Origin of the sequence: Pseudoalteromonas sp. P1-7a, from assembly GCF_001401855.1 — a bacterium.
GTDB lineage: Bacteria > Pseudomonadota > Gammaproteobacteria > Enterobacterales > Alteromonadaceae > Pseudoalteromonas.
Window position 1 is genome coordinate 1 of record NZ_LKDU01000031.1, and the last position, 47,540, is coordinate 47,540.

General features: G+C 39.5%; 39 protein-coding genes and 1 pseudogene. 20 read left to right on the plus strand and 20 right to left on the minus strand.

Translation table 11 applies throughout. The features are described from left to right. Window positions 1–398: 398 nt before the first annotated feature. From AN389_RS16195 to AN389_RS16220, 5 genes are all read right to left on the minus strand, one after another. Window positions 399–1,001, minus strand: coding sequence for a hypothetical protein (locus AN389_RS16195; RefSeq protein ID WP_055017646.1), 603 nt, complete (start codon window positions 999–1,001; stop codon window positions 399–401). A gap of 222 nt (window positions 1,002–1,223) precedes the next feature. Continuing rightward, complete coding sequence (locus AN389_RS16200; protein WP_055020251.1) at window positions 1,224–1,925, minus strand: metal-dependent hydrolase; 702 nt, start codon at window positions 1,923–1,925, stop codon at window positions 1,224–1,226. Between the two features lie 657 nt (window positions 1,926–2,582). Beyond that, window positions 2,583–4,208 carry a sensor domain-containing diguanylate cyclase gene (locus AN389_RS16210; protein ID WP_055020253.1) on the minus strand — a complete coding sequence of 542 codons (1,626 nt, stop codon included), beginning with the start codon at window positions 4,206–4,208 and terminating at the stop codon, window positions 2,583–2,585. Next, on the minus strand, window positions 4,201–4,641 hold the full coding sequence (locus tag AN389_RS16215) for a hypothetical protein (RefSeq protein WP_055014818.1): 441 nt from the start codon (window positions 4,639–4,641) through the stop codon (window positions 4,201–4,203). Before AN389_RS16215 ends, AN389_RS16210 begins: the two co-directional genes overlap by 8 nt. A gap of 2 nt (window positions 4,642–4,643) precedes the next feature. Next, complete coding sequence (locus AN389_RS16220) at window positions 4,644–5,906, minus strand: hypothetical protein (protein WP_055020254.1); 1,263 nt, start codon at window positions 5,904–5,906, stop codon at window positions 4,644–4,646. A 302-nt stretch (window positions 5,907–6,208) separates the two neighbouring features. On the opposite strand from AN389_RS16220, the gene AN389_RS16225 reads away from it, so the two are divergent. The 4 genes from AN389_RS16225 to AN389_RS16240 all read left to right on the plus strand — a co-directional run bounded on the left by AN389_RS16225 (window position 6,209) and on the right by AN389_RS16240 (window position 11,894). Continuing rightward, window positions 6,209–6,982: an ABC transporter ATP-binding protein gene (locus tag AN389_RS16225; protein ID WP_082430571.1), complete on the plus strand. Its 774-nt coding sequence runs from the start codon at window positions 6,209–6,211 to the stop codon at window positions 6,980–6,982. Then, on the plus strand, window positions 6,982–8,430 hold the full coding sequence (locus tag AN389_RS16230; RefSeq protein WP_055020255.1) for a DUF3526 domain-containing protein: 1,449 nt from the start codon (window positions 6,982–6,984) through the stop codon (window positions 8,428–8,430). The genes AN389_RS16225 and AN389_RS16230 overlap by 1 nt, the downstream gene beginning before the upstream one ends. Next, window positions 8,427–9,698, plus strand: coding sequence for a DUF3526 domain-containing protein (locus AN389_RS16235; RefSeq protein ID WP_055020256.1), 1,272 nt, complete (start codon window positions 8,427–8,429; stop codon window positions 9,696–9,698). Before AN389_RS16230 ends, AN389_RS16235 begins: the two co-directional genes overlap by 4 nt. 84 nt (window positions 9,699–9,782) lie before the next feature. Next, the gene (locus tag AN389_RS16240; protein WP_055020257.1) at window positions 9,783–11,894 is read left to right on the plus strand and encodes a TonB-dependent siderophore receptor; all 2,112 of its coding nucleotides are present in this window, start codon (window positions 9,783–9,785) and stop codon (window positions 11,892–11,894) included. 102 nt (window positions 11,895–11,996) lie between these two features. On the opposite strand, the gene AN389_RS16245 is transcribed toward AN389_RS16240, so the two are convergent. The 3 genes from AN389_RS16245 to msrA form a co-directional block, all read right to left on the minus strand. Further along, a complete protein-coding gene (locus AN389_RS16245; protein WP_055014813.1) occupies window positions 11,997–12,746 on the minus strand; it encodes an ABC transporter substrate-binding protein in 750 nt (249 codons plus the stop codon). Between the two features lie 138 nt (window positions 12,747–12,884). Beyond that, window positions 12,885–13,799, minus strand: coding sequence for a 2OG-Fe(II) oxygenase family protein (locus AN389_RS16250; protein ID WP_055017639.1), 915 nt, complete (start codon window positions 13,797–13,799; stop codon window positions 12,885–12,887). 214 nt (window positions 13,800–14,013) lie between these two features. Beyond that, window positions 14,014–14,613 carry a peptide-methionine (S)-S-oxide reductase MsrA gene (gene msrA, locus AN389_RS16255; RefSeq protein ID WP_055020258.1) on the minus strand — a complete coding sequence of 200 codons (600 nt, stop codon included), beginning with the start codon at window positions 14,611–14,613 and terminating at the stop codon, window positions 14,014–14,016. A 223-nt stretch (window positions 14,614–14,836) separates the two neighbouring features. Here msrA and AN389_RS16260 point away from each other — a divergent pair, with 223 nt between their 5' ends. Continuing rightward, window positions 14,837–15,031, plus strand: a complete 195-nt coding sequence (locus AN389_RS16260) for a CPXCG motif-containing cysteine-rich protein (protein ID WP_055014809.1) — start codon at window positions 14,837–14,839, stop codon at window positions 15,029–15,031. 65 nt (window positions 15,032–15,096) lie between these two features. On the opposite strand, the gene AN389_RS16265 is transcribed toward AN389_RS16260, so the two are convergent. Next, complete coding sequence (locus AN389_RS16265) at window positions 15,097–15,297, minus strand: hypothetical protein (RefSeq protein WP_055014808.1); 201 nt, start codon at window positions 15,295–15,297, stop codon at window positions 15,097–15,099. A gap of 99 nt (window positions 15,298–15,396) precedes the next feature. On the opposite strand from AN389_RS16265, the gene AN389_RS16270 reads away from it, so the two are divergent. Both AN389_RS16270 and AN389_RS16275 read left to right on the plus strand, forming a co-directional pair. Then, the gene (locus AN389_RS16270; RefSeq protein ID WP_055020259.1) at window positions 15,397–15,879 is read left to right on the plus strand and encodes a GNAT family N-acetyltransferase; all 483 of its coding nucleotides are present in this window, start codon (window positions 15,397–15,399) and stop codon (window positions 15,877–15,879) included. Between the two features lie 171 nt (window positions 15,880–16,050). Continuing rightward, a complete protein-coding gene (locus AN389_RS16275; RefSeq protein ID WP_055014806.1) occupies window positions 16,051–16,665 on the plus strand; it encodes a MarC family protein in 615 nt (204 codons plus the stop codon). Between the two features lie 291 nt (window positions 16,666–16,956). On the opposite strand, the gene AN389_RS16280 is transcribed toward AN389_RS16275, so the two are convergent. Together AN389_RS16280 and AN389_RS16285 are read right to left on the minus strand one after the other, a co-directional pair. Then, on the minus strand, window positions 16,957–18,096 hold the full coding sequence (locus AN389_RS16280; protein ID WP_055020260.1) for an MFS transporter: 1,140 nt from the start codon (window positions 18,094–18,096) through the stop codon (window positions 16,957–16,959). A 23-nt stretch (window positions 18,097–18,119) separates the two neighbouring features. Then, complete coding sequence (locus tag AN389_RS16285; protein ID WP_055020261.1) at window positions 18,120–19,295, minus strand: MFS transporter; 1,176 nt, start codon at window positions 19,293–19,295, stop codon at window positions 18,120–18,122. 106 nt (window positions 19,296–19,401) lie between these two features. Between AN389_RS16285 and AN389_RS16290 the strand changes: the two genes are divergently transcribed. After that, entirely contained in the window at window positions 19,402–20,316 is a 915-nt protein-coding gene (locus AN389_RS16290; RefSeq protein ID WP_055014803.1) for a LysR family transcriptional regulator, read from the plus strand. A 103-nt stretch (window positions 20,317–20,419) separates the two neighbouring features. Here the strand turns inward: AN389_RS16290 and AN389_RS16295 are convergent, their stop codons facing one another. Beyond that, a complete protein-coding gene (locus AN389_RS16295; RefSeq protein ID WP_055017634.1) occupies window positions 20,420–21,631 on the minus strand; it encodes a porin in 1,212 nt (403 codons plus the stop codon). A gap of 634 nt (window positions 21,632–22,265) precedes the next feature. On the opposite strand from AN389_RS16295, the gene AN389_RS16300 reads away from it, so the two are divergent. The 5 genes from AN389_RS16300 (at window position 22,266) to AN389_RS16320 (ending at window position 29,517) form a co-directional block, all read left to right on the plus strand. Further along, on the plus strand, window positions 22,266–23,855 hold the full coding sequence (locus AN389_RS16300; RefSeq protein WP_082422686.1) for an ABC-F family ATPase: 1,590 nt from the start codon (window positions 22,266–22,268) through the stop codon (window positions 23,853–23,855). A 149-nt stretch (window positions 23,856–24,004) separates the two neighbouring features. Beyond that, window positions 24,005–24,487 carry a 5-(carboxyamino)imidazole ribonucleotide mutase gene (gene purE, locus AN389_RS16305; protein ID WP_055014800.1) on the plus strand — a complete coding sequence of 161 codons (483 nt, stop codon included), beginning with the start codon at window positions 24,005–24,007 and terminating at the stop codon, window positions 24,485–24,487. A gap of 2 nt (window positions 24,488–24,489) precedes the next feature. Beyond that, the gene (locus AN389_RS16310; protein WP_055014799.1) at window positions 24,490–25,641 is read left to right on the plus strand and encodes a 5-(carboxyamino)imidazole ribonucleotide synthase; all 1,152 of its coding nucleotides are present in this window, start codon (window positions 24,490–24,492) and stop codon (window positions 25,639–25,641) included. A gap of 103 nt (window positions 25,642–25,744) precedes the next feature. After that, window positions 25,745–26,908 (plus strand): endonuclease/exonuclease/phosphatase family protein, encoded by a 1,164-nt coding sequence (locus AN389_RS16315; protein WP_055020262.1) that lies wholly within the window; start codon window positions 25,745–25,747, stop codon window positions 26,906–26,908. Between the two features lie 104 nt (window positions 26,909–27,012). After that, complete coding sequence (locus AN389_RS16320) at window positions 27,013–29,517, plus strand: prolyl oligopeptidase family serine peptidase (RefSeq protein WP_055020263.1); 2,505 nt, start codon at window positions 27,013–27,015, stop codon at window positions 29,515–29,517. A gap of 29 nt (window positions 29,518–29,546) precedes the next feature. Here the strand turns inward: AN389_RS16320 and rrtA are convergent, their stop codons facing one another. After that, a complete protein-coding gene (rrtA, locus tag AN389_RS16325) occupies window positions 29,547–30,140 on the minus strand; it encodes a rhombosortase (protein ID WP_055020264.1) in 594 nt (197 codons plus the stop codon). A gap of 97 nt (window positions 30,141–30,237) precedes the next feature. Between rrtA and ggt the strand changes: the two genes are divergently transcribed. From ggt to AN389_RS16340, 3 genes are all read left to right on the plus strand, one after another. Beyond that, window positions 30,238–32,016: a gamma-glutamyltransferase gene (gene ggt / locus AN389_RS16330; protein WP_055020265.1), complete on the plus strand. Its 1,779-nt coding sequence runs from the start codon at window positions 30,238–30,240 to the stop codon at window positions 32,014–32,016. Between the two features lie 142 nt (window positions 32,017–32,158). Beyond that, window positions 32,159–33,853: an NAD-dependent malic enzyme gene (locus tag AN389_RS16335; protein ID WP_055017630.1), complete on the plus strand. Its 1,695-nt coding sequence runs from the start codon at window positions 32,159–32,161 to the stop codon at window positions 33,851–33,853. A gap of 151 nt (window positions 33,854–34,004) precedes the next feature. Next, complete coding sequence (locus AN389_RS16340; RefSeq protein WP_055017629.1) at window positions 34,005–34,733, plus strand: SIMPL domain-containing protein; 729 nt, start codon at window positions 34,005–34,007, stop codon at window positions 34,731–34,733. Here the strand turns inward: AN389_RS16340 and AN389_RS16345 are convergent. After that, complete coding sequence (locus AN389_RS16345; protein WP_055014792.1) at window positions 34,723–36,081, minus strand: DUF2254 domain-containing protein; 1,359 nt, start codon at window positions 36,079–36,081, stop codon at window positions 34,723–34,725. The genes AN389_RS16340 and AN389_RS16345 overlap by 11 nt on opposite strands. Before the next feature lie 119 nt (window positions 36,082–36,200). On the opposite strand from AN389_RS16345, the gene AN389_RS16350 reads away from it, so the two are divergent. The 4 genes and pseudogenes from AN389_RS16350 to AN389_RS20835 all read left to right on the plus strand — a co-directional run bounded on the left by AN389_RS16350 (window position 36,201) and on the right by AN389_RS20835 (window position 39,526). Then, window positions 36,201–36,575, plus strand: coding sequence for an MAPEG family protein (locus tag AN389_RS16350; RefSeq protein WP_055014791.1), 375 nt, complete (start codon window positions 36,201–36,203; stop codon window positions 36,573–36,575). 11 nt (window positions 36,576–36,586) lie between these two features. Next, window positions 36,587–37,216: a sulfotransferase gene (locus AN389_RS16355; protein ID WP_055020266.1), complete on the plus strand. Its 630-nt coding sequence runs from the start codon at window positions 36,587–36,589 to the stop codon at window positions 37,214–37,216. 75 nt (window positions 37,217–37,291) lie between these two features. Beyond that, entirely contained in the window at window positions 37,292–37,864 is a 573-nt protein-coding gene (locus AN389_RS16360) for a tRNA-(ms[2]io[6]A)-hydroxylase (RefSeq protein WP_055014789.1), read from the plus strand. Between the two features lie 973 nt (window positions 37,865–38,837). Beyond that, window positions 38,838–39,526, plus strand: a pseudogene (locus AN389_RS20835) (DNA/RNA non-specific endonuclease). An 824-nt stretch (window positions 39,527–40,350) separates the two neighbouring features. Here AN389_RS20835 and AN389_RS16370 read toward each other — a convergent pair. From AN389_RS16370 to AN389_RS16395, 6 genes are all read right to left on the minus strand, one after another. Then, window positions 40,351–41,310, minus strand: a complete 960-nt coding sequence (locus tag AN389_RS16370) for a sugar-binding transcriptional regulator (protein WP_004586535.1) — start codon at window positions 41,308–41,310, stop codon at window positions 40,351–40,353. Window positions 41,311–41,474: 164 nt separating this feature from the next. Beyond that, entirely contained in the window at window positions 41,475–42,488 is a 1,014-nt protein-coding gene (locus tag AN389_RS16375) for an ABC transporter ATP-binding protein (RefSeq protein ID WP_055020267.1), read from the minus strand. Window positions 42,489–42,498: 10 nt separating this feature from the next. Continuing rightward, window positions 42,499–43,329, minus strand: a complete 831-nt coding sequence (locus tag AN389_RS16380) for a carbohydrate ABC transporter permease (protein ID WP_055020268.1) — start codon at window positions 43,327–43,329, stop codon at window positions 42,499–42,501. Between the two features lie 2 nt (window positions 43,330–43,331). Further along, window positions 43,332–44,204 (minus strand): carbohydrate ABC transporter permease, encoded by an 873-nt coding sequence (locus AN389_RS16385; RefSeq protein WP_024033631.1) that lies wholly within the window; start codon window positions 44,202–44,204, stop codon window positions 43,332–43,334. Between the two features lie 118 nt (window positions 44,205–44,322). Beyond that, a complete protein-coding gene (locus tag AN389_RS16390) occupies window positions 44,323–45,627 on the minus strand; it encodes a sugar ABC transporter substrate-binding protein (protein ID WP_055020269.1) in 1,305 nt (434 codons plus the stop codon). 139 nt (window positions 45,628–45,766) lie between these two features. Then, on the minus strand, window positions 45,767–47,089 hold the full coding sequence (locus tag AN389_RS16395; RefSeq protein WP_082430572.1) for a hypothetical protein: 1,323 nt from the start codon (window positions 47,087–47,089) through the stop codon (window positions 45,767–45,769). Window positions 47,090–47,540: the final 451 nt, after the last annotated feature.

The following is a 47,540-nucleotide window of genomic DNA, read 5'->3' on the forward strand; positions in this document are numbered from 1 at the left end:
ATTCACACACAGGCGGTGTTTCACCTGCTAAGTTTGAAGAAGCGTACTATTCTGAGTTAAAAACTGTCTAGTGAAAGCTGGGAAGTCCATGGCGCTAGTCTTCCGGTCGAAAGAGCTTGAGCAACTAAAGGAAGAGGCTGAGCGAGAAATACGCGGCAGGAAAGCTAATGGGGTCGGAAGCTAAAGGGGTTCGGAAGCTAAAGGGGTCAAATCTTGACTTCACACATCAAAATATAAGCGCCTCATAGCCTCTTTATGAATTAGCTATAAATAATTGAGGCGTTTAGCTTTTTAAATCTAAACGCTTTAAACGTAAAACATCGGCGGATTAGCACTCTAATACACGCCGATGTTTATAACTTATCTAAATAAGTACATTACTTATAAGGTATTAAACCTTAGTCTGCTTTACGGTTAAGGCTAAATAAACAGATTGCTAAAAGTAATGTTGCAATCATGCCTGATGCACCAGCAACACCTGATGGCAAGAACCCGTCACGGCCACAGGTAATTAATATTGCATTGGCAAGCATTGCAACTGCGCCTGCAAGGGCTGTAAGGCTACCTACGGCTTTGCCACCTTTAGCAATAAATGATAAGCCAAATACAAGTGCTGCTAAGCCTAATAATAATTTAGCTGCGTAGTAAATCATGAATGACAACGACACCACACCACCAATTAAAGGTTGTGCGCCTTCTACTGTGCCCGCCACTTTACCAAATGTTGAAAACAACGTAAGGCCAACGCTTACCTGCACTATGTTAAGTACTGCGCTAAACGCGATAGCAGACCAGCCTAACTGAGCGTTTTTTGCTTGCACCATAGCCGTGCCTGCAAAGGCAACAAGTAAAGTAAATACCAGTGCCTCTAGCCCCCACGCAACCTGCCTTGAAAAACTAATTTCAGCAGTATAAAGCGCTGAATAAATACCCTGTGATATTGCTAATAGCAACAATAACGATGCTGTAACTAGGGTGGTGCGTTTATGTGTAAATTCCATTATGGTCCTCTTGTAATTTTATATTTGACGCTTTAAAAGTTTCAGTCGCTTTGCACACATCAAACAGATGAAAGTATTGCCGCTATAAGACAGGTAAAGCGATTTTAAAATTTCACTTAAACCAATAAAAATAATAATTAATTACAAAAAGGCTAAAATGTGTACGTTTAATTAAACTTAAACTAGCAAAGTGGCATTGATTTTAGCTATTAACCCCTCTTATTAAGATAAAAGCCTAAAATCAGACCAATCACTTAATGCGGTAATCGTTTGCTCGATAGGCGGGGCTACATAAATTAAACCCGCAATAGCAATAACCGATGCTAACGTTATCAGTTTATTATCAAAGTCGGCAATTTTAAGCGCAGTACCAAAAGAGCGTTTAATGGTGACATTATTTAAATCTACACTGTAAAGTTCATCGAGTAATAAATGAATTAACCCGCCGAGTAAAACAAATCCACCTGCTAACCAAGCAAAAGTAGCGGCGTGTGCGGTTGATTGGTCATTAAGTTTCCACGTTACTTGCGTGGTTAATAGCGCGCATAGCAGCAAAAATAATAACGAGTGGCAACTACCTCTATGTACGGTTATCCATTCAAAAATGGGCCTAACAATGTATTTCATGAATCCGTACACCAATAATGGCACCACAATTAACTCTACAAAACTAATTGTAATAATAAGCTCGGTGGTTATGTAATGCAGCACCAGTAATACAGCGCTCAGTGCAAATAAGTTAAAAATAGTATCGAGTGATGTAGAGTTATCTGAGTCTATGTCGGGTAATAAGCCGCCAATTGAGCCTAAAACCCATAACCAAAGTGCGCCGTTTAAATCGATATGGCCTGCAGATAATAAAGTGGCTGAACCTAAGCCGGTAATGATGACTGCAGTATTAAGATGAGTATTGAAATTTGCCATTGTATCTCTTGATAGAAAAATAGGTTGGCATTCTAGCAATCAAAAACTTAATTGTTCAATTTACTTTAAAGGTTTGGATGTAAATCTATGTTTTAGAGGGCTGATTTATCACTTTTTACTAGTGTGGATTTGTGAACTATGAAGTAAGTTGTAATTATTTTTATAAAAATCAATAATAAGCGTAGCTATTTTAGTTTAGCAGACTAAATGAAAGGTCATTTCTTATAAATCAAAATAGATATAAAGCATCGTTTCCTGCGCCTAACATTGGTAGTCACTATTTTGTTTCATCAACGTGGAGCAGTTATGGTTTTTGGGCTTTATTAGCACTGACTCCGCTTGCTCATTACATGATGTACTACAGCGAAGACGGTTTAGCGCATGGGGAAGATTTAAACACTTTAGGGTATGTAATATTTGGCGCTATTATTTTGTTTGTTTTAAATATTGCTGCCCAATCTATATCTTGGTTAGGCAGGCTTTTGGCAGTGGTTTGCTTTAGCATTAGCCTGTTCTTTATATTATTGCTTATCTACCTTAGCGCATATAGTCACTTTCCAATCGCTTATTTAGGTGTTATTTCGTATTTTGGTTTAGCGGCTTATTTTTATAATAAAGATTATTTAAAAGCCTTAAAAATGCTGTAGCATTCGCTAGCTAATTTTTTATATCTTCATAAAAGGCCACTTTTCCTCGGCCTGTTTCTTTTACGTGATAGAGGGTTTTATCGCCATTGTGCATTAATTGGTGAAGTTGAGTGCCATCAGTAGGGGCTATCGCAATACCTATGCTGGCACCAATGGCACATGTTTTACTTGGCGCAATAGTAATGGCTTGTTGTAGTTCATTAAGTAAAGTAATAGCTTGCTGATGTGTTGCCGCTTTATCGTAAAAAGTTACGAGCCTTGCAACAATAAATTCATCACCGCCTAAGCGGATACACATATCGTTTTTTTCATGAAAAAGTGTTTTAAATCTGTGCGCTGTTTCAATTAGCACTTTGTCTCCGGCTTCGTGGCCGTAGGTGTCGTTTATGGGTTTAAATTTATCTAAATCTATCATCATAAGAACTAGGTGTTGATTGTGTTCAGTGCATTCTTGTAAGGCTTTATTAAGGCGTTTTTCACCAGCGCGTCGGTTTAATAGACCTGTGAGTGGGTCATGATCGGCTTCAAAGCGGGTTTGTAGTTCACGTTCTGCACGATCGGTTACATCATGTAAAATAACTTCTACTAGTTGCTGTGGGTGTCGTTTGCTTTCTCTTTGATCGTTCAATCTTACAAATAAGCAATGAAACCAGAGCGTTTTGTGACCCACTTTGCATTCTACATCTAAGGTCGTTTGCGGTGGGTTTTGCGCTGAGCGAATAGCGACTAGTAGGCTTTGTAGTTCGTCTACATTGCCCAAAAGCTCAGGAAAATGCAAAGTTGGTAATTCTTTTTCGCCAGGTACCGTAAAGTAATGCTCAAATGCTGGGTTGAAGGTGGTGATTGTGTTTTTATCATCAAGTAAACAAATACCAGCGCTGGCTTGTTCAAATATCAGTCTAAATTTAGCTTCAAGCGCTTGGGTTTTTTTACGCAGTGTTTGCTCATTACTAATGGTTAAATGTAGCTCGTGCATAAGGGCATTTATACCGTGCGTTAAGCGGCTTATTTCGTCTCGTTTGCCTTGCTTAAACGTTAGCATTTTAAGGGTTTCTGGCTCGCTCGGGTTTATTTTAGCAAAGCTGTCGGTTAGGTTTTGAATGGGTTGAGTAAGCCAGCGCTGCACAACCAGCGAGACAAAAAATGCGATTACAATAGATTGTATTAGCATTAAAATAAATTCTTTTTTAAGTGCTGCCTGTGCTTGTTGCTGTATAAATTTATCGTCGGGGTATATTGATAATCCCCCTATATAGGCGCCTTCTAAAAAAGGGTGAACGAGCTTCACTGACACGGCTTCTTTTTGTTTGTTAATCGTGCCATTGGCAATAAACAACGCTATTTCGCCTTGTGCGTTTGTTTCTCCTTGTAGGCTCGCGCCTTGTACTAAATCGTTACTGATAAGGCCATTAACAATTTCTTGGCTTAATTCTTTGTCGTTTAAGTAAGCGGCTATAGCGGCTGTTTTTTCCATTGTTTGCGCTAGTTGTTTAACGAGTAGGTAATTGGTGTTTTTCTTTTCTTTAAAGCCTGAGTAATACGACAGCATGGACGAGACGATAGACACAACAATAGCAACCATAGCTATTGATAGAGCAACCCGTATATAAAGTTTTTGGCTAATAAATTTAATCAACTGTATAAACCACTTTTACTGCATCGGTCACTTGCGATAGCGGAATGTAGCCAATCGCAAATGGTGATGATGCTATTTTGTTTAACGCATCTTTTACAGAAGCTGAGGGCGAGGGGGGCTTAGCACGGCCTGAAAATAACAGCCTAGCCCAATAAGCATTTATTTTTTGCTCGTCTTTATTAACTAGCTTTAAGTAAAAATCGTTTTTAAGTGCTGACTGTGCGGGTAAATCAAAGGGTTGTGAGGTTTCACCGTCTGGGAATGTTAAATAGCGGCCCATGTAAATATCAATAATTTCGCGTTTTGAAAGGCTATTTATTGCGTTGTTTTTATTTACGACTACGGCAAACTCTGTTGATTGTGCATGCACACTAAGAATAAGTAAGCATATAGGCACTACAGCTTTAATGAATAGGGTACGGTGATTTATCATAACTAAAACACCATGCTCGCGTTTAAACTAAATATATGTACTGTATTACTTTTTATGGCATCGTCGCGGTTATTTAAGCTCCATAAACCAGCGCCTTGGGGTTTTATATCAAAGCGGTCTAACTGGGCTTTTAGCGCAATACGATCAGATAGGTGCCATTTTACGCCAATGTTAATAGAGTGCTGGTGAACGTTGGTAATTCTGACCGCAGATTGAGTTACAGCTGCTAGCTGTTGTATAGGTTGAGACACTTGCTCTGGCGTGCCTGGTAAAAACACCGGTGGGGTTATTTCGACTACATCACGACGATTTTTAGCGCCAGAAAATCCGGTATAAAATATTGCGTTGTCAACTCGGTAACCTGCACTAACATACGTGCTTAGTACTGATGGTGCCACTATCCAATCAGACTCTGAAACACCTAATTCAGATTGGATAAGCCAGTTGTTATAATCGTACGTAACCCCAAACGCAGCGTATTCTATGCTGTTACCTTTAGTGTTAAATTTATCTGATATAGCGCGTGCTTGCGGCCATATACTTTGCGGTACTGCATCAAGGGCACCTAAATACTCATCTAAAGACGTTAATTTGTAATCACCAAAGTTTGATTGTGATAACGAAAAACGCAGTGTCCATGCATCTAAGGTATAAGCTGCACTAAAGGTGGCCAAATTATCGAAATCAATAAAAAAATCGTCATTATAGGCTTCTAACTTTGCGGTGGAACTGCCGTAGGCAAGTTTAATACGTAAAAAGCCCTCGTTTATAGCTTTGCTGTATTCAACATCTACACCATCAAAATTGCCTGCAATGTTAGCAAACGAGTAATACGAATGTGGTGGGCGCACCCATAAATAAGCGTATCCAACATAAGGGTATTCAGAGAGTAAATAAAGGTCGCTGTTTAGCCTACCAGCCCGAATAGCCCAGTGGCGGTTAGGGCGGTAACGTACAAAGGCCAGCTCTAAAAAATTATCAAAGCTTTTAAAGGCATGATCTTGTATTACAACTTGAAAAACCGAATCCCATTTTTTAGCCAGTGATATATTAGCTTGTCCACCTACAATAGAGTCTCGGGTTGCGGAAAAACCGGCGTCGTTTTCATTTGAGTAGCTAGATGCAAAGCCAATATCTGAGTCGTCAGTGTAACTAAGGGTTAAAGAGGCAAATCCACTAAATTGTATATCAAAGTCGTTTGCATAGGTTGTATTTGTTACAAAGGTTGCCAATAACGCTATGGCAATTGTGCCTCGATGCAGCATGTTAGCTCGTATTTATTTACACTTAATATAATAAAAAGATAGCACAATATTTTATATACCCAACTTAACTACACCATTTTACTAAATAAATTAGGCTGATAACTAAAAAACACACACAGTATTTAGGATTGTTTTTAGCATTTGCCAAAAATGAATAAGTGATGCGTAAAAATTTTAATATGCACTGTTTTATATAAAAAATTTTATCATTTGTTAACCAAAGGGGGATGTTATAGTGTTGCATAAATTACTTGATATAGTATAACATCCGCGCATTGTTTTTTCCTAAATAGAGTTTGAATGTGAGTACACCTAAGGCAATTAATCAAACACCGCTGAATAAATCCCAGGCTATTAATAGCGAAGCAATTATTAAAGTCGACTCGTTAAGTTTTAGCATTAAAAATAACGTCATTTTAAAAAACTTAAATTTTAATGTAGCTTCAGGCGAAATTTACGCATTACTTGGTGGTAACGGTGCGGGTAAATCAACCACGTTAAAAACGTTACTGGGTTTTAACAAGCCAACGCAAGGCTCTGTAAAGGTAGCGGGTAAAGAGGTAACACACGCGCTTGATTTTGTACGCGGTAAAACAGCGTATTTACCCGAGTCGGCAACGCTATACCCGCATTTAACCGCCCGCGAAAACGTAGACTATTTTTTATCACTTGCTGATATTAAAAAAACAGATGAGCAAGTAAACGCAGCGTTTAATCGTGTTGCGCTGCAACAGGCTGCATGGGAGCGCCCTATGCAAACGTACTCTAAAGGCATGAGACAAAAAACTGCGATTGCACTGGCTATTTTACGTGAAGCACCCATCTTTTTACTTGATGAGCCTACCTCGGGCCTTGACCCTGTTGCTATAGATGAGTTTAACCAGCTGGTACGCGAGCTGGCATTAACAGGTGCGACTATTTTAATGGTGACTCATGATGTATACGGCGCGTGCCAAGTAGCTAACCGTATTGGTTTATTAAGAGCCGGTGAGCTGGTGGGCGAATTTGATGCGCCTGAAAATGGCCGCATTGATACCGAGCAAGTACATGCTGCGTTTGCACAAAGAGGCGCGTAATGGGCTTAAATAATTTATCAAAGGTGGTGATAGTTGCCAAAGATGAGTGGCGCTATTGGCGTCGCTCTAAACTGGCAATGACCGTTTTAGCTATCGGTTTATTATTAACGCTTTCATCGGTGGTGGTGACTGCCATTACAATGCACGAACTTAGCCATGCACGCCACGAGTTACAAACACATGCTGAGCAAAACTTTGTTGATCAACCCGATCGTCATCCACACAGAATGGTGCATTATGGGCATTACGCTTTTAGAACGCCAACACCACTTAGCACACTTGACCCTGGGATTGATGCCTACACAGGTAACTCAATATTTTTAGAAGGGCACAGACAAAATAGCGCCATGTTTGCAGAGCAGCGCCAAGGTACAGCGCTTACTAAATTAGGTAGCCTAACGCCTGCTTTTATAGTGCAAACGTTAGCGCCGTTACTGCTTATATTAATTGGTTACAGCTCTATTAGCCGCGAGCGTGAATCGCAAACGCTGTCGTACTTATTAGCGCAAGGCACCAAGGGCAGTACGCTTATTGCCGGTAAAGGGTTGGCTTTACTCTCTGTTGTGGGTTTAATCATTACGCCATTGGCTATATCGGCCTTATTGACGCTATCGGCGGGTGAAAGCCTATTAGCAGTTGCAAGTTTTGTTGCCGGGTATGCGTTGTATTTATCTGTGTGGGTATTACTTATTTTATTAGCATCGAGCGTGTTTAGTAAAAACAGCGGTAGCTTTACGGCGCTTGCGTTTGTATGGATTTTACTGTGCATTGTAATGCCACGCGTAGCAAGTACCAGTGCCTCAACAGCTGTGCCATCTGCCGGTAAAATAGAAACCGATTTTGCCGTTAAAGCTGAGCTTAGAAAACTAGGTGATGGCCATAACACCAACGATCCTGCATTTAAGCAATTTAAACAATCACTCCTTAAAAAGTACAACGTAAATAGTATTGCTGAGCTGCCGGTAAACTTTAGAGGGTTAGTAGCAAGCGAATCAGAAGCTAAACAAGCTAAAGTGCTTAATCAATTTGCTGAGCAGCGTATGCAAAGTGAACTTGAGCAAACACAAGTATCGCGTCACTTTGGTTGGGTATCGCCTATGGTTGCTATTCGCTCGCTGTCGATGATTGTGGCGGGCACCAGTATAGAAACCCACCATCGTTTTTTACGCGAAACCGAGCAGTTACGTTTTGATTTTGTTCAAGGGCTTAACAAAGTTCACATTGAAAAACTTGATTATCAAACCGATATGAATCGCAATGCCGATGCTGCAGCGACTAAAAAAGCACGTGTAAGTGCAGAAAACTGGCAAATACTGCAAAACTTTAACTTTGATGTAGACAGTGCAGATGTTCGTGCACAAAGGAGTGTACCTGCGTTTTTGCAGTTATTGCTGTGGATTGTAGTTCTGGTAGGCGGTATTAAATTTGTAGGAAAACGTTTGATATGAGTTATTTAATTACACAACTTACACGTGAATGGGGTTTTTTACTGCGCCAAAAATACCTAGTTGTATTGTTGCTGTGTAGCTTTGTTTTATCAGGTTTTGCAATATACAGCGGGCTTAGCGAAGTAAATGCCCAGCAGCAAACAATAGAGCGCTTAAAAGCAGCAGATCAAAGCGACCGCGCTAAAGTACAGCAAAAGCAAAACGATGCGGGCATGCTAGCGTATTACAGTTTTCATTTAACGTATTCGCAGCCTTCAACGCTTGCCTTTGCGGCTTTAGGTGAGCGCGATATATTCCCGTGGAAACACCGTATTAATTTGCTTGCACTTGAGGGGCAAATTTACGAAAGCGATGCACAAAATGCTGAGCTTGCCCAAGCTGGTAAAATCGATTTTGTATTTGTAATTAGTGCGTTAGCGCCATTGGTTATTATTTTGCTGTTCCATGATTTATTTGCAATTGAGCGTACCAGCGGCAGGCACGATTTACTCGTTACTACAGCTAAGTCTTACTTTGCATTGTGGGGGGCACGTATTACCGTGCGCTTTATAGCAGTAATAGTGTGTTTAATGCTGCCATTTTATGTGGGGGCAATTATAGCTGGAGCCAACGCAGTTGAAGTAGCTTATGTATCGGTTTTATGTATTGCTTATCTTGCCTTTTGGACCGCGCTTAGTGTGTGGTGGGGTAAAAATGCCAGTAGTGCACCGCGTGTTGCCTCTTCTTTAATTGGTTTATGGGTATTATTTGCTTTTATTATTCCTATTTTAGGCGACCTTGCTATTAACCAGTCTGTGCACTCTCCTAAAGGGGGTGACATTATGCTTACCCAGCGAGAAGCGGTAAACGATGCTTGGGATTTACCAAAATCTGCAACCATGCAACCTTTTATTAAAGAGTACCCAGCGCTTGCGCCTTATATAGATATGAGTAGCGAGTTTGAATGGAAATGGTATTACGCATTTCAACACATGGGCGATTTAAAAGCCGCTGAGCTTTCGAAAGCCTACCGCGATGCCGCAGCTAAAAAATATGAGCTAGCTGGTTTTGTATCGTTGATTTCGCCACCGCTTTTACTACAGCGTAGTTTAACCCGTGCCGCTAAAACTGACTCGATTGCAGCTTATGATTATGAGCAGCAAATTAGGGATTACCACAAGCAATTGCGGGAGTTTTACTACCCTTGGTTATTTTACAAAGGCGATCCAACAAAAAAAGCACTTGAAAACATGCCACGTTTTGAAAACACCACTCAAAGCAGTAACTAAAAATACAGCGCTAAACGCACCTGTTTAGCGCTATTTAAATTACAACATAATTATAAAATACTTATATTACTCATAAGGTTAAAAATGAAAACCAAACCAACAGGGCTTAAGCTCACTTATTTAAGTACGTGCTTAGTAAGCTTATTTAGCAGCCAAGTTATAGCTGCTGAGCAAAACCAACCAAGTAAAGACGTAAAGGATGACGCAATAGAAAAAGTGACGATTGTTGCATCTCGCCAAGCTTATCAAGGTAACTTTAGCCCTTTAGAAACACCGCAATCCGAGCTTAAAATTGATTTAGAATCACTTGAAAACGCAGGTGCAGTGAGCCTTGACCAGGCTCTTGATTTATCAGCCTCTGTTGCGCGCCAAAACAACTTTGGTGGGCTTTGGAATAGTTTTGCATTACGTGGTTTTGTCGGCGATGAAAACTTACCCAGTAATTATTTAGTAAATGGGTTTAATGCTGGGCGTGGGTTTGGTGGATCGCGTGATTTATCGGGTATTGAGTCGGTTGAGGTATTAAAAGGCCCACGTGCCGCTTTATTTGGCCGAGGCGAACCCGGTGGCACAGTAAACTTAGTTACAAAACGCCCAACGTTTGATACCGAAGGTGAAATTAAAGTTTCAGTAGGGAGTTTTGATACTTACCGCGGCGATGTTGATTACACAACGCCACTTAACGACGACGTAGCAATTAGACTGGTTGGCTTTTACCAAGACGCAAAAAGCTTTAGAGATACAATAGAAACTACAAAGCAAGGGTTTAGCCCATCAATAGTGTGGAATATTGATAACAACAGCCAATTAATATACGAACTTGAATACTCTAACCAAGAAGTACCCTTTGATAGAGGCGTATTAGCCATAGACGGTGAGCTTGGGCTTATCCCTGAAAGTCGCTTTTTAGGCGAGCCGGGGGATGGTCCGATTGAAGCCGACGTACTGGGGCATCAGTTAGAATATATTTATGACTTTAATGATAACTGGAGCATTTTGTTTGGTGCAAACTACCGCGATACCTCTATGGAAGGTTTTGCAACCGAAACGGGTTTTGGTGGCGTAGTAGATGGCGAAGTAAACCGCTTTAGACGCTACCGCGACTTTGATGCCAAATACCACGTATTGCGTGCAGAGCTAAGCGGAAGTATTGAGCTGGGCGGTTTTGAGCACCGTTTAATTATTGGTATAGATAGCGATAGATTTGAAAACGACCAAGTTATTCTGCGTGTACGGGGCGAGCAATATATTAATGTATTTAACCCTGTTTACGGCGCATATGAATTACCCACGCCCACATCGAATACTGACCGTGTAGAAATTCAAGAGTCTGTAGGCATTTTTATTCAAGACCAAATAAGCTTAACCGATAAATTAGATATTCGTATTGGTGCACGTTTTGATGATTACGAGCAGCGCTTAAATAATCGTTTAGCAGGCACAAAAACAAGACAAACTGAGTCACGCGTGAGCCCGCAGTTTGGCGTGGTTTATGAAGCCAGTGATTATGTTTCTGTTTATGGCGCATACGGTGAAAACTTTCGTCCGCTTTCGGGCGCCGATGCCAACGGCGACGGTTTTGAGCCTAACCAATCCACTTCTGCAGAGCTTGGGGTTAAATTTACATTAAACGATGGCGCGTTATTTGGAACGGTTGCCCTATTTAAAGTAGAGCAAGACAACATGCTAGTGGTAGACGACCCTACCGCGTTTACTTATGCAGCGATTGGTGAAGCGCAAAGTAAAGGGATAGAAATTGATATAACGGGAGAGCTTACCGATAGTGTAGAAATTTGGGCATCGTATGCATATGTTGATGCTCAAATAGAAAACTCATTTTTTGATGCTAACTTTGGCTACACCGTTGAAGCCGGAGAGCCATTGTTAAACGTACCAGAGCACCAACTTAGCTTACAACTGGTTAAATCGGGCGAGCTACATGGCAAAGCAATAAAATTTGGCGGTGGGTTATTATATGTTGATAACCGCAATGGCTTTTTTGGTACCGACTTTGAGTTACCAAGCTACACAACCGCACGTGCATTTGTAAATTACCAAGTAACAGACGCGATTGGCATTACGGCTGAGGTAAATAACCTGTTTGATGAAACGTATTACACAAACTCGTTTGCTGATGCGTGGGTACAACCTGGTACACCAAGAAACGTTAAGTTTTCTGCATCCTATAAGTTTTAAAATGCTTTAAGCTAAAAGTTCAGCGACCACTCATTCGCTGAAAATCAAAAGGCCGCTTACTTAAAGCGGCCTTTATTTTTGTTTACTCAATTACTACAAACATTAATTAGCGTGTTTGTATTTTTCAAAAATTTTGTAGTACTCCCCTGAGTTTTTTAATTTTTGCAGCTGTAAGTTAAAGTCATCACGTAGCTTTTTAGACTTGAATAAATAGCCATTTGGGCTTTTACCAAACAACGCGAAACGATCTACAGGTTGTGTGGTATCAATACCTTTAAGGGTTGAGCGATAGTAATCAAAACTTTGTTTATCCATCTGAATGACATCAGCTTTGTTTGAAAAAAGCATTTTTACTTGCAACGATTGGTCATGAACCTCGTAATATTGCGTATTCGCTTTAGCCATTTTTGCGTATTCTTCGCCTAACTGAATGGCTGCGCTGGGCCATGATATTAAGCTGAAATTCGCTAAGTCTGCTATTGATGTAAAGTTGAAGTTGTTGCTTTTTAGAGATATTGCCATATTTTCGTATACGTACGCCTCATCAGAAATATACCCATTGAGTAGGTTTCCGTTAGCGGTATTTAAATTTATATCGGCAATGACATCGATTCTGCCTTTAATGTAGCCTTTAGCGCGGCGCGTATAGGGGTAATAGCGTGGTTCTATTTGGTACCCTAAAGGCGTTAAGGCCGCTTTAATAATATCAATGGTTAAGCCACTGTGTGTATGTGATATTACAAATGGCGGCAGTGTTTCGCCAAACCCAACCACCAGTTTTTGTTTAGCCGCTGCTGTATTGGCAAAAGTAAATAAAAGTAGTGTGATTGCTATAAAAAAGGGTAACTTCATTAGGGTGTATAATTTAAATCATCATACTCAAAAGATAGTAACTAAGTGATTACGTAACAAGTAAATAGCCCATTAAAGTACGATTTAATAACTTTAATGGGCTATATGAGTGCTTATGCGGACAAGTTTAACTCCGCTTTAAAAAGGAGCATAGCCGTCCGGTGTTGTTTTAGGTGTAGTCCAACGCGCTATTGGATCAATTTCTGTGCGCTTTGAACCCGGTGCAGGTATACGGCCATTATCGCCAAAAAGCCATAATACTAGGTTTGTTCTGTCGCCACTGGTTATCGGTTTTGCCGCGTGTGGTACACTGCCTTTATGGATCATGGCGCTGCCAGGTTTAAAACTAAGTTGTACTACTTTGCCATTTTTTTGGTCATAAAAATCAAGCTCTGAGCCGCTAAATTCTTCTCCTGGCAGATTTAAATTAATATTAAGTGTTACTGATGATGCATCAGTATGCGGGCGAATAGATGCATCAGTGTTAGGGTCGTAATAAATAGAAAACCCAAACGTTTGCGTATCGTAACCTATGATCTCAGGAAACAATAAACGTGAAATAGGGCGCATGTATGTATTTAATACTTGGTTATAAAATGCCTGAAAACTAGGAGCAGCTAAATAGCCCTCTGAGCGTTTGTCGAGCATGGCGCCGCGTCGGTTTAATACAATACCGTACGGTGGACGCATAGGAATGTTAGCATTCCATACTTTTTCTAGGTAACCACGTAAAACTGCTAGGCGTTCAGGATCAAAAAATTGAAACTGATACACATCAGTCGCTACTTCTTCTAGTAGTGATTTTACTAAATGCTCTTTTGATGGATTTTGCCATGCAGCATTAACGGCTTCACGTAAGTTTTTATCGAGTAATGAATCGTCAAGGGTAAAGGTGGTTGTATCTACTTCTGTTTCTTCCCACTCTTTCCAGGCTTGTGTAAGTAGTTGGTCGTTGTTGTACCAAAAATGCTGTACTGAGTGCTCACGATTTAACATAGCCTCTCTTGAAGGTAACGCTAGAGCACGAGCAAGTTGTAATTGGGTGGCAGACATAATGTGTTACTCCAGTTGTTGAATTAGCTTATATCAATCTAGGAGTGCAATTTATTATATTTAATAAAGTAGATAAACGGGCTACTTTAGGAAACAGAATCAAGATAATGTTGATAATTATGGGCTGATTAAATAGAGTTAGCTTTTAGCTTTTAGCTGATGGGTTTTAGCTGATGGGTTTGTGTTAACCCATCAAGCATTTTACTATAGGCTTTTAATGAGTGACTCTGTCACCCCAAATTTCTTCTAGGCGGTTGTCACGTCCACACCGCCAGCGGTAGGTATTGTATCGTATAGGGTTATTTTTGTAATAATCCTGATGGTAGCTTTCTTTACCTTTAATTGGGTAAAAAGTACTGGCATTTAGTATTGGCGTGACCACTGTTTGATTAGGGAATTCCGCTATTACTGCTTGTTTGGTTTGCTCTGCTATTTTGCGTTCTTGCTCGTTAGCTACAAATATGGCGCTTAAATAACTAGGCCCTTTATCACAAAATTGGCCTTTGGCATCAAAGGGGTCGATATTTACCCAAAAATGATCAAGTACGCCTTTGTAGCTTACTACATCAGGGTCGTAAGTAATTTGTACTGCTTCATAATGGCCTTGATGGTTACCATTGTAGGTCGGGTTTTTAATTTTACCGCCTGTAAAGCCTGATATAACATCTTTGACGCCTTCGAGTTTTTCAAAGTCGCTTTCCATACACCAAAAACAACCACCGGCTAACACTGTTTTTTCGGTTTTAGCTGCATGAGTAAACGTGCTAAACAAAATTGCGGCAGATGTTAATGCAAGTTTCAGTGATTTTTTCATAGGATAATCTACCTTTAGTTTGAGTTTAAATACATATTCTTAATAGCTAGACCTACTAAGTGTTATTACTATTTCATTGTGAGCGTATATAAGATAACAAATAATGTACGTAATACTTTTTAATTTAAGCCACATTTGAGTGAGTACCCGTATAGCACACGGTTGTATTATTAGAGTGTGTTTAATAAAGTGAAAGCATTGAGATCAAAGTAGCAGGTGGTAAATGAACCAGTTAACCGAAAAATCGATAAGTTGCCCGTATTGTGGTGAAAGTATTGAGGTATTGCTAGATGCAGCAGATACTGATGAGCAATACATAGAGGATTGCCAAGTTTGTTGTAAGCCTATTACGTTTGTTGTTTTTGAAGATGAAGACGAATTAAAAGTAAATGTATACAGTGAAGACGATACATTTTAGCCACTAGTTACGCTTTATATAGGTGGCTGCACACTGGCAGCCACTACTGCTTTTATACACGGGCGTTAGCTATTTTGCTCTCGGGCGAGTTGGTTTGGTAACAGCTCTTCTACAATTTCGCGAGCGGGGAGTGTATAACGTGTGCCGTTAAACATTACCGAGGTAAACTCGTTTATATTAGTAATGCCTGTTAGGGTCCAGCCCTCACCGCGTTTAGGGCAGTATACGGTTGTGGTAGGTTGAATTACTTTAAAATCGTCGCTCATTATTGCTCTCAATATTGGCTATAAAGATAATGCTTGTGAATACGTTATGGTAAGTTAATAATGCTTAACCATAAAGCGCTATTTTAACTCCTGTATAAAATGTTTAAAACAACTCAGCTTGAACGCGTTACATTGCGTTTAATTACTCATAAGCATGCCCCGCAGTTATTTACTATTTTGAACCACCCGCAGGTGAGCGAATTTAACGACTATCAAACCCCGTTAAGTAAGTGCCAAATTAAGCAATTAATACAAGATGATATTACCGCCTATTACGAAGGCGAAGTGATAAGAGTGGCTATTGAACATAATATTACCGGCAAGTTAATGGGTACCTGTGGGCTTTATAATTTATCGCCTTGTAAAAGTAAGGCGTTTATTGGGTTTGAGCTTGACCCTATGTATTGGGATAAAGGCATTATGTTTGAGGTGATTACCGGCTTTGTTAAAACACTTAAGCAGGCTATACCGCTTAATTACTTAGCGGCGCAAGTAAGTGCAGATAATGCGCGTTCGCATAACTTATTAGTTAAATTAGGCTTTAGCTTAGGTGAGCATTCTATTTGGTATAAACACGTTTAGTGCTGAATTAGGAATGTTTTAGTGCTGTATTTTATTATACACGTTAGTAAATTTCATCATAAGAGGAACAAATGCAATATAAAAAATAGCCAGTTTGGCTTATAGTTAAGCGTAAGCAAATGAATTTGTTACCCGAGTTTTTTAAACGTGTTCGCTTAACAAGGATTTTATATGCTAGAAAAACTATCTCAAGATGCCCTCGTTATTTGGGCCACCATAGACCCAATAGGTACCATGGCGCTTTTTGCTGCGCTCACTTCTCATTTAACTGATCAACAACGTCGTAAAACTGCGTTTAAAACGGTGCTATATGCAGGGGCTGTGTTACTGGGCTCTATTTTAATAGGGCAGCTTATTTTAAATGCGATGGGTATACGGCTGGTATCGTTTCAGTTAGGGGGCGGGATAATTTTATTTTTGTTTGGCCTGCAAATGATATTTGGCAGCGACTCCAATAAAGCAAAACAAGACCCAGGGCATGATATTGCAGTGTTTCCGCTTGCTATACCTGCTACCGCGACACCAGGGGCTATTTTAGCCGTTATATTATTAACCGATAATCATATTCACCCAATTACCACCCAAATGGGCACAGCGTTAATTACATTAGCAGTGCTGGGTGTAACCTTAATTTTGTTGTTGCTGTCGGGCAAAATTATAAAACTAATAGGTACGGGAGGTGCATCTATTTTAACGCGTGTAATGGGGATGATACTGGCCGCTTTTTCTGTAGAGCTAATAATGACCGCACTTGAAATTAAGCAGTGGGTAACGCTGGGGCACTGATCTACTTTATTGGTTTGTTATAAAAAAGGCGAGCACTGTATTTATATACAGTGCTCGCCTTTTTGCTTATAATCGCTTTAATTTATACTTGTTTGCTAAAGCTAAAAAACTGACTTTACAACGCAATTAATTAAATCAACAACCATTGCTGGTGGCCTTACAGCAAAAGAACACATCATACTAAGTTATTCTTAAGTACTTAACTTAGCTAAAGAGTGTGCATTAATAAAAATAACCAATAAATAAGGGATAATTGGCTACTTATTTGATAACTCTATCGGCTTTTGATTATTACTTAGTTACTTTAGGTTTTACAAAAAGGGCGATAGCCACAACAGCGCTTAAAATACTGCATATTATAAATACGTTATGTTCACCCCCTGGTATATATTCCATAAACGAGGTAAAAAACTGCCCTGAGAATACGGCCATGGTAAAATATGACAAGTTACGTCCGCGAACGTTTTCGGGGCTTAGCTCTACGGTCATGTGGTTTAAAAGAGGAATGCTAAAACCAAAGCCAATACCAATTAATAGCGCGCCTAATACTAATATCAATGTGCTTGATTGTATAAAGCAAAGGTAAGATAAACCAAAGGCAATAAATGCAATCGCTAATACGTTTTTTTCACTAAGGCGTTTAGTTGCTCTAGGCATAAAACCCGCGGTGAATACAGCAACTAACGATATAAAAGCCAAAAGTTGGCCAATTTCAGACTCATTAAAATTTAGTGCGTGCAAGGTAATAGGTAACAGCACGGTTGAGGTAAAAAATATGGTCATAGCTAGGGTTGAAACTATATAAACTCCTTTAAGAGTTAATGCGTTTGAATTGCTCTTTTTGATTTGTTGAGTTTGCTCTGTGTTTTGCGTGTATATTTGCTGTTTGCGGGGCACAAACATGAGTAACATTGCTAAAAACACCCAAGCTATTAAATATAAAGCAAGAGGTAGCCCCCAATACTTTGACGCTAAAAAACCACCTAAAAATAAAAATATAACGCCACCTAGCTCTATTGCCATGCCTTGTTTGGCAATCATATTTAGACGCGCTGTGCCGCTATACCACATTGAAATTAATACAGTGCAACTTGCCATAACTACTGCGGTTACTCCGCCTAAAGCAAAACGATTAATAAATACTAAGGTTGGGCCATGTAAAAAATACGCACATGCACCTAATAAGCCGTATAAGAATAAGCCGATAATAAGTAAGGTGTAGGCGCCATATTTGTCTATAAACCTGCCGGCCAAAGGCGCAAACACCACAGCACCTAAAGAAGGTAAAGTAATTAATAACACGCTGTTGCTTTGTATGCCTAGACCATTAGCAATGGTAACTAAACCAGGTGCTAAAAGAGTGCCAACCATAATGGTTAAGCTAGCTATACATAATAATGTAAAGCTGCCGGCCGCTTTAAGTGAATTCATAGTCTCTCCAATTTATGTTGAATTTACGCTTTTTTAGCAAGCGCATTAAATAGGGCGCTTGTAATGATGAAAAAAATACTGATAGTGATCACGCCATACCAGCCATATACATCAAATGCTTTTACACCCGCAGCAGAACCAATAGCCCCGCCAAGGTAATAACCGAGCATATAAATGCCGTTTATCCTGCTTTGTGCACTGAGTTCTATACTAAAAACACGTACTTGATTTGAAACTTGGGCGCTAAACACCCCAAAGTCTATGAGTATTATGCCAACGATTAACGCCACTAAACTGCTACCGAATAGTCCTGTAATTAAAAAGCCTATCGCAATTAAGCAAAGCGATAGTGTAATAACGTTTGTAGAGTCAAACTTATTTACAAACTTACCCGCCAATTTTGCCCCAATAACCCCAGCAAGGGCTATAACACCAAAGAGTCCCGCTTGTTGCGCACTGTAATTAAATGGCTCATCACTTACATAAATAGCAAGTGTTGCCCAAAGCACATTGAAAGCAGCAAACCAACAAGCCCCTGAAAACGTAAACATACGCAGTTGTTTATATTGTTTAAACAAACTCAAACTGCTTTTTATAAGTGCTAAATAACGTAAATTAGCGGATGGTTTATTAAGCGGTAAAAACACATAGAGAAGGGCGCCAAATAGTAAGGCCAATGCTGCCGACATATAAAAAACACTTTGCCAGTCCATGTGCTCACCCACAAAACCACTTAACGTACGGGAAAGTAATATTCCAAGGGTTAAGCCCATCATTAATGTACCCAGCGTAGCGCCTTTGTTTTCAGCGCTTACCATTGATGCCGCAAAAGGAATAAGTTGCTGTGTAATATTGGCACCTACGCCGATTAAAAAAACACTAATAAGCAACACTATAAGGTTAGGCGCTAGAGCACCAGCAAGCGATGCTAAGACTAACAAGGTAGATAAAACACTAAGTAGTTTACGCCTTGGGATTGAATCACCAAGGGGGGATATGAATAAAAGTGCAAAGGCATAGCCACATTGTGTTAATGCCGGAATGCTTCCTAATTGCGCGTCGCTTAAATTAAACGCTTCTTTTATTAAGGGCAGGATAGGTTGGTTGTAATACAAGTTTGCGGTGGTTGCAGCAATGGCACTTGTCATTAACAATAATAAAAATCGACTTATATGATTACTAGTTTCTACCCTAGACATACTTAATACCCATGTTTAATTAATGTGTAAACAATAAAACCTTTTGTGTAATAACAAAAATGTTATTATTTTATAGAATCTATACATTTTCGTTATTGGTTAAGTTGTGGATATTAAAATACTAAAAAGTTTTATTAGTGTGGCTAAACATAAGAGCTTCTCTGCTGCGGCGAGAGAATTACATACAGTACAACCCGCAATAAGCAGGCATGTATCTGGTCTTGAAGCCGAACTAGGTGTAAGTTTGTTTGTTCGCAACTCGCGCGATGTAGTTATTACGGAAGCCGGTGAGCAATTATTAAATGATGCTAATAAAATTATTGCGCTCACAGACCAAGCGACAACAAATGTAAAACGTGCCCACATCGGCCAAATTGGCTCTCTCACCATTGCCCATTTAAGCTCTGCATGTTTAACATTTATGGCAGCGATTGTGCGTAGCTACAAAGAAAAATACCCAAACGTTCACGTTACACTTATTGAAATGACAGCCACAGAGCAAATAGAGGCGCTTAAAAACGAGCGTATAGATATTGCGTTTTCACGGCCATTACCGGTTTCAATAGTTGATGAATATTTTAGTCACTGTATCTATGTGGATTCTTTAGTCGCTATTGTAAATACCAATCATACACTTGCTACTACTGACAGTATTGATTTAGCGGTTTTCAAAAACGAGCAGTTTATTATTTTCAACCGTGAAGAAGCGCTTGGCTTGTTTGATGAAACCATTATGCAATGCAAAAAAGCTGGTTTTTCGCCAAATATTATTAGCCAACCTAGGCATATGCAAACATTAGTTACGGAGGTAGCAGCAGGGCTTGGGGTCGCTATTGCACCATACTGCGTTCGCAAGTTGTACAGTGCAGGGTGCCATTTTATTTCACTTAACGATATTACTACGCAAATACCAGTAGAAATCCAATTTAAAAAAACACTTACCAACGCCGCAGTTGATGCATTTGTTGAAATTGCACTGAACGCGCGGACAGAAATTCAAAAAAGCATGACTCAATGCTAACATTTTCGATTATAAGTTTAATTAAGGGGTTACCCTTGGCCTTATAGCAAAATTGACACAAAAAAGCCCTGATATCTCAGGGCTTTTTAAAATTCAGTCGCATCTAAAACTTGTATCTAAAACCAATAGCAATACCATCGTCCTCAGATTGCTCCATTTGCGCTTGTTGAACTTTATCGTCACTTTCAAAGTCACTAAAATCTTTACGTGCTTCAGCATAGGCAATGGTGTTTTCATCAATTAAGTAATGAACGCCAATTACAGCAAATTGACGCTTAAATACATCGTTAGGATCTGCATTAAAGTTTGGTTGAATAACATAGTCGTCACCAGCGTCTAAAATGTTATAAGCGACAAAAGGGCGCACATCGTTGTCAAATCGGTACGACATAAACGTTTCTACACCAATAGAGTCTTTAATTAAGCGCCCTAGGTTATCCGTATCGTGGTTTTCACTTTTATTAATGTTAGCTGCAACGTATAAACCTGGCTTTTCAATGCTGCCCCACATAACACCGGCACCAAAAATTAAATCTTCAACGGTTTGGGTAGTGCCATCACCGTACGTTACATCAAATTCACCACGGTTTATTCCCGCTGTTAGCGTTAGCATATCGGTTGCGTTATAAGTTACAGAACCACCAAATGTGTAGTTAAATTCAACTTCTTGGGCTGCACTGTCGCCAGTATTCCAAAGGGCTTCACATGCATCTTCAGAAATATTATCAACATCACAGGTATAAAATTCGCTGTTTTTAAGCTGTGCCTGAACTGCAAAGCTAAATTCATTGTAGCTATTACGGTATTGAATTAATTTATCACCGCGGCCTGTGCCATTTACTGCACCGTCGTCTTTATTGTATGTGTAAACACCCGCAGCATTACCATCCCATACAAAGCTGTTATTGGTGCCGTAAACGACGTCGTACCACGCTCCCCATTGTTTACCAATGGTAATTTGTCCGTATTTTTCGTGAGATAGGCCAGCATAACCTAAACGATTATATAAAAACTCATCTTGAATAGACTCAAAGCGGTTATTGTAAATAATATCGCTACTACCAACAGGGTTTACACCCCATTCAACTAGCGCAAGTGCAGACCAGTCTTTTTTTAGCTCTCGAGTAAACCCAAAGTTAATACGCGATGTACCATTTACCACTTCGGTTTGGTTTTGGGTATTAATAACGCGCACATCAAGGTAACCACCCACTTTAATTGTGTTTTTATCATCCTTATAGAGCTCTATTGCTGAAACCGCTGGCGCGACTACAATGCTTGTTCCTAATAGCAGGGTTACAAAGTTTTTAATCATTTGTGATGCCTTGTGTGTGTTAACTTTAAATATGAGATTAAATTTTCAAAGGATGAGACTAGCAAAGCCATTATGGGCTCAAAAGTGAAAAATTATCATTGAAATTAGGATCTAATTTGAATAAATATTCACTGGAGGTTAATGGTGTTTTTATACTGTTAAGGAATGGGTTTTATTTAATTAAAAGCTAGTTAAATAGGATTAAAAAACGCGCGTTCAAACTGCGCTAAAAATGAGAATTTTTCAAGTTGAATAAAAATAAAACGCTAGTGTAAAAACTCTAAAAAGCATTTTATATCATAAATATATACGCTGCTATCTGTTTTATAAAATGCTTTGCGATAAACAATCGACTTATTAAGTTAAATGGCTTTATTGGTGGCAAGTAAAATTGTGTAATGGCGCATGAATCGAACTGTGATATTTGATATAAGCTCATTTTTTAGTTGAATAAGCATTCACTGACTTAATCACGTTTTAAGCACTCTTTGCTAGGGATTAATTTAGGTATTTAATGAGTGGAATAGGGTACAGTTCGGGTGCTTTCAACCCTAAACTTTCATAGAAAAAAAGCTGTATTTAGTTTAAACTGCGCGCAATTTAAACACATCATGTCCCCTTGGAGGGTAGCGCTATTATTAGTACAGCTAACATCACCATGCAATTTGGTGCTAAACCGTTATTTGAAAACATATCTGCAAAGTTTGGCGAAGGAAACCGTTACGGTTTAATTGGTGCAAACGGCTGTGGTAAATCTACATTTATGAAAATCCTAAGTGGTGAATTAGAACCATCTTCAGGTAACGTAAGTACAGATCCAAATGAACGCGTGGCTAAACTAAACCAAGACCAGTTTGCTTACGAAGAATACTCTGTAATTGATACGGTGATCATGGGTCATAAAGAATTATGGGATATTAAGCAAGAGCGCGACCGCATTTACTCATTACCAGAAATGAGCGAAGAAGATGGCATGAAAGTAGCCGATTTAGAAACTGAATTTGCCGAAATGGACGGCTATTCTGCAGAGTCTAAAGCCGGTGAGCTTTTACTAGGTGTTGGTATTGGTACTGAGCAGCATTACGGCCCAATGTCTGAAATAGCGCCAGGTTTTAAACTACGTGTATTACTTGCGCAAGTGCTGTTTTCTGATCCTGATATTATGTTACTGGATGAGCCCACCAATAACTTGGACATTTACACCATTAAATGGTTAGAAGATGTACTTAATCAGCGCGACTGCACCATGATCATCATCTCGCATGACCGTCACTTTTTAAACTCAGTATGTACGCACATGGCCGATATTGATTACGGTGAGCTTCGTATTTACCCGGGTAACTACGATGAGTACATGTTTGCAGCAACGCAAGCTCGTGAACGCCTATTAAGCGAAAACGCTAAAAAGAAAAGCCAAATTGCTGAACTACAGCAGTTTGTATCACGCTTTTCTGCAAACGCATCAAAGGCTAAACAAGCTACCTCGCGTGCAAAACGCATTGATAAAATTCAGCTAGAAGAAGTGAAAGCCTCTTCTCGCCAGTCTCCATTTATTCGCTTTGAGCAAGAAAAGCAACTATTTCGTAACGCGCTGGAGATAAGTAACCTTAGCCAAGGCTTTGAAGACAATACCTTGTTTTCAAATTTAGAAGGCTTGGTGGAAGTTGGCGAGCGAATTGCCATTATCGGTGAAAATGGTGTTGGTAAAACAACATTACTAAACACACTTGCAGGGCGTTTGGCACCTAAAACGGGTGAGTTTAAATGGTCTGAAAATGCGAACATTGGTTACTATGCGCAAGATCATGCTGACGAGTTTGAAAAAGATATGAACTTGTTTGAGTGGATGGAGCAATGGCAACAAGAAGGTGACGACGAGCAAGTGGTCCGAGGCTTTTTAGGGCGTATGTTGTTTTCGCAAAACGATATTAAAAAGTCTGTAAAAGTTATTTCAGGTGGTGAACAAGGCCGTATGTTATTTGGTAAAATTATGATGCATAAACCAAATATACTGTTAATGGACGAACCTACAAATCACATGGATATGGAATCTATCGAGGCGTTAAACCTTGCATTAGAAGCCTATGAAGGCACATTATTATTTGTCTCGCACGATCGTCAGTTTGTATCATCAGTTGCTACCCGTATTTGGGAGATTAAAGACGGCCAGGTGATTGACTTTAGAGGCAACTACAGTGAATACCTAGCGAGCAAAGAAGTATAATCGCTTTGTAATTGCATCTCTGTAAAAGCCATGTTTAAACATGGCTTTTTTGTTTTTGTGAGTCGCAATTAAACTTGGTTTGGGTATAATACTCGCCTAAAACCGGACATAAGTCCGCTATTTTTAAAATACATTACTGAGGAGTATTTATGACTGTTGGCATTATTATGGGTTCTAAATCAGATTGGCCAACCATGGAACACGCAGCACTCATGCTCGAAAAATTTGGTATTGAGTACGAAACGAAAGTGGTCTCTGCGCACCGCACTCCTCAACTTCTTGCAGATTATGCAAATTCAGCAAGCGATCGTGGCATAAAAGTGATTATTGCTGGCGCCGGTGGCGCTGCACATTTACCCGGTATGGCTGCAGCATTTACATCGCTTCCTGTGCTAGGTGTACCGGTTAAATCTAAAGCCTTAAACGGTGTCGATTCGTTATTGTCTATTTGCCAAATGCCAAAAGGTGTAGCCGTAGGGACACTTGCCATTGGTGAGCCGGGCGCTGCTAACGCAGGTTTACTGGCTGCACAAATTTTAGGGTGCCAAAACCCAGAGATTTTTGCAAAAATTGAAGCATTTCGTAAAGAGCAAACCGAGAGTATTTTAGCTAACCCTAATCCTGCAGAGTAAAAATGAAAATTTTAATTTTAGGTGCCGGCCAACTTGCGCGAATGATGAGCCTAGCAGGCGCCCCCCTTAATTTAAATGTGGTTGCGTACGATGTAGGCAGCCAAAAGATTATGCACCCGCTAACAGGTGAAGTTTTCACTACCACACTTGAGCAAGCAATTAGTGACGCTGATGCGATTACGGCTGAGTTTGAGCACATTCCTGATGATGTACTAACACTGTGCTGTAACAGTAATAAATTTTATCCAGGAAAAGCCGCCATTAAAACCGGTGGGGACCGCGCACTAGAAAAAGCGTTACTCGATAAAACAAACGTTGCATGTGCGCCTTACCAACTGATCACAGAAAAAGCGCACTTAGAATTAGCGGTTAAAAACCTTGGTAAGCCGCTGGTTATTAAAACCTGCCAAGCAGGGTACGATGGGAAAGGCCAGTGGCGTTTAAAATCAGATGACCAAATAGAGCAAATTTGGTCTGAAATGGCTGACTTTATTGCCTCAGGCACTCAGGATGCACCGCACAGTATTATTGCTGAAAAAATGATCCCGTTCGACCGTGAAGTCTCTATTATTGGCGCACGCGATAAACACGGTAATGTAGCTATTTACCCAATTACTGAAAACGAGCACACCAACGGCGTGCTTACATTATCGATTGCAGGTAAAAATAACACACTGATTGAGCAGCAAGCCCATAGTGCATTTACAAAAATTGCCAACGAGCTTAATTACGTTGGCGTACTTGCCATTGAATTTTTTGATGTTAACGGCACTTTACTGGTTAACGAAATTGCGCCGCGGGTTCATAATTCTGGGCACTGGACACAGCAAGGCAGCCATTGTTCACAGTTCGAAAACCATATGCGCGCTGTTGCAGGTCTACCGCTAGGTAATACAGAGCTTAAACATATTACCGCCATGATTAACGTGCTGGGCCAAGGATGTATTCCTACCGAGGTTTTAAACGTTAGTGATGTAACTAGCCACTGGTACGGAAAGGCAGCAAAACCTGGGCGTAAAATGGGGCATATTAATGTATCTGCAGATAGCATTAACAATTTGGCCGATAAGCTTGGGCAACTTACCGATTACCTTCCTGAGCAGGATTACCCCGGTGTTTTAAAAGCCGCAACTGCTCTCATGCTAAGTGAGTAGCGTAATTTAATACCGGCTTTAGCCGGTATTTTTTTGTCATAAAAATAGGTATTACTTGTGTAATACTGGTAAAGTCTATTTTTTAATTTTTTGAAGTAAAAAAATGAAACAAAAATTACTTTATGGCGCATTAGCCATTGTCGCTTCATTTAGTTTAAATGCTACAGCCAGCGAAAGCCTTCGTATTGCCACCTTTAACGTGAGTATGGATGCGACTAACCACACACCAAAAGGCGAGCAAGTTAACCCTGATGCACTTGTTAATGCACTAAAATCAAACCACCAGCAAATAAAAAATATTGCCGAAATAATTCAGCGTGTTCGCCCTGATATTATTTTATTAAACGAGTTTGACTACGTACCAAAAGCGCAAGGTATAGATTATTTTAAACGCCACTTTTTAAATGTGAGTCAAAATAAACAATCACCAATTGATTACCCATACAGCTTTATAGCACCAGTGAATACGGGCTTAGCGACTGACTTTGACCTTGATAACGATGGTAAAAAAACAAAAGTAATGGGGGATGCACAAGGCTTTGGTTTTTTTGAAGGGCATTATGGCATGGCTGTATTGTCTAAATACCCAATCAATATTGAAAAACTACGTACATTACAAACCTTTAAATATAAAGATATGCCTGATGCGCAAATGCCAATTGACCCTAAAACAAAAGAAAATTGGTATAACACGCAAGAATGGCAAGCGCTTAGGCTCAGCTCTAAATCATTTTGGGATGTACCCGTTGTCGTAAACAATAAAACAGTGCATGTACTTGCTTCGCACCCAACACCACCGGTATTTGATGGTGATGAAGACAGAAACGGCAAACGTAATCACGATGAAGTGAGATTAATTGCTGATTATGTTGCTAATCAGCCCTATATTTATGACGATAAAGGCCAAAAAGGCGGGTTAGATGCAAACTCGCGGTTTGTAATATTAGGTGACTTAAACGCCGCACCTGAAGGGGATAAAGCACGGCTAGAAACCACCAATCAAATTTTAAATAACCCGCTAATAAATTCGCAATTTATACCACAAAGCGCTGGTGCTAAAGAGCAATACCCGCAGCCATACGCTAAGCATTTTACCGCTAACTGGCAAGCACGTGTAGATTATGTTTTACCTTCTACCTATGGGTTTAAAATAAAAGACGGCGGCGTGTTTTGGCCTACTAAAAACAGCGAGCAATATAGATTAATAAAAGACAGAAACGCATCGAGCGATCATCGATTGGTGTGGCTAGATTTGCTAATAGAGTAAACTCAGCTTTACCGTGCAAATGTGTTATTTATCTTAAAAAATTGCAATAACTCAAGTGCTTCTGCTTAAATACGGTTCAATTATAATAACCGTTCAGAAGCACTATGATTTTTAACTTATCGTCATCAAAAACATTAGTAGCGCTTGCTGTAACCTCAAGCATTATGCTTGCAGGTTGTAGTGCTACCGCTAATACCTCTTTATCACAGCAAAGCGCTTTACCAGCAACTCCCGTTGCAGCGGTTGTAAACACACCTGCTGATGCTGGCTCACAAAATATTACCTTAGAACAGGCCATGGCAAACCCAGATTGGATAGGTAACCAGCCTAAAAATGCCTACTGGGCAAGTGACTCAACTAGCATTATTTATGCTCAAAAGCAGCAAGGCAGCACCCTAAACGATATTTATAGCCAACAAATTAATAGTAAAAATGCTCAACAGGTATCACTGGATAAACTACATACCATAGGCGCTTCTAAAGCGGTTTATTCATCTGATAGAACACTTCAAGCTTATACGTTTAAAGGCAATGTTTTTGTTAAAAACCTAACGACAGGTGAACTTAAACAAATAACGGCTACCTCTGCAACCGAGTCTAAACCACAGTTTTTAAATAATGGTGATTTAGTTTACCGCCAAGGTAATGTGTTTTTTAAAATTGATTTAAAAACAGGGCTAACTACAGAGCTTGTTAACTTAAAATTGGCAGATGAACCAAAAGGGCTACAAGAGCCAAGTAGTTACCTAGCCAAAGAGCAGCACAAACTAATTGAATTTGTGGCGCTACAGCATAAAAACAAACAGGACACTCAAACACGCAATGAGCAAATAAACGCGCAAAATAGCTCCATTGCTAACACTGCTTTTTACTTAGGTGATGGCAACGTCATTAAAGAAGCGCAGCTATCTCCAAACGGCGATGCTTTAATTGTTGTTCTGCAAAAGCAGCAATCTTGGCGTGATAAAGGCGATATTATGCCTAACTACATTACTAATGATGGCACGATTGAGCCTAAAAAAGTGCGCCGTCGTGTTGCTGATGCAAAAGAGCAAACATCACGTGTAATACACATTAATCTTGTAGATAAAACACAAACGCCACTGAGCTTTGATACGCTACCGGGCTTTGATGAAGATGTTTTAGCTGAGGTTAAAAAAGAAAACTACGCGCGAGAGGGTAAAACGTATAAATCTAAAAAGTCACCACGTGGCATTAACTTAATCACTAATTGGGGTTTAAACCAAGCCCCCATAGTATGGAATGATGACGGCACACAAGTCGCTATTATGCTAGAAGCATGGGATAACAAAGACCGCTGGATAGCCACAATCGACTTTGATAAAAACCAGCTTGTATCGCAGCACCGCTTACATGATGATGCGTGGATAGCTTACGCGTTTAACAATTTTGGCTGGTTACATAACTCCAACACCTTATATTACCTCTCAGAAGAATCGGGCTATAGCCAGCTTTACAAAAAACCCCTTAATGGCAAAGCAACCGCTTTAACGAGTGGCCAGTTTGAAGTATCGGACATTACGTTAACGCACGATAACAGTGCTATTTATTACAAGGCAAACGTAGAGCACCCAGGCCTTTACGAAATTTACCGTGTTAACCCGCAGACAGGTAAAAATGAGCAAATTACTGATCTAAACGGTATGACCGACTACACGCTAAGCCCGGATGAAAGTAAATTGCTGCTTAAGCACTCTAAAATTACAATGCCAACAGAGCTTTATGTTGCCGATGCTAAAGCCAATACACAAGCTACGCGTTTAACTTACACTGTATCGGAGGAGTTTTTAGCTAAAAAGCTCACCGCACCTAAAATTGTTGCTGTGCCATCGAGTCATACCGACCAGCCAATTTACGCAAAAGTGTATTACCCAAGTGACTATGTAGAAGGTGAATCAGGCAAAACCCGTAAAGCGGTTATTTTTAACCACGGCGCAGGGTACTTACAAAACTCGCACATGGGTTGGTCTGTGTATTTTCGTGAGTTTATGTTTCATTCATTACTTGCCGATGAAGGCTACATAGTGATGGATATGGATTACCGCGCTTCTAAAGGTTACGGTCGCGATTGGCGTACTGCCATTTATCGTCAAATGGGCACACCTGAAACGCAAGATTTGGCAGATGGCGTAAAATGGATGGCGCAAAACGCCAATGTTGATACCAACGCAGTAGGTACATACGGTGGCTCATACGGCGGGTTTATGACCTTTATGGCACTATTTACTGCACCTGAGCTGTTTCAATCGGGGGCAGCACTTCGTCCAGTAACCGATTGGGCACATTACAACACCGCTTACACGGCTAATATTTTAAACCACCCTGATGTAGACCCTATTGCGTATGAGCGCAGCTCACCAATTTACTTCGCTGAGGGGTTAAACAAGCGCTTATTAATTAACGCGCCTATGGTTGACGATAATGTGTTTTTCCAAGACTCAGTTCGTTTAGTACAGCGATTAATTGAACTTGAGAAACAAAACTTTGAAACGGCTATTTTCCCAGTTGAACCGCATGGCTTTGTGCAGCCATCAAGCTGGTTAGATGAATACCGCCGTATCTATAAGTTATTTAAAGAAACCCTGTAAATAGCTTATAAAACGTATAAAAACGCCACTTAATTAAGTGGCGTTTTATTTTTTACGTAGCTAGTTAACAATGGGAAGGCAAGCAATGTGCCGCCAACAGCGCCAATTAAATGTGCATCAATAGCAACGGTTGAATCAATTAATTGACCTATAGTGGCATCGGGGCCGTTTACTTGCTCCATTATTATTTTTATCCACACGCCTATAAATAACAAATAACCCGATTTAAGCGACAGGGTAATGTCTTTCACCGCTCCCCAAATAATGACACCATGCAATAGGGCACTTAACCCCGTATATATAGATATAGCTGGGCAGAACCATAATACGCCTAGCCCACACCAAAGGGCTAAAAAACACACATTAAAGGCATAACGCCCAGGCGATGTGTACTCACCATGAAGTAACCAAATTAAAAATACACCTAATGCGTTTAACCCTAAGTGAACCCAATTAGCATGTACAAATTGGCTGGTAAACACCCGCCAAACTTCGCCGTTTTCAATGAGCGCTCGGTTAAATTCAAGTAAATTATTTAAATCAAATGCAGCAAAAATAATACTAAAAAGCATCAAAAATAATGGTGAAAGTAAATAACGAGGTTGAAGCGGTAAATTAAGCATTTTATTGTATTTTTTTAGTCAAAATTTTTGCATATTGTGCCCGTTTAACTTTAAGATGCCAAATACAACTACGTAATTAAGTGTTTTTAGTATTTTTATGCATTTTAAACTTAAGTCATTATTTACTATTGGTTTGTTTGCAGTAACGCTGCCAACAATAGCCAAACAACCTACCAAAGTAGAAATTCGCGAGCCAGAAGCCACCACCTCAATTGTACAAAAGCAATTAGTCACAGGTGAGCAATACATGGTTGCCGCAGCCAACCCTTATGCCTCGCAAGCAGGGCAGCAAATTCTAGCCAAAGGCGGTAGCGCAGTCGATGCGGCAATTGCAACGCAATTAGTTCTGACCTTAGTTGAGCCACAGTCGTCGGGCATTGGTGGTGGTACATTTATGATGTACTACAACAAAGCCGATAACACTCTCACAAGCTTTGATGGCCGTGAAACCGCACCGCAAAATGCAGACGAAAACCTGTTTTTAGATAAACACGGTAAAGCCGTTAAATGGATTGAGGCGGTTGTTGGCGGTCGCTCTGTAGGTGTGCCAGGTATTTTGCACGCCTTTGCAAACGCGCATCAACAATACGGTAAGCTTGCTTGGAGCGAGTTATTTAAACCCGCTATTAAACTGGCCGAGCAGGGTTTTGAGGTGTCGCCACGTTTACACGGGTTATTGTCTCGCCAATTAAACCCAGGTGTAATGAGCATGCCGGTGATTAACGAGTACTTTTACCCTAATGGGAAGTTAATTAAAGCCGGTACTATTAAAAAAAATCAGCCTTTAGCAAATTTATACAAAGACATTGCTAAACGAGGCATTGATGCATTTTATAAAGGCGATAACGCTAAACAAATGGTAAACGCAGTGCAAAATTCAAAAATTGCACCGGGTACATTAAGCGAATCAGACCTGGCTAATTATAAAAGCAAGCAACGCGATGCTGTGTGTATTAAATACCGTGCTTATAATGTGTGCTCTATGGCCCCACCTAGTAGCGGAGGTGTAGCGGTATTACAAATTTTAGGCTTACTTGAACACAAAGACATAAGTGCGCTTAAGCCTAATAGCGAAGAGGCAATTCATTACTTTAGCCAAGCCTCACGCATAGCATTTGCCGATCGTAATATGTACATGGGCGACCCTGATTTTACGCAAGTGCCTACCAAAGAGCTGTTAAATAAAAAGTACATTGCATCACGCGCCAAGCTTATTACTGAGCAAGACACAAAAGCAGTAGCAGGTAACCCCGTAGGCTATTTAAGCTACGCAAAAGATGATTCTTTTGAGTTGCCATCAACTTCTCACGTATCCATTGTAGATAGCTTTGGTAATGCCGTATCTATGACCAGCTCAATTGAAATGGCGTTTGGCTCAACGGTGATGGTTAATGGCTTTATTTTAAATAACCAATTAACCGATTTTGCGCTTTCGCCACGTATTGACGGCAAATTAGTAGCTAACCGCGTTGAAGCGGGAAAACGCCCACGCAGCTCTATGTCGCCGGTAATGGTGTTTAACAACGACGGCAGCTTACGTTTAGTGGTTGGCTCGCCAGGCGGCAGCCGTATCATTGATTATGTGGCGCAAGTGGTTATTGGTGTACTGGATTGGAACTTATCGGCCCAAGAGGCGATTAACCTGCCAAGAACCACCAACCGTAACGATTACACTAGCCTTGAAAAAGGCACCGCGCTTGAAGCCATAGCACCGCAATTAACTAAACGCGGCCATAATGTGCGTGTACTTGATTTAAACTCTGGTTTACATGCGGTAGAGGTCAAAGATAATAAATTGTATGGCGGTGCCGACCCGCGTCGCGAAGGGGTTGCTTTGTCGGATTTAACTGACAAAAACGCCACTATCAAATTTTAATTTATGTATAATAGCCATGCAGGCAGTGATGCCTGCATGTGTTTTCTCTCAATGGTCTGACAAGCTGAATTGTCATTGCAATTTAACCTTTTACAATGATAATGGCAGATCATAACTTAAGACTCCGTTAAAGCCTGGAAATATGACAACTAATACTGATCCTAACTACCTTTATATTCCTTACTCTGGCCCTGGCCTAATTGAAACCCCGCTTTTAAACAAAGGCAGTGCGTTTAGTAAAAAAGAACGCGAAAACTTTAACCTTGCCGGTTTGCTTCCGCCACGTTTTGAAACAATTGAAGAACAGGTTGAGCGTTGTTATCAGCAGTATTCAAGCTTTAACGATAACTTAAACAAGCATATTTACTTACGTGCCATTCAAGATAACAACGAAACGCTATACTATCGTTTAGTGCGTGATCACCTTGAAGAAATGATGCCAATTATTTACACGCCAACCGTTGGCGATGCGTGTGAAAAATTCTCAGATATTTACCGCAGTGCACGTGGCTTATTTATCTCGTACGAAGATCGCTATCAAATTGACGATATCCTGCGCAACGCTACCAAAGGCAAAGTAAAAGTAATAGTGGTTACCGATGGTGAACGTATTTTAGGCCTAGGCGATCAGGGTATTGGTGGCATGGGTATTCCTATTGGTAAATTATCACTTTACACAGCGTGTGGTGGTATTAGCCCAGCGTACACATTACCTGTAATGCTTGATGTAGGTACTAACAACGAAAAGCTTCTTAACGACCCTATGTACATGGGCGCACGTCATAAGCGTATAGCGCAAGATGAGTACGATGAGTTTTTAGACTTATTTATTAAAGCAGTTAAACGTCGCTGGCCAAATGTATTACTGCAATTTGAAGATTTTGCACAGCCAAACGCTATGCCGTTACTTAAACGCTACCGTAACGAAATTTGTAGCTTTAACGATGACATTCAAGGTACAGCAGCGGTAACGGTAGGCTCTTTATTAGCTGCGTGTCGTGTTAAAGGCTCAACCCTTAGCGAGCAAAAAGTAGTATTTGTTGGTGCAGGCTCAGCCGGGTGTGGTATTGCTGAACAAATTATTAGCCAAATGGTATTTGAAGGCATTAGCGAAGCGCAAGCGCGCAGCCAAGTATTTATGGTTGACCGTTTTGGCCTACTAACAGAAGGCATGGAAGGCTTACGCGACTTCCAACAAGCACTAGCACAACCAAAAGCGGCTTTAAGTGATTGGACTTACAGCGGCGAATACGCTTCATTATTAGATGTAATGCACTGTGCAGCACCTGATATTTTAATTGGTGTATCGGGGCAACCGGGCTTATTTACTGAGCAAGTTATCCGCGCTATGCACTCAGGCTGTGAGCAACCGATTATATTCCCATTAAGTAACCCATCTAAGCAGGTTGAAGCACACCCAGCCGATGTTATTAAATGGACTGAAGGTAAAGCACTTGTAGCAACGGGTAGTCCTTTTGAGCCAGTAGAATTTAATGGTGAAGAGTTCCCAATTCCACAATGTAATAATAGTTATATTTTCCCAGGTATTGGTCTGGGTGTAATTGCAGCAAAGGCAACACGCATTACTGATGCAATGCTGAGTATGTCCAGTGAAATGCTTGCTGAGTCATCACCTCGTGCAAACACTGGCAAAGGCAGCTTATTACCTGCACTTACCGAAATTGAAACATTAAGTAAGCGTATTGCATTTGCAGTAGCTAAAAAAGCAATCGAAGAGGGCGTAGCGCTAGAGATTAGCGATGATGCACTGTGGGCTGCTATTAACAAAAATTACTGGTTACCTAAATACCGTAACTACAAACGTTGTAGCATTTAATTACGCTGAGTCACGTAAAGTAAATAAGGCTGTACACTGTGTTACAGCCCGTTATAAAAAACAGGCAATTGCCTGTTTTTTTGTGCTTGTTCATTTATTGTTAACCACGTAGGCTCTTTAATAGAGACAACGAAATACAATGGATAATGCAATGAAAACACACATTCTTATATTAAGTAGCGCAATTGCCTTAAGTACCTTAAGCCTTGCTGCGCATGCAAACTCAACGCCTAACGCTCCCCATATTTATGTTAAAGGTGAAGCAACCGTTACCACTATGCCTGATTACGTACAATTAAGCGTAGGCATTGTAGAAATAAATAAAGACCTAATTGATGCTAAAAACAAAGCCGATAAAACCATGGCCAAAGCAATTAAATTAGTAAAAGAGCTGGGTATTAAAGACGCTAATATTAATGCAGGGCATATTTCTATAAATCGTGAAAGCCAATATAACCGCACATCGGGTAATCAAGAGTTTAAAGGCTTTAGGGTATCACGCACGTTAAGCGTTAAACTCTCTGAAATCGAAAAATACCCTCAGTTGTTACAAAACTTAGTAAATAATGGCATTAACCAAATAAACCAAACTCAGTTTTTAGCGAGTAATTATGAGGAGCTACACAAACAAGCGCAAAAGCTGGCCATTAAAGATGCCCGTAAAGCCGCCAAAGAATTAAGTACAGATTATGGTGTTGAACTAAAAGGGCTGTATACGGCGTCACTTAGCCCAATGAACGTACCTGCGCAGCCTTATACCCGTGCAGAAAAAACCATGATGGTGGCAGATAGTGCACCAGGGAATTTTGTTCCTGATGCGTATCATGCTGGAGAAATTAAAATAACTGCGTCAAGCTATGCGGTTTATATTATTGACTAGTCTGTTGGTTTGTAAAACGAGCCACTAGTTTTTCCCCTTGAGGCTTGCTAATACGGGCTATAGCATTGAGCATGTTGGTAATTTCTTGTCTATCATATTCGTTACTCACATGCTCATTTATGTCATCGACTATGGCGATTAAGTAATTAAATAGGCTATTTCGTGCATCTTCATCTTTATGCGCCACAAACAATATATTTTTAAAAGCTTCTAAAACGTTCGTCATCACATACGCATCCGCTTTTGCGTAATTGCGCAGTGGCGTAAAGTTATCGTGTAACAACTCATCAAAACTGGTTTCGTGTATAAAGAGCAAAGGGGCATTGTCACTGTGTTTAAACGAATAGTTTATATCGTTAAGCGACAGCCGCTCAATTAATAAAATACTTAGCATATCTATCGATTTAACCGCTGTACCGGGATCGTTTATACCTGGGCTCATCGCTTTTACGGCAATTTCTGAAATTTGCGTTAAACCATAACGGTAATGATCGCTAATGTACTCTTCTATATAAAAAATAAAGCAATCTAAAATTTTAGCTATTAGCTCATCGTTATTAGAAATGTCTTTGTCACATTTTAAAAAAGGATAGCCTTTAACGGTAAAATAGCCCTGGTTTACCGAGATATACACCCGAATGTTTTCCTCGGCTAATATGGCGCATAATTTATCTGTGTGTACGCCTTTGTAATACCCTTCGGTCGTACTATTAACTGAGTGCCACTGTGTAAAATCAGGAAAGTCAGTGAATGGCTTTTCTGATTGCCTATCAACAATGGCTTTAATTTCGCGTTTTGTTTGGCTAAATAAACCATTAAGTACATTATCTACTTGAATAGCTTTAGATATTGAATGAATAAAAAATACAAACAAACCAAGCGACACTAAGCCAAACACCAAAGACAGCAACACCCCAAGCGATGGAATAGCCGTGTCGCCGCCTTCGAGCTTATTAATATTAATGAGCATAATAATTGAGTAAATTATGCTACCTAAATAAAAGCCCAATACCATTTGATGCGATTTTCGGGTAATAAGCCCAGGTACAACTCGTGGTGATAAACTGGCACTGGCCGAATTTAATACCACCATCACCATAGAAAAACTAAATACGGTAAGCGAAATAATACTACCCGCTAAGGTGCTTAAAATTGTACGGGCATTTTCTGTGCTATCTACTAACATCACAGATATAAACGATTTAAGCTGCTCTACAGGTGCAATATATTCTAGCGACATGGTTAAAACAGCAAAAAGTAAAAAACCAACCGAGAGTACAGAAGGATAAAAGCCAATGCTATTGATCATTTCACGGTAGCGGTCGGCTACTTTGCGTGGGACAAACATAAATTCCTTTAATTGCATTATTAAGTTCAACTAATACACACTTTAGCATACTTACCAAGTAAACTTATGATTGTGCAAAACTATGTTATTATTGCCAAAAATAAAAACAGGACAATACCGTGATAATCTCAACGTATGCTGCGCTTTTAGCGTTTTATTATATTTACTTAAGTTTTAATGTGATCAAAGTGCGCCGCAGTGAGCAAGTGTCGCTAGGCGATAACGGCAACACTAAATTACAACGTGCTGTGCGTGCTCACGCCAACTTTATGGAATACGTACCATTTGCGATTATTTTGCTTTTTTTAGCCGAATACCAGGGCCTTGCCAGCCATTATTGTAATATTTTAGGTGGCGCATTATTGATAGGGCGCGTGTTTCACAATTTAGGCATAGTTGAAAAGAACCTTAAATACCGCCAAATTGGGACCATTGCCACCTTTTTAGTAATGGTTATTAGTGCCTTTATATTACTTGTAACACGAAATAGTTAAGTAATAGCCTTATGAGTAAACTATTTATAATTGGACTTCCTCGTACAGGCACCACGAGTGTATGCCACGCTTTTTTAGAGTTTGGCATTGCCACTGCGCACACCGCGTACACCGCGTATTGTTTTGAAAATGCCACAGCTATAGCCGATACCCCTGTATTTAATGACTACAAAGCATTAGATAACCATTACCCCGGCGCTAAATTTATCTATTTAGTCCGCGAAAAAACAGCTTGGATCCCCTCAATTAGGCAATTATTGAAGCGTATGTACACTAATTTAACGCGCCCAGATGGCGGGTTTAATATTCATATTAAACGTTGTTACTTAACGACCTTTAATGACTTAACCATTGATAACATTAACAATGATGATTATTTATCAACGTGTTACGACACCCATTTAACACAGGCGCGGGAGTATTTTAAGCACCGTAATAACGATTATTTAGAAATTGATATAGCTAATCCACAAAGTTTTGCTCAGCTCACTGCGTTTTTGGCTATTAAAACCGAGCGCACCGACTTTGAAAAAATGAATAGTGGCGGCAAAGTGACCGCCTGGAACGATATAAAACACCCTTTAAAAATTGACTCAACAGCAAAAGGGCGCATAGATAAGCATTTACCTTATTTGCGATAATTTTGCGCTAGGCTGCAAGATTTTTACTGGCAAATACGCTAAAATCCTCGCATAATTTTTTAAGTAGTACAAAAAATGTTTGAATTGAAATACAACACCCCATTTGAATGGACCGAAGCGGTTTTAGCCGACTTTAATACATTTTTACAAGATCACGCCGCTGCTGAAAAAAAGGCATCGGGCATGGCTATTTCTATGCTGTCTCATTACCCAGACAAACGTAAATTGGTAAAAGCCATGACCGATTTAGCGCTAGAAGAATTAATCCATTTTAAACAAGTGCTTAAACTGCTTATAGAACGCGATACAAACTTAGGCGATGACAAAAAAGATCCGTACATCAAACAAATACGTGCTTTATTTAGACATGGCCGCGATGGATTTTTAATGGATAGATTATTGGTTGGCGGCGTAATAGAAGCCCGTGGCCACGAGCGTTTTTCGTTAGTTGCTCAAGCATTACCAGAGGGTAAAGAAAAAGACTTTTATGTAGCCATAGCTAAATCAGAAGAGAAACATAAAAACTTATTTGTAGAGTTAGCGTACGAATACTTTGATAAAGAAGAAGTTGACGTTCGTTTAGAAGAGCTACTAGTAGCAGAAGCTGAAATTTGTAAAAGCATTCCTTTTACAGCTGCACTGCATTAAGAACAAATAGGGCACTTTTTTGTGCATAAATTGGGGTATGGTTTTTACTATGCCCTTGTTTAAAGGACATAGTTATTAGGACTTAAAATACTTTTTATTTTTAATTCTTTATTTGAGTATGCGCCTTTAAAATTAAAGCAGCTCAGCTTTGTTGTGTACCATACCAATAAACTTTGCTGTAAACCTTTCATTTGTTCACGCCTTTATTTCACATTACCAAATAACACAAAGTTATTGCACCCGATTTGTTTAACTATGGTGTATCAAATACTTCAAAAATACTGATGTACCTTAATGCCCAGTGCAAAAAAATAATGACAGGTGAGTTTAAAAACTTAGAACATGAACCCCAGATTTTATGATGTTACACACTTAAATTAGTTCAATTATTAGCAAACGTAAGACCTACTAGGACCGAAAAAGCACGGCACTGAGTAATGGATGAAAAACTAGTACGAGTAACTTCGTTAATGGGTGAATTTTTGGCTGATAAAAAGTTTCAAAACACCTTAGTTTTAAAGGCCTAGTTAACCATTTTGGCTAACACGTACATAAAACCATGCCGTTAGAGCTGTATTAATTTTTATATTATTAGGTTACTCAAACCGCTTTTTTGTTTTCATCTATTTTTTAGTATTAAACCATTAAAGAATAAATCGCTTTTAATTGATTAATATTTATACGTTATAAGTGTGCGTATACGCTTTATGTTAGGGTGATTACACATAGAAAACCACAAAGAGCTCAATTTAACATAATGCATGTAGGTATATAAAAACCCCTTTATTCGCTAGGTCTACAAACAACGTTATTGCGTTAAATATAAGGCGAGGGTAACTGTATACTCGCGACTTATATTAGTAATACCAAAAGCCTAAGACGATATTATTGTATTTATAAACAATTAGTTAGATACATATTGCTGTAATAATGTACTGCTAATTTTTACCCTCATTTAATTGAGGATAAAACAATGAAGACAATAATACAGAAATCAATAGTACTTACAGGGTTATGTTTTGCGCACAGTGCAAGTGCAGACAACTGTTTACAAGGTTGCCCAACAGGTTTAGATAATGGCAATACAATTGAGCGAAGTATTTATAGTTTACTGTTGCAAATTCAATCTCGAATGACAGGCACGCCCTTAAACCCGATGATTACACCGATGCATATGCAACAATAAATACCGATAGAGGCCATAAAGTTCCATTAGTATCTTTTAGCAAAACGGCTGAATGGAAAGTAACAAACTTACTTTCTAATATTACGCCGCAATCATCCGCATTAAATCAAGGGCCATGGGTTAGGCTTGAATCTGCAGTGCAAAATCACGTAGGAAATGGAAATGATTTATATGTAGTAACAGGTCCATTATACAAATATTATTTTGCAGAGTTACCACAAGCTAACGAAGCGCATACCATTCCAAGTGGCTATTTTAAAATTGTTATGCAGCAAAATGGTAGCACAATTAAAGCATCGGCATTTATTATGGAGCAAACAGCAAGTCGCAGTGATAACTTTTGAAATACCGAAGTAAGTATTGATGAAGTTGAATCGCGCTCTGATATAAATGTAATGCCAAACTTATCTTATAACAGTGCACATACAATTGAATCATCAGTGTATGGTTTAAGGTCTGAGCTAGGTTGTAACTGAGTCATATTATTTTTGATTAAAGCCTTAGGTTTTGAAAAACTTAAATCTAAGGCTTTATACTAAACCTGATATGAAGCGCTATAAATTCTTGTAGAAGTAAGTTAAACGAGGGTTACAAAATTTGAGTCTGTTTAAATAAAGGCAATTAGTTTTTATAAAGGGAGTTTAGATGGAATTTGTAATTGCTAGGCTTTATAAGATTAAAAGGCTACATAAATATTATCGAAAATATCGGTGTAAAATGTAGTGCGTAAATAGTGTTAAAAGTTTTTCATAACGTTTTAAATGGCCAACTGAAAGAGCAACTTTTAACGACTACTATTATACAAAACATCATAAATAGGGGTTTAACCACAAATAATAGAAGCTACTTACTTTGGTTATGTAATAATTTATCTTATTTAACATAATATAAATTATAGGTAGTTATGTATATTATAATAAGGAGTGTGTAATACACTCCTGCTATGTCCAATACTAGACGGTATCGGACATTAGGTTTGTTTTTAGCAAACTATGCTTTTTAGTTTATTCCTGATCATTACGCTTTTATTATTCATTACACTCAGCACTTTACTGACTGTATTTCTCACAAAGTACTTTAAGCGTTGGTTACTTTAAAGTTTTAAACACATAGGCTTTTAGATTGTAATTTTCATCAACGTTCATTCATCACAGTACTTTTTAAACACGTTTTAAAATGCCTAAATTTATACAAAGTTTGTTCGTATTTAAAAAAGCCAGTTAGGTTTCCTTTTTGAAAATAAAAACTCATTCAGCCAGCTTTACCGTAGGTTTTAAAAAGTTGCCTAAAACAACCTAGGCTAATCCATACTTAAAATACGTTCTGCGGTGTATTCATTAGTAATTAAACCGCTGATCATATTTGATCTAACTGCACCAAGTATCGCAAGTACTTTATCTTCACCGGCAGCTATGGCATAAATTTGTTTATTACCTTCAATTTTTAATGGCGTACTGGCAACGCGTTGGTTTACAGTGCAATCAATTAATTGGCCGCGTTTGTCGTAAACCCAGCTGATCATTTCGCCAACAGCTCCTAAATTTTGTAGCTCTTTTAGTTCTTGCTCATCTACAAAGCCATCGATATGTAATGGCGATTTTTCGCCTAAGCTACCTACACCAACAAAAGTCACATCGGCTTGAGTGGCCAATTTTAAGTTACTGGTAATATTATGCTGTGAATGCAATTGCTGTTTCTCTTCAACACTTCTTGGTAATACAGGAAGCGGCATTGGGTAATGCTTTGCATTTATATGCTCGGCCATTCTAACAACCACATCATAAGGTGAAGCCGACCCATCAAGTGCCATATTACCAAGCATAGCCACTACTTTGTGTTGGCTACAATCTAGCGTTGGCAGTTCATCAACACATGCACGTAATACGCGCCCAGTACCCATAGCTAAAATTTTCGGTGTTTCCGATTTTAAATGGCGCTGTATCTCAGCTGCGCCGGCTTGCGCTAAACCCACTGTTGAGTTTGGATCTGAGCCATCGCTAGGCACTACTTCACAAGAGTCTAAGCCAAAACGGCTTTTAATTTTTTCTGCTAAATCCATACATTTAGCAATAGGATGATCGAGCCTTACTTTAATAAGCCCTTGGCTTACAGATAATGCCACCATACGTTGAGCTGATTGACGAGATACATTGAGCTTTTTGGCAATTTCGTCTTGTGTTTTACCCGCAACATAATAGAGCCACCCTGCTCTAGCTGCATCATCGAGCTTACGTATTTCTGTATTTGATAGCTTTGCCACATAAACCTCTTATTTTGATAAGCCGCTTAGTTTTAGCGATAAATCATTTTATAATATTTGCAAATATATCATTCATTTATAAAATGCCGAAGTGTCACATTAATTTAATAACCAATACTTTAGTTAAAATTGCTATTTCTAAAGTATTGGTTTAAAACAGCGGATTAAACTGTTGGGTTTTTAATCGTTAACCCATTTTTATCAAATCTATGTACCTTGTGCTCAGGCGCACTTAAATAAATTGTGTCGCCATATTTTAGTGGACAATCGCCGTCTGCTTTTACTGTAACCGTACTGCCATCGTTAATAGTTACATGTAAAAAGCTTTCAGAACCTAAATGCTCGATTACGCCTACAGTACCTTGCCAAGTACCTGTCTCAGATGAAATTTCAAAGTGCTCAGGACGCACACCTAAACTGTGCGTTTGTGCATGGCTATCGTTATTTACTTCAATAAAGTTCATTTTTGGTGAACCAATAAAGCCTGCCACAAATTTATTTACCGGGTGCTGATACAGCTCAAGTGGCGTACCAACTTGCTCAATAATGCCACCATTAAATACGGCAATTCTGTCTGCCATTGTCATTGCTTCAACTTGGTCATGGGTTACATAAATCATTGTTGTAGCTAAGCTTTTGTGTAGCTCTGAAATTTCTAAGCGCATATTTACACGCAACGATGCATCTAAATTTGAAAGCGGTTCGTCAAACAAAAATGCCGACGGTTGCCTTACTATTGCGCGCCCTATTGCTACACGTTGGCGCTGCCCGCCCGATAATTGCCCTGGTTTACGGTCTAAGTAATCAGTTAAATTGAGTATTTTAGCGGCATTTGCTATTTTACTTTCAATTTCAGCAGGGCTTACTTTTGCACGTTTTAGTGGAAACGCAATGTTATTGCGTACACTCATGTGCGGGTACAAAGCGTACGACTGAAATACCATAGCTAAACCACGTTTTGCCGGTGGCGTCTGTGTTGCATCTTGGCCATCAATCTCAATTGTGCCGCTGGTTGTATCTTCCAATCCGGCAATCATACGTAGTAATGTTGATTTACCACAGCCCGATGGCCCTACAAATACAATAAATTCACCGTCTTTTATCTCTAAATCAAGCGGTTTGATTACGTTTACTTCATCAAAACTTTTAGTTACTTTTTTTAGTGTGATGCTGCCCATGTGTGTTCTCCTACTTTACTGCGCCAAAGCTTAAGCCGCGCACTAATTGTTTTTGACTAAACCAACCAAGAATTAATATTGGCACAATGGCCATGGCAGAAGCTGCCGACAACTTGGCGTAAAATAACCCTTCTGGGCTTGAGTAACTGGCAATAAATGCCGTTAGTGGTGCGGCATTCGCAGCGGTTAAAATGAGTGTCCAAAATGCTTCGTTCCATGCCAAAATTACGTTTAACAGTAATGTTGAGGCTATGCCAGGTAATGCGATTGGCAGTAATACATGAAATATTTCTTCGCCAATAGTTGCGCCATCCATTCGTGACGCTTCTAAAATTTCACCCGGAATTTCTCTAAAGTAGGTGTATAACATCCATACCATAATTGGTAAGTTTATTAAGGTCATAACAATAACTAAGCCCAGTTTTGTATCTAACAAAGCAAAGTCTCTAAAGAGTAAATAAATAGGAATTAACACCCCTACCGGCGGGAGCATTTTTGTAGAAAGCATCCACATAAGTAGGTTTTTAGTTTTTTTCGTTTGTACAAACGCCATTGACCACGCGGCTGGTACCGCTATTAATAAGCCCAATAAACTTGAGCCGAGTGATATAACCACAGAGTTCCAAAAGTGGTCAAAATACGGCGAGCGGGCTAACACATCTTGGTAGTTTTCCAGTGTCCAATCAAAAGCAAATAACGCTGGTGTGGCTGATATTGCTTCTGCTTCGGTTTTAAAACTGGTGATTAATGTCCATAAAATTGGGAAAAATATCATCCCACTGATGGACCATGCTGCCAGGGTATAAATTAGTTTTGATTTTTTATTTGCTGCACTAGCCATGATTAACCCTCTAAGTTTTTACCAATAAGGCGCATTAAAAATATGGCTACAATATTGGCAATAATTACTGCAACTATGCCCCCTGCTGAGCCCCCGCCTACATCAAATTGTAATAACGATTGGGTGTAAATTAAGTAGGTAATGTTGGTTGATGCATACCCAGGGCCGCCACTGGTTGTCACTAAAATTTCTGCAAAAATAGACAGTAAAAATATAGTTTCAATTAAAATAACAGCGGTAACAGCGCGTGATAAATGCGGTAGCACTATGTAAAAAAACTTACTAAAAGGCCCGGCACCATCTAAATCGGCAGCTTCGAGTTGTTCGCGGTCAAGCGATTGAATTGCCGTCAGTAATATCAACGCAGCAAACGGTAACCACTGCCAAGAAACAATAATAATGATTGAAAACAACGGCATTTGTGCAAAAAAGTCGATTGGCTCAAACCCAAGCCATATTGCAAAATGTGCAAATAATCCATTCACCGGGTTCATAAACATGTTTTTCCACACCAAAGCCGATACGGTTGGCATAACAAAAAATGGGGCGAGAACCATAATACGAACATAGTTTCGCCCCCATATTGCTTGGTCGAGGAGAACAGCTAAACCAATACCACCACAAATAGTGATAGCTAATACACCCGTTACTAAATAAAGGGTATTAAAAAAGGATTCAACAAATGCAGGATCTGTTAAAAAAAACTCGTAGTTTAAAAAGCCTACAAATTCGCGTTCACCAGGAATAAGTAAGTTGTAATCTACAAATGAGAAATAGAGTGTCATGCACAGCGGCACTATCATCCATCCTAGTAATAAAATTACACTAGGAAATAGCATTATGCGTGCAAGCGTACGAGACTGTGTAGTTGCCATATCAGTGACCTTCAAAAAGTCAGCATTAACCTTAGTAACAACGACAAACGGCTACTAGATAACATGCTAATGCTGACGAAAAATACGAGGTAAGCATTTAACTTACCCGCCTACTTATTTATTTTGGGTAGCGCGCTTTACGCATAGTGCGCTCAACCAGGCGTTGTGATGTGCTTAACGCTTGCTCAACAGTCATTTGCCCAGTAAGTGCAGCAGAAAACTGTTGCCCAACAGCCGTGCCAATGCCTTGAAATTCAGGAATAGCTACAAACTGAATGCCAACATAAGGTACGGGTTTTACAGTAGGATTTTTCGGGTCGGCCGAATTAATAGAATCAAGCGTTATTTGTGCAAACGGTGCTGCATTCATGTATTGCTCGTTTTCATAAAGTGATGCGCGAGTACCTGGTGGTACCTTTGCCCAGCCTTTGTTATCGGCAACTAATTGGCTGTATTCTTTTGATGTAGCCCAGCTAATAAATTTCATTGCAGCATCAGATTTTTTACTGCTTGAAGGAATTGCAAGTGTCCATGACCATAGCCAATTACCACGTTTACCAAGGCCATTATCAGGTGCAAGTGCAAAGCCTACTTTATCAGCTACTTCAGAATCTTTTTTATTGGTTACAAATGCGCCAGCAACCGTTGCATCAATCCAAATACCACATTTACCCGTTTGAAATAACGCTAGGTTTTCGTTAAAGCCATTCGCTGACGAACCCGCAGGACCAGACTCTTTCATAACATCTACATAGTACTGGAGTGTAGCCTTCCACTCTGGGGTGTTAAATTGTGGTTTCCAATTTTCATCAAACCAACGAGCGCCAAACGAATTTGCCATTGAAGTAATTAAAGCCACATTTTCGCCCCAACCTGCCTTACCACGTAAACAAAGGCCATAAACACCTTCATCTTTATTGGTCATTGCTTTTGCAGCTTTTTGAATAAAGCTCCACGTAGGCGCGTTTGGCATTTCTAAACCGGCTTTTTCCATTAGATCTGTACGGTACATAACCATAGAGCTTTCGCCATAAAATGGGGCCGCGTATAATTTGTTATCTATCGTTAAACCACTGCGAATAGCAGGTAGTAAGTCATCAACGTCGTAATTTTCACCTAGGTTATCAAGCTCAGTTAGCCAGTTTTGTTTACCCCAAATTGGCACTTCATAGGTGCCAATAGTCATTACGTCGTATTGGCCGCCTTTTGTGGCAACATCGGTTGTTACACGTTGACGTAAAATATTTTCTTCAAGTGTTACCCATTTTAATGAAATATCTGGGTTTTGTTCTTCAAAATGATTGCTTAGCTCTTTCATGGTGATCATGTCACCATTGTTAACAGTGGCAATGGTTATGGTTTCTTTAGCGGCTACGTTAATAGCCATAACTGAACACACGAGCATTAATAATTTAGTTTTCATCGGGTTAACCCTCATAAATATGTTAAATGACGCTTAAAAAATAACTGTAAAGCGCCTTAGTAAATAAAGCGGTGAGTAATTTCAACGTATTTACAACGCTGAAATTACCTTTAAACCAAACAGTAAGTTAGTAAGCTATTTAAAATTTAACTGAGATTTCTGAGGTGAAACCGTCAAAACCACGGCCAATTTGACCACCTGAGTTTGCGCCTTCTTCTTGGTTTACATACTCAACTTTTAATAGTGTTGAATCAGTAAACCAGTAACCTGCGGCTACTTGTAAGCGCTCAACGGTGTTATCGTTTTGGCTGATTAAATCGGAAGTGTTTTCTGACTCTGCATAGCGCGCGGCTACGTAAAGTTTTTCAGGAATAATGTATTGCTGCGCTTCAACTGCGTAATATTCTACTGAGCTCTCGCCTTTAATTACGCTGTTTGAATCAAATGAGGTGCCGCTTTCGTCTGCAACGCCATTTGTGCCAAAGTAGGTAATACCTGCCACTGCGTTACCTGCAGAGTCTGCAAAGGTGTAATCATCAGACGATTTACCTAGCATTAATATGATGCTGGTTTGATCTGATGGCTGATACGCTAAATTTAGTTGAATGATAGACTGATCAAGGCCTGGCATAACACCTACGTGAGTATCACGTTCGCTTGAAGGAGAAGCCGAAAAGTTATAGTTTTCACCATCACCAAAACGGTAATTTGTTGTAGTAAGTCCATCTAAGCTTGCTACGCCATTTTCAAAACGAAGCTGGTCGCCTTGGTTAGCTTGTAAGTAATTTAAACCAACTTTAAAGCCACCTTCAAACTCTAACGTACCTTGTAAGCGGTAGTTAAAGCCTCTATCTTCTTGGAATGCCTCACCAAAACTTGATGTTGTAATATGACCCGCCACGTTGTAAGAACGAAGCACACCACTGTCAAATGTTTCTGTGTAGCTTAATTGTGCACCGTTTTCTGCGGTTGCGTAGTCGTTAATGCCGTTACCAATTAAGGCATTACCTTGGTTATCAGCGCCATCTTGAAAACCTTTAAACTGAAATGGAGAAGCACCAATATTACCTAAACGAAGCGTTAAATTTTCGTTTTCGTTTGGTGTGCCGTATAAGCCAAGTAAATCGAATTCAATACCTGCAAAGTCATTATGAAACGAAAAATCACGGTCGCCGCCACCAAAATCGTTTGGCTCTTCGGCTATATCAATGTCGGCAGTAATGTATTCATTGATATGAAACTTAAGCATTAAGTTAGCTCTTATACGCCCAAAACCTGATGATTGCTCTTCATCTTCAGGACGAAATGAACCGTCTTTAGCTTGAATAGACTGAAAGTTTTGCATTGCTAGAAAGTTAACGTCAAGGCGGTCAAAGTAATCTGACATATCTGCTTGTGCTGGCGCCGCCAACGCTGCTGCTACTAACGTTAGCGCAAATTTAGCTTTCTTATTATTTAACATAATGAACTCTCTATTTAGTGTGTTGTGTATTTTCAGTGTGCAGCTAAAGCAAATGAGCATTTTACTAAAATGTGTTTTTAAACTTCTCAATGAGCATTGGCTCAGCTAGTGAGCATAATCACAAATGAATAATGTAACGTCAACATCTTTTATTACAAAACATTTACATGAAATCTTATTAATTTAAATTTGCATTTATAAACAAGGGGTTAATAGTTTCGAATTTCAAAATAAAATTACTATTTATGACTAAAGTCTTATTTAATATATTCTGTAGAGGAGTATTTAAGCGCGTTATTTAACATTTATACCAATCCGCATAATTAAGTGATCTATTTTGAGGATGGATAAACGTGTTGATGGCAAGGCAAAAAATTCGCTATTTAGTTGTTCTCGGCAATTGCTCCTGCATTGCTCTACCTTCTGCATCCATGCAGTCGTAAATGAGAAT

Excerpts from the sequence above, each read along its gene's own strand:
- AN389_RS16260 (WP_055014809.1), top strand. The coding sequence starts at position 14,837 with ATGAACCAGTTAACCGAAAAATCGATAAGTTGCCCGTATTGTGGTGAA.
- AN389_RS16375 (WP_055020267.1), bottom strand. The coding sequence starts at position 42,488 with ATGGGCAGCATCACACTAAAAAAAGTAACTAAAAGTTTTGATGAAGTA.
- AN389_RS16280 (WP_055020260.1), bottom strand. The coding sequence starts at position 18,096 with ATGAATTCACTTAAAGCGGCCGGCAGCTTTACATTATTATGTATAGCT.
- AN389_RS16315 (WP_055020262.1), top strand. The coding sequence starts at position 25,745 with ATGAAACAAAAATTACTTTATGGCGCATTAGCCATTGTCGCTTCATTT.
- AN389_RS16230 (WP_055020255.1), top strand. The coding sequence starts at position 6,982 with ATGGGCTTAAATAATTTATCAAAGGTGGTGATAGTTGCCAAAGATGAG.
- AN389_RS16385 (WP_024033631.1), bottom strand. The coding sequence starts at position 44,204 with ATGGCAACTACACAGTCTCGTACGCTTGCACGCATAATGCTATTTCCT.
- AN389_RS16285 (WP_055020261.1), bottom strand. The coding sequence starts at position 19,295 with ATGTCTAGGGTAGAAACTAGTAATCATATAAGTCGATTTTTATTATTG.
- AN389_RS16195 (WP_055017646.1), bottom strand. The coding sequence starts at position 1,001 with ATGGAATTTACACATAAACGCACCACCCTAGTTACAGCATCGTTATTG.
- AN389_RS16395 (WP_082430572.1), bottom strand. The coding sequence starts at position 47,089 with ATGTTAAATAATAAGAAAGCTAAATTTGCGCTAACGTTAGTAGCAGCA.
- msrA (WP_055020258.1), bottom strand. The coding sequence starts at position 14,613 with ATGAAAAAATCACTGAAACTTGCATTAACATCTGCCGCAATTTTGTTT.
- AN389_RS16250 (WP_055017639.1), bottom strand. The coding sequence starts at position 13,799 with ATGTCTGCCACCCAATTACAACTTGCTCGTGCTCTAGCGTTACCTTCA.
- AN389_RS16215 (WP_055014818.1), bottom strand. The coding sequence starts at position 4,641 with ATGATAAATCACCGTACCCTATTCATTAAAGCTGTAGTGCCTATATGC.
- AN389_RS16200 (WP_055020251.1), bottom strand. The coding sequence starts at position 1,925 with ATGGCAAATTTCAATACTCATCTTAATACTGCAGTCATCATTACCGGC.
- AN389_RS16320 (WP_055020263.1), top strand. The coding sequence starts at position 27,013 with ATGATTTTTAACTTATCGTCATCAAAAACATTAGTAGCGCTTGCTGTA.
- AN389_RS16220 (WP_055020254.1), bottom strand. The coding sequence starts at position 5,906 with ATGCTGCATCGAGGCACAATTGCCATAGCGTTATTGGCAACCTTTGTA.
- AN389_RS16390 (WP_055020269.1), bottom strand. The coding sequence starts at position 45,627 with ATGAAAACTAAATTATTAATGCTCGTGTGTTCAGTTATGGCTATTAAC.
- AN389_RS16340 (WP_055017629.1), top strand. The coding sequence starts at position 34,005 with ATGAAAACACACATTCTTATATTAAGTAGCGCAATTGCCTTAAGTACC.
- purE (WP_055014800.1), top strand. The coding sequence starts at position 24,005 with ATGACTGTTGGCATTATTATGGGTTCTAAATCAGATTGGCCAACCATG.
- AN389_RS16235 (WP_055020256.1), top strand. The coding sequence starts at position 8,427 with ATGAGTTATTTAATTACACAACTTACACGTGAATGGGGTTTTTTACTG.
- AN389_RS16270 (WP_055020259.1), top strand. The coding sequence starts at position 15,397 with ATGTTTAAAACAACTCAGCTTGAACGCGTTACATTGCGTTTAATTACT.
- AN389_RS16245 (WP_055014813.1), bottom strand. The coding sequence starts at position 12,746 with ATGAAGTTACCCTTTTTTATAGCAATCACACTACTTTTATTTACTTTT.
- AN389_RS16355 (WP_055020266.1), top strand. The coding sequence starts at position 36,587 with ATGAGTAAACTATTTATAATTGGACTTCCTCGTACAGGCACCACGAGT.
- AN389_RS16345 (WP_055014792.1), bottom strand. The coding sequence starts at position 36,081 with ATGTTTGTCCCACGCAAAGTAGCCGACCGCTACCGTGAAATGATCAAT.
- ggt (WP_055020265.1), top strand. The coding sequence starts at position 30,238 with ATGCATTTTAAACTTAAGTCATTATTTACTATTGGTTTGTTTGCAGTA.
- AN389_RS16295 (WP_055017634.1), bottom strand. The coding sequence starts at position 21,631 with ATGATTAAAAACTTTGTAACCCTGCTATTAGGAACAAGCATTGTAGTC.
- AN389_RS16240 (WP_055020257.1), top strand. The coding sequence starts at position 9,783 with ATGAAAACCAAACCAACAGGGCTTAAGCTCACTTATTTAAGTACGTGC.
- AN389_RS16360 (WP_055014789.1), top strand. The coding sequence starts at position 37,292 with ATGTTTGAATTGAAATACAACACCCCATTTGAATGGACCGAAGCGGTT.
- AN389_RS16335 (WP_055017630.1), top strand. The coding sequence starts at position 32,159 with ATGACAACTAATACTGATCCTAACTACCTTTATATTCCTTACTCTGGC.
- AN389_RS16380 (WP_055020268.1), bottom strand. The coding sequence starts at position 43,329 with ATGGCTAGTGCAGCAAATAAAAAATCAAAACTAATTTATACCCTGGCA.
- AN389_RS16275 (WP_055014806.1), top strand. The coding sequence starts at position 16,051 with ATGCTAGAAAAACTATCTCAAGATGCCCTCGTTATTTGGGCCACCATA.
- AN389_RS16310 (WP_055014799.1), top strand. The coding sequence starts at position 24,490 with ATGAAAATTTTAATTTTAGGTGCCGGCCAACTTGCGCGAATGATGAGC.
- AN389_RS16265 (WP_055014808.1), bottom strand. The coding sequence starts at position 15,297 with ATGAGCGACGATTTTAAAGTAATTCAACCTACCACAACCGTATACTGC.
- rrtA (WP_055020264.1), bottom strand. The coding sequence starts at position 30,140 with ATGCTTAATTTACCGCTTCAACCTCGTTATTTACTTTCACCATTATTT.